The organism is Marinilactibacillus piezotolerans (assembly GCF_900169305.1).
Classification (GTDB): Bacteria; Bacillota; Bacilli; order Lactobacillales; family Carnobacteriaceae_A; genus Marinilactibacillus; species Marinilactibacillus piezotolerans_A.
Genome location: NZ_FWDP01000002.1, coordinates 57672 through 115342 on the forward strand (window position 1 = coordinate 57672; position 57671 = coordinate 115342).

The window sequence follows — 57671 nt, forward strand, 5'->3', positions numbered from 1 at the left end:
ATAAGCACAACAAAAAAGCCTATCATCGGGGATAGATTCTGCTTTCTTTATTGCCGGCTTATCTTAAACGCATTGAGGCTGTCATAGTTTCGGTTCCTCCTAAATTCTTATTTGTATCAGCGTATATTTTAACACAACAAGTCGTTATAAGCAACTTTAAAATTCCTAAAAAAAATAAAAATAAGGATCTTCAAGGCTAAAAGGTACCGCCAGATGTCAGGCAGAAAATCTTCCAATCTTGAAAACCCTTTATTTATCAATGTTTTGAATAGTCCTATTTCTCCACCCTAGACATCAAGGCAACACACTCTACATGGCTTGAGTGGTCAGTATGGATAAAGTTTAATATTTCTCAAAAGCCTCGTATGTGGGAATATATCTATGAACCTTTTAACGGTAGCTTAAAGTTGTCGTTAAAAGGTATTACCTCGACAAACTGAGAGTTGTCAGCTTACAAGCTTACTAGCTAACTTATATACTTGATTTATTTCTTTGCTTTCTAACTTCCAGTTATAAAGTTCCGCTTTCACTAAATTTGGATTTTTTTACTATGCTCATTATCATTCGCTTTGTTTTCATTGTTACCTGTTCATGAAAAATATACTATCCTATCTGCTCCTTAATATTAAAAAAGTTAATTGCTTCTAAATCTTTTCTTTTTTATTTGTATCAGAGCGTAAAAATTCTAGCACGTCCTGATAAATAGTTTCTTTATCTCTTTCATTAAGTATTTCATGTCTCATACCTTTATAAAGCTTGCTTTTAATGTTTTTATATCCAAGACTTTTTAAGAATCCTTCTAAACCCTTAAACTTTTCGTTTCCTTGAATAACAGGATCATCTTCTCCAGCTATTAAAAATATTGGTAAAGCAGTGTTTTTTGGTCTCCAGTCTTTGCCATTGTACGCTGATTTTAATAATTTAAAAAGATTGATAAATGCATTTGTAGTAAATATAAAACCACAAAGCGGATCTGCATCGTATTCCTTGACTGTGTCTGGATTAGCGCAAATCCAATCTAGCTGGCTTTCATATCCCTTGCTATATTGACCGACTGATAAAGAATTTAAAAATTTATTGGGCTTATATTTGCCATAAAAAACACTGCTTATTTTTGCTAAAAATACTGCAAATCCCGTTAATTTATTCTCAGTTGGTGGCCCACATAAAACTATTTTATCAAGCTCGTAATCGTATTTCTTTAAATAATTTCTAGAAACAAGAGTGCCCATGCTATGACTAAATATTGAAATACTTAACGAAGGATATCTTTCTTTTAAGTATTCTGTCACTTGATAAGCATCGTCAACAATAACAGAGCTGTCCTCTGTATAAAAATATCCTAAGTGAGATGAGTCTTTAACGCTAGCTCCGTGACCTCTATGGTCATGAATCGCACAGACATAACCGTTTTGAGCTAAGTAATTCATAAAATCGTAGTATCTTTCTTTATGTTCTGACATTCCATGAACTAACTGAACAATTCCAATAGGATTAGAGCTTGGCTCTATAATAGCAAGTTCGAGCTCCAGTCCATCTCGCTTAGATTTAATTTTTTTAGTAATCATAATTTCACCTACTATCTAATTACAATATAATTATTAATACACTTCGTTTACGCTCGTGACATCAATACTACACTCTCCACATGATGTGTCTGTGGAAACAAATCGACTGGCTGAGCTTTCAGCACTTCATAGCCGCCTTCATGCAGCAGTTTCAAGTCTCGTGCCAAAGTTGCCGGATTACAGCTGACATAGACCATTTTTTCTGGTTTCATCGTTAAGACGGCATCAATAAATTCTTTTGCCAGCCCTTTTCTAGGAGGGTCAACGACCAGCACATCTACTTTTTCATTACGGTCTGTCCATTCGACCATCAAGTCTTCTGCCGCTCCTACTTTGAATGAAACATTAGACACATCATTGACTTGAACGTTTCTGTTGGCATTTTTAATCGCCGTATTAACAATTTCCAGTCCATAAACATGTTTAGCTTTTTTGGCGAGACCTAATGTCAATGTCCCGATACCGCAATAAGCATCAATAACCGTTTCTTCTCCTGTCAGCTCAGCAAAATCAATTGCTGTCTGATAGAGTTTCTGTGTTTGGACTGGATTGACTTGGTAGAAAGACTGATGAGAAATAAAGTACGTATCTCCTAGTAATGTATCATGGTATCCATCTTCTCCAAAAAGAACTTTAAAATCAGATCCCAGGATGACATTTGTCTTGTCAGGATTGATATTCTGGATCAGACTGACTAACTCAGGAAGTTTTTCTTTGATACTTTCGATGATTTCATTTCTTCTTGAAAGGTCACTCGTTCTTGTTACCAGAACAACCATTAATTCACCTGTATAGTAGCCTCTTCTGACCACAATATGACGAATATCCCCTTTATGATTTTCTTCATCGTAAGGTTTGATATGATATCTCTTTAAAATATCTCGAACAGCCACAACGGCTTCATCGATTTTTGGATCTTGAATCACAAAATCCTCAAGCGGAATCAAGTCATGACTATTTTTTCTGAAGAATCCAGTCTGCATTCTGCCATCGATTTTACGAACGGGAATCTGAGCTTTGTTTCTATACCCATAAGGATTTTCCATTCCAATCACATCAGCAATGGGAACTTCGGGCATTTTAGCAATACGGTCAAATACACGAACCACTTGATCTTTCTTAAATTTCAGTTGTGCATCGTAGGATAGATGCTGCAAAGGCATGGTTCCAGTCTGAGCATACACTTTATCCATGACTTCTACACGGTCAGGACTTTGAGTGATGACTTCCGTCAATTTTCCGTATCCGAATTTTTTGCCGACCTTTACAACTTTGAAGGCAACTTCTTCTTCCGGCAAAGCTCCTTCAACAAAGATAGGAAAGTTCTCGATTTTAACGACGCCTAGTCCTTCATGTGTTAAGTCTTCAATGATTCCTGTATAGTCCTTGTTTTTTGATACGGGTGCTGTCCATTTGTTAGATTGTTTTCCCAATAGTATACTCCTTTTTTATCTCTTTCTCGTTGAAAGTTGAAAAGCGTACAGAATCTGCTACCTGTACGCTCTCTACCAAGTCTATTTACTCCTGTTGATTTTGCTCTTCTAGTTTCGAAACTAGCTGAATAAAATCAGTCTCTTTTTCTTCCATAGACGGATCTCTGGTGTCAATGTCCAGTTTCATACCGTCCAAGTCGGCAACCATTTCGATATGCTGACGATAGTTGATAAAGGTCGCAGGTGCATTTCCACCATACTCGCCATCAATATTGATCATCAGTTTTTTATCACCTAAAGTCTCTGCTACCACTTTGCTGGTTTTGGTGTAGACGATACTCGGACTGTTGACATGCTTGCCATCATTCATCAACAGTGTCACCAGTCGCATAATCTCAACCAAATTAGTTGCTTTGACAATAATGAGGGTGAATTTACCATCGCCTAGTGTTTTGTCAGGGGCTATATCTTCAAATCCGCCGACTGAATTGGTCAATGCTACAAAGACCATAGAAGCCTGTCCTTCATAGACGCCATCATCATACTCAATACGAACCGGTACTTTTCCAATTCTTGGAAGCAGCTCTGCGCCTTTAGCAAAATAAGCTAATGAACCAAATAAAGACTTCATATTAGCAGGAACTTCGTAAGATACTTCTGAAAGAAAACCCGCTGCACCAATATTCATAAAATACCGTTCTTCCGTCTCAGTGCTTACCTTTCCAATATCCATGAAGACAGACTGATCCTTACCGATTACTTTGGCTGCATCGACTAGATTGCCTCTTGGGATATGAAGTGCTCTAGCATAATCATTCGTCGTCCCTGCCGGAATGATGGCTACTTTGGGACGAATCTTAGATTCTGCAATTCCATTGATGACCTCATTGATGGTTCCGTCTCCGCCGGCTGCGACGACTAGATCAAATTGATCTGCTGAACATCTTTTAGCTTCTTTTCGAGCACTCAATGGGTCGGTTGTTGTACAATAAGCACTGGTGTCATACCCTGCATCTTCATAAACCTTTAAAATATCAGGTAAAGATTTTTTGATTTGCTCTCTCCCTGAAGTCGGGTTATAAATAACTCTTGCTCTCTTTCTCATATCTTAGAGTTCCCCCTATACACAGTCTCTGCGACTGTATTCTGTTTATCTCTTTTCGATTTCTTCTTTTAATAATTTGTTGACAACACCAGGGTTGGCCTGTCCACGGGTCTGTTTCATAATTTGGCCAACCAGGAAGCCGATTGCGCGGTCACGACCATTTTTGTAATCTTCGATCGACTGTTCATTCTGATCTAATGTTTCATTGATAATTGGACGCAATTTATTTGGATCACTTAATTGTACCCATCCTTTTTCTTCTACTAACGATTCTACGTCATCGCTTCCGTTAGTAATTAATTCACGGAATACTTTTTTGGCAATTTTAGAAGAAATCGTTCCATCTTCAATCAAATTGATCATTTCTGCTAGTGATTTTGGTGTCAATGCTGTATCTTCAAGCGACAGTTTCTCGCTGTTCAAGTAAGCAGAAACTTCTCCCATCAACCAGTTGGAGGCTTGTTTAGGATCAGCATCATGCTGGACTGTTCCATCAAAAAAGTCTGACATTTCTCTTGAAGCTGTTAAAACTTCAGCATCATATTCTGGAATGCCGAATGATTTAACGTAGCGAATACGACGCTCTTTCGGCATTTCCGGCAGTGACTCGCGAACATTTTCTATCCACTCGTCTTCAATAACTAATCGTGGGATATCCGGTTCAGGGAAGTAACGGTAATCACTTGATCCTTCTTTGACACGCATCAGGATTGTTTGTCCAGTGGTCTCATCATAGCGTCTGGTTTCTTGCAGAATCTCTCCGCCAGCTACTAACACTTTTTCTTGACGAACGACTTCATGTGCTAATCCTTTTCGCACATAATTGAAAGAATTCAAGTTTTTCAGTTCAGCTTTTGTTCCAAACGCTTCTTGTCCATATGGGCGTAATGAAACATTAGCATCACAGCGCATAGATCCTTCTTCCATTTTCACATCTGAAACGCCGGTGAATTGAATGATCTGTTTCAGCGCTTCTAAGTATGCGTAAGCTTCTTCAGGAGAACGCATATCTGCTTCTGATACAATCTCGATCAGCGGTGTACCTTGACGATTCAAATCCACATATGAGTATCCATCTGTACCGTGAGTATTTTTTCCAGCATCTTCTTCTAAGTGAACCCGTTCAATTCTGATTTTCTTTTTCTCACCGTTCACTTCGATCTCGATCCATCCATCATGGCCAATCGGCTGATCAAACTGTGAAATCTGATAAGCTTTTGGGTTATCTGGATAGAAATAGTTTTTTCGATCAAACTTAGTATCTTGGGTAATCGTACAGTTCAAAGCAAGCGCTGCTTTCATACCGAATTCAACCGCTCGCTCATTCACAACTGGCAAGACCCCAGGGTACCCCCAGTCGATAACATTCGTATTGCTGTTTGGTTCAGCACCAAAATGCGCAGGAGAGGGAGAAAACATTTTAGAATCTGTTTTCAGTTCTACGTGTACTTCTAAACCGATAATTGTTTCAAAATTCATTGTTATTTTCCTCCCTTGAATAATGGTTTTTGTTTATGAAAATCCGTTACTTGTTCAAATGCATATGCAGCCCGGTAAAGCGTTTGTTCGTCAAAATGTTTCCCAATCAACTGCATTCCAACAGGCATATCATTTGAGAATCCGCAAGGGATTGATACTGCTGGGACACCAGCTAAATTGACAGGAACTGTTAAGATATCTGCCAGATACATTTCCAACGGATCTTCAATTTTTCCGCCTAACTCAAAGGCAGTCGTTGTCGTTGTCGGCGCAACTAGGAAGTCGACTTTTTCGAATGCTTTTTCAAAATCTTGACGAATCAGCGTTCTTGCCTGGGCTGCTTTTTTAAAGTGAGCATCGTAGAAACCGGCACTCAATGAGAATGTACCCAGCATAATTCTTCGTTTGACTTCTAGTCCAAATCCTTCCGAACGTGATTTTACATATAATTCTTCCAGGCTGTTAACCTCTTTTGCGCGGTATCCATAGCGAATACCATCAAATCGCTGCAGGTTGCTGGACGCTTCAGAAGAAGCAATGATGTAATAGGCAGGAATTCCGTATTTAGAGTGCGGCAAGCTGACTTCTACGATTTCCGCTCCAAGCTCTTCATACTTTTTCAGCGCTGCTCTGACAGACTCAACGACGCCCTTTTCTTTTGCCTCTTCATGGAAATATTCTTTTGGTACGCCGATTCGCATTCCTTTGACGCCCTCTTCGATTCCTTGAGTGAAATCAGGGGTCGCTCCTTCGTAAGAGGTAGAATCCCGGCGGTCATGTCCGCTGATGGCATTTAAAACGAGTGCATTATCTTTAACAGTGCGAGTGAAGGGGCCAATTTGATCCAAACTTGACCCGAATGCAATCAATCCATAACGAGATACACGTCCGTAAGTCGGTTTCATTCCTACAATTCCTGTAAAAGCTGCAGGTTCTCTGATTGAACCGCCTGTATCTGAGCCCAGTGAAGCAGGAACTTGTCCAGCTGCAACAGCTGCTGCTGATCCTCCAGAAGATCCTCCGGGAACTTTAGAAAGGTCCCATGGATTACGGGTTATTTTAAAGGCAGAGTTTTCTGTAGATCCGCCCATTGCAAACTCATCCAAGTTAAGTTTCCCAACAGAAATCATTCCAGCTTCCGTTAACTTCTCAACGACTGTGGCATTATAAACGGGTACAAAGTCTTCCAGCATTTTTGATGCAGCTGTTGTCGTAACACCTTTTGTTACGATATTGTCTTTAATTCCGATTGGCAAGCCGCTTAAAATATTTTTGGGATCAATCCCAGCTTCATCCATTGCTCGAGCTTGGCTCAATGCCTCTTCTTTGCTTAATGCTAAAAAAGCACCTATGTTTGCTTCTGTTTCTTCTATTCTTTTATAGACGGCTTCAATCACTTGTAAAGAAGTCAGATCACCGTTCACTAGTTTTTCATGCAGTTCTTCTAATGTATGATCTAATATATTCACTATGCGCCACTCTCCCCGTTGTCCATGATTGCCGGTACCTTAATAAATCCATCTTGCTTTGTCTTTACATTGGCAAAAAGGTCATCTCTTTCAAACTCTTTTTTCGCTTCATCTTTTCTCAGAACACTATGATGAGTTATGCCGTGGTAGGTTCCTTCCACTCCAGTAGTATCCAAATCCTCCAGCTGTTCTACCATTTGAATAATCTGATCCAGTTCTTTTGTGAATCCATGGATAGTTTCTTCTTGAAACTCAAGTTTTGCCAGTTTAGCAACATGCTTGACCGTTTCTTCATTGATCGACATTGTCTCAACCCTTCCTTTATTATTATTCATTAATCAAAAATATGGGTAACAAATTCTGTTTCTTCTGATTCTCTTTCTAAGAAAGATTCAATCCCGTTGAGTGATTCAACTTTAATTTCAATCGGCAGATTCTCTGGGAGATACGTATTCGCAGCCTGGTTCAAATATTGAGTAAAGGCAATAATTTCCCCTTTCCCATAAAACTGCGTCATAATATCGATCTGAAGAGTCACCAGATTGTCTTCAATATAATGTGCGACGCCTGTAACGCCACTCAAGTTCGGGAAAAAATTTTCTACTTCAGATTTGAAATTGGCAAAAGCATTCCCTTCTGCACTTTCCATTCCTTCAATGGGAAAAACTTTTCTATCTTCATTGATGGCTGTCCAGTCTGATACGGTTGACGCACCATTCTCGCTTACTCCTTCAGATATATACGTTCCGCCGGCAAAGTCATCCCTCGTCGACTGCTCGTACAAACCGATCATAATAGGTACTGTCCCTAACCCTTCGATCTCACGCATTCTGGAAACCACTTCATTACCGATCTGCTGTCCTTCTTCAATCAGCTCTTCAGTAGAAATGTCCTGCTGTTGGCCTTCTCCGAAATAATCTACAGAGTTCAACGCCAATCCAACACTGACTCCTGCAAGTTCCATACCATTCTCAGTCTCTACATAGTAGTCTTGCTCTAGTATAGAGCTGAGATAAATGGGCTCTCTCGTCTCGGGATCCGTACTGCCGTTATCTCGTGGATTCAGTCCCAGATTTTCTGCGCCATCTTCAATTTCTTCTTCTGTCAATTCTCGGTCTCTTCTTAACCAGCTGCTGACAAGATTCGCCGGTAAAAACTGCCCTTCTTGGAAGTAGTGATCTTCAGTTGAAAAATAGCGATGAGATATCCGCATTAAATCTTCTTCAAACGTCTTAATGTTCACGTTTGAGTTGAGTACAAGGGTTATTCCCCGGTTCTTGCTCGGAGCATAACTTCCTTCTTCAGTAATCAGCGGTCTATAATAATTGGAGTCGATCTGATTCTCTATAGTAACTGTATCATTGGCCTGTCCTGACTGCGTACCGTTCTCTCCGTTTTGCTCTGCCGTTTCTTCTCCTGTATTTTCTGAGTTCGGCAAACTCTCGCAAGCCGTCAGAAACAGTACTGCACCGGCTAAGCTGGACAGTATCCATTTTTTACGCATGTTTATTGCCTCTCTTTCAAATTCAATCAGGAATCTCTTCTAGTAATTGTTCCTCATTCCAGATCGGTATATCTAGCTCCTGAGCTTTCGTTAGTTTACTTCCGGCATCTGCTCCTGCAATGAGAATATCAGTATTCTTAGAAATACTTCCCGTTACATTGGCGCCCAGTAAAGTTAAAGATTCTTTTAATTCATTTCGTTTAAAATGTTCTAACTTTCCAGTGATCACAACTGTCTTTCCATTGAAAACCGATTCAACAGTCGATCTTTCTTCCGGTTTCACTCCTGTATAGGTTGTGTTGACCCCAAATGATTTTAATTTAGAAATCAACTCATTCGCCGCTTCTAGTTCAAAGAATGCAGCTACGCTCTCTGCGATAATTTCTCCAATTCCTTCGATTGATTGGATATCTTCAAGCTCAGCTGTTTTCAGTGTATCAATGGTTTCATATTTTTCAGCTAACAATCTGGCTGCTTTTGAACCCACATGTTTAATCCCTAAACCGAAAAGCAGGCGTTCAAGGGAGTTGGTTTTTGATGCTTCGATTGATTGCAGAAGATTATCTGCTGATTTATCTGCAATTTTATCCAAGGTCATCAACTGTTCTTTTGTTAATCCGTAGAGATCAGAAACATCCTTGACAAGTTGTCGTTCAAACAACTGAATGACGATTTTTTCTCCCAGTCCATCGATATTCATCGCATTTCTGGATACGAAGTGAATCAGTCTTTCTTTCGCCTGTGCTGGGCACTTAGGATTGACACAGCGCAAGGCCACTTCATCTTCTAAATGCACCAATTCACTGCTGCAGGCCGGACAATGTGTGGGGATCTGACAAGGCTCACTGTTTTCCGGTCTTGCTTCGAAATCAACACGAATAACTTCTGGGATAATATCGCCGGCTTTTCGTACAAAGACGGTGTCATGCAGCCGAATATCTCTTTCCTTGATCAAATCCACATTATGCAGACTTGCTCGTTGAACAGTCGTACCAGCCAATTGTACGGGATTCATTATGGCAGTAGGCGTTACAACACCAGTTCTGCCGACAGACCACTCAATTTCATTAACGACCGTTCTGCTTTCTTCGGCTGGAAATTTGTAAGCAATCGCCCATCTAGGCGCTTTAACGGTATACCCTGCTTGTTCTTGACGATCAAAGTGGTTGACTTTGATGACGATCCCATCAATCTCATACGGAAGATTCGCTCGTTTTTCCTGATATTCTTCTACATAAGACCAAACGTCTTCGATTGACTGAAAGACTGCACGCTCAGGATTTGTCCTCAGACCAAGGTCATTCAATGTGGATAAAGCCTGGCTCTGAGTCTCTATCTCCAATGTTCCATATTGTACCATGGAATATAGAAAAATGTTTAAATTTCTGGAAGCTGTGACCCGAGGATCTAAGTTTCTTAATGTTCCTGCCGCTGCATTGCGGGGATTGGCAAATACGTCTTCTCCTTGTTCCTCTCGATCACTGTTCAGTTTAATAAAAGATGACTTCGGCATATAGATTTCACCGCGTGCTTCGATGGTAACGGGTTGTTTTAACGTCAACGGTACAGCTTTTATTGTGCGTACATTCCCTGTCACGTTCTCACCAACTCTGCCGTCTCCTCTGGTAACAGCCTGCATCAGTCTGCCTTCTTCGTATTTGAGGGAAACCGCCAGTCCATCCATTTTGAGTTCGCACTGATATTCCACTTCCCCGTCAACCAGCTGCCGGACGCGTTGATCAAAGGCTCTTAATCCTTCTAGATCAAACGCATTATCCAAGCTCAGCATTGGAAGATCATGCTCTACTTTTTCAAATCCGGGCAGCAGCGTTCCGCCTACTCGCTGTGTGGGTGAATTTTGCTGAACAAGCGTTGGATAGGCTTCTTCCAGTTTCAAAAGTTCCTGATAGAGTTTATCATACTCACTGTCAGCAATCGTCGGCTGATCTAGTACATAATACTCATAACTGTAACGATCTAATATCGTAATCAGTTCATCTACCCTCTGTTTTGCTTGATTGAATGCTTCGTCCATTGCCATTTCGCTTGCTCCTTCCCAATTTCAGTGATTAAACTTTTTCGATTGGTGCAAAAGTTGCCAGCAGCGGTTTAATACCAATTCCCGGAAAAGCGATATCCAGCTGCAGATCTTGTCCAGTTCCGCTGATTTTAACGACCGTTCCGACGCCCCAAGCTTTATGGTTCGCTTTGTCTCCTACATTCCAGTCCAGTGTTTCTGCGCCACTGTTTCCGGTTGGATGAGCTGTAACGGTTCTGACTTTCTTGTTGGTTTCTGTCCGATCGTTTGAACGATTCCCGAAACCTCTGTTGATTCCATTAGAAAAAGGTCTCAAGCTGTTAGATTCAATGCTTTCAAGCAGCGTTTCATCAATTTCACCGATAAATCTTGACGGCAGATTCGTCTGCGTTTTTCCATAAAGCGTCCGATTCAAAGAGTTGGTAATATACAGCTTGTGCTCAGCTCTTGTAATCCCTACATAAGCTAGTCGTCTTTCTTCTTCTAACTCATTTTCGTCCATCTGTGCTCTGGACAATGGGAATACCCCTTCTTCCATCCCAATTAAAAATACAACCGGAAATTCAAGTCCTTTAGCAGCATGCAGCGTCATAAGCGTCATCTCACTTGTCGGCTCTTCTTCTACTGAATCCAAATCAGACAACAATGCCAAATCTGTCAAGAACGAAATCAGACTTTTATCTTCTTGGGGGTCATCATCAAACTGCTGGGTTACAGATAAGAATTCATTAATATTTTCCACTCTAGCCTCTGACTCTAAAGTACGCTCCTTTTTCAAAGAGGGTAAGTAATCAGACTTCTCTAGAATTTGTTCAGTTAGTTCCGTAACTGTCAAGTACTCAGCCATTTTTCTGAAGTCTTGAATCATTGTCGCAAATGTTTCCAGTTTCCCTGCCGCACGTCCAGAAATATTTGTGATTTGTGCATTGAGAGCTGCTTCATATAAAGACCAGCCCATTTCTTCCGCTGCCAGCAGCAGTTTATCCACTGAACTAGTACCGATTCCTCGTTTAGGAACATTGACAATTCGAGTGAAACTTAAGTTGTCAGCCGGATTGGCAATGAGTGTAAGATAAGCCAGAATATCTTTGATTTCTTTACGGTCATAGAATTTATGTCCGCCGACCATACGATAAGGTATATTGGTTTTGATCAGCGTTTCTTCCATCACCCTTGACTGGGCATTGGTTCGATATAAGACGGCGAAGTCTCCATATTTCCGTTCCGGATGCTGTTCCATTTCTTCTTTGACCTGCTGTACGATATATCTGGATTCTTCGTGTTCATTTCCAGCACGGTAATACACGATTTTAGGTCCTTCATGATTGTCTGTCCACAGACTCTTTTCTTTCCGATTCAAGTTATTGGAAATTACATGATTCGCAGCTTGTAAAATATTCTGGGTGGAACGATAATTCTGCTCTAAGAAAATGACTTTTGCTTCAGGATAATCCTTTTCAAAATTCAAAATATTTTCCATGTCTGCGCCGCGCCAGCCATAAATACTCTGATCGGCGTCTCCAACCACACAAATATTGCGCAGACGGTCTGCCAGCAACTGTACCAGTCTGTATTGTGCATGGTTTGTATCTTGATACTCATCTACATGGATATACTGGAATTTGACTTGGTACGTTTTCAAGACGTCAGGGTGCTCTTCAAATAAACGCACCGTCAGCATGATCAGATCATCAAAGTCAACGGCTTGTGCATTTCTCAGTTCCCGCTGATAATCGTCATAACAGTCCGCTACGATTTTACTGAAGTAATCATTGGCTTGTGCTCGAAAGGCTGCTTCGTTCTGCAGTTTATTTTTTGCATTGCTGATTTCTGCAAGGATTGCTCGTGGATTGTATTTTTTAGGATCAATGTTCTGTCTCTTTAATATACGTTTCATCAGTGTTTGCTGTTCGCCTGGATCACTGATTGTAAACGAACGACTATATCCGATCTGATCGGCTTCTCTACGAAGTATTCTCACACACATCGAGTGAAAAGTAGAGACCCAGACATCACTTCCGCCTTGCTGAACAAGTTTTGAGACCCGTTCTTTCATTTCTGCAGCCGCTTTGTTCGTGAAGGTGATGGCTAGTATATTCCATGGATTTACATTTTGTTCTTCTATCAAGTAAGAAATTCGATGAGTCAATACTCTCGTTTTACCTGAACCTGCTCCTGCCATGATTAAAAGCGGACCTTCTGTGTGAGCCGCCGCTTCTTTTTGTTTGGGATTCATCCCGCTTAATATATCTTTACGCAGTACCAATATTGTCATCCTTTCAGGTAGTCATACATTGTCTTATTATACAGAAAAAGCTGCCTGCTTTCCATAGAACAAACCGCTCAGCTTTGCAATTCTGTTAAACTTCCTTTAACAAAATTCAACCTTGATTTACGCTGCTTTTTTAAGGAGCAAAAAAAAGCCTATTGAGCATCAGTAAAGCAACTCTACAGCAGGGATCACCATGATCTGTAGAATTAGACTACACTGTTCTTCAATAGGCTTTGAGAAACTGGGCTTTGAGATAAAAAGCTTTGATAAATTTGCTAAAATAAATTGAATGAGCTGTTGAACAGATGATTGATTTACAAGCAGCTATTCATTCATACTTTGTATAATATTCAAGAGCAGCTGGTTCAACATAATTCTGATTTCTCTTCGAGCATAAGGATAGTTGGGTACTTCAAGATACTCAAGCAGCTGGTTATAGTGTTTTAACTTAGTCAACCGGCTTTTAGATAGTACGTTTTGGATTTTCCCCTCTTCTGGCAGCATCTCTCTAACTGCACTGAGGATCATGGAACGACTATATCGGTTAGCTTCAAGCTCCAGTAATGCTTCCCAAAACCGCCACTCCTCCTGCTCAAAGTCCATTGCCTCTGCTCTGCTGAACTCATTCATATTTTGCAGCAGCTGCTTTAAAAGATGCAGCTCCAGTTGCTTTTCCGTCTTTTCGAGTTTGAAAAAATAATGGTTCGTCATTAATTCAATAAATTCTACTCTTTCTTGAAAAGCCTTGGAATCAATTTTCAAGGGCAGTATTTTTGCCCCTTTGTATGGTTCTATTTCAATTAGCTGGTCTTCTGCCAATTGAAGAAAAGCATTACGAATCGGCGTTCGGCTCATTTCTAATTGTTTTGCAACATCCTGCTCGCGAATGTGCTTTTGCGGAAGCCATTCTTTACTTACTATTTTTTGTTTGATAAAGCGGTAAGCTTCTTGTTCTCTTTTCTTTGTTTTCGACATTTTCATTCTTCAGTCCCTTACCTTACGACTACTTTATATAAATACTTTAGTCATAAGGTCATCTGCAGTGTTCTTTTGTTCTGTGTTACATTCCGATATCCGACAGCAGCATCAGCAGTTCATTGACATTATCTGTCGGGATTGTTACATGTCCTTTTTCTGTATCTGGATCGGATGGATCACTCTGATAAAATGCAAACTTCCAGTCCTGCTGGATTCGCGCCTGAGTAAAAGCCTGATCTAATTGATCATAGTTGAAAAATCTCATAACGGCTGGTCCTGGATGGGTCACCTTTTCTGGTAGCGGCCATCCACAGACAGCTCTTATGTGTGCATCAAATTGAGACAAGCTTCCCCAGTCAGTCGTGTAGTGATAAGCTTGATGAGGGTGTCCAACCAGTTCGTTTACATAGAGAGAACCTGTCGAAGTTGTAAACAGTTCAAGAGCAATAACACCTTGAAAATCAATGTGCTCAGCTGTATTTCTGGCGATTCTCTTTACTTCTTCGCTGATTTCAGGGTTGATCCGTGCAGGAGCAACCGTTTGAAAGAAACGGTCTTTACGATACATCATTTCCGTTACTGGATAAGTAATGATCTTCCCTGATGCATCTTTTGCAATGGCGATACAAAGTTCCCGTTCAAATGGAATCCATGCTTCCAGAACACTGGCTCCTGAGTCCACCAATTCTTTTGTTTTCACAATGTCTTCTTCTCCATACAAAACAACATGTTCCTTGTACCGTTCATCTGTCCGATTTGCTTTCAGCACACAGGGATAACCAATACTTTGTACGGCTTCTTTTACATCGTCTATCGAAACAATCGTGGCAAATGGTGCAATATTTATACTGATTGACTCTAGAAAAGCTTTTTGAAGCACTCTGTCCTGAGAAATGGAGAGCAGATCCTCTCCTTGCGGTACTGGCAGAGTTCTTTTCATCAGCCTTAAGAAATCTGAATGGAATCCTTCCGTTTCATAGATGACAATATCGCTTTTCATTGCGATATCCTGAAAGGCCTTCTCATTGTTCAGATCCGCTCTTAAATGCCAGTCTGCAATACTGCTGGCTGAACACATTGGATCCGGATCCAATATCCCTACCTTATAACCTGTTTTTTTTGCAGAAAGTGCCAGCAGCCTAGCGACACTTCCGCCTCCAATAATGCCGATGGTTTTTCCAGGTTGAATCCATTCACTCATGATCAAGACTCCCCTTTAATGATTCTAATATACAAACAATTCATTACGCTGATCAAGCTCATAGCTTATGTTCGATTGGCTAACTTGTTTTTCTTGATTCGCTTCGTCCAGAACCCGCCATTGATATAACGCGGCTCATAAGAAATGATAAAAGCTTTTGTTTCGATTTCATGAATCTTAACATATAAGTCTCTTTCATTTGAACGTGGAGTCAGAATCTCTAGTACGTATCGGTCGCCTTCTTTTCCATAAGCTTGAGTAATCGTGACACCGTATCCGTGATTTCTTAATTTCTCTGCAATTTCCCAGCCTCTATCCGGAACAATTGTCGTAACAAGAATATATCCAAGTGCCAGATAATTTTCGATCTTCATTCCGGCAAAAATCCCGACACCGAATCCTAATGCATATACAGCTACGTTGACAACATTATCAAGGTTGTCCAGTACAAGCCCCAGACCTACTACATAGATTGCAATTTCTACCATTGCAATAAAAGGAGCAATTTTTTGATATCCCTTCATGGTCAGCATCATCCGCAATGTATTCAGCGTTACATATACAACATTGATACAAAAAATAGTTACTAACATAGTCCAATCTAATTCCACTAACTTCTCTCTCCTTATTTTCTTTATCTAAAGTTTTACATATGATAAGAGCTGAGACAAGTCATACCTGTCTCAGCTTAAACGGTTATTGTTTATTCCCACTCTTCCAAAGGATCTTCCTTGAAAGTCTTCTCTACTCTCAGGGTCAAAATTCTTGACCCTTCCTGTGAATCAACTCGAATCAGCAAATCTTCCAGTTTCAAGAAAGCTTCATCATCTTTACTCGGTACACTGCCGAATTCTGTAATAAAGTATCCGGCAATTGTATCCACGTCTTCCGACTCAATCGTTGTCCCGAAGAAGTCATTAAATTTTTCGATGGGCGCTGCACCTTCGACAATAAACTCTTGATCGTTTATCTGTTCGATCAACTTGTAACTCTCATCATACTCATCATCGATTTCTCCAACGATCTCTTCTAACAGATCTTCCAATGTAACCAGTCCAACGACTCCGCCATATTCATCGTTCAATATAGCCATTTGATTTTGAGTCCGTTTTAATTGGAAAATCAAATCATCAATATTAATGGTTTCAGGAACGAAAAGTGCTTCATTGCTGATTTCTTTCAGATCAATTTCATATAGCGGCTTTTCTTTCGATGCTTTTAATAAGTTTTTAACATGTACGATCCCAATAATATTGTCTTTGTCCTCATAATAAAGCGGAACTCTAGAATGCGGTGTATTCAGCATTTCATCGATGTTATCCTTATTATCATCTTCATAGTCCAGCATAAAAGAATCTGTACGGGGAACCATTACTTCTCGAGCAATCTTGTTATCCAGCGATAAGACGCCTTTCAACATAGAAAATTCTTCTAAGTCAATGATTTCATGATGGTGGCTTTGTTCCAGGAACATACGAAAGTCATCTCGAGTCATTGTCTCTTCATGGCTGTTGAAATCAAATGGTAATATTCGTTTTAAACCATTTGTAATGGTCCTCAATACCCAAACGATCGGTATAAATATTTTATGGACAAAAAGGGCAAGCCCTACAAGCATCAGAGCAGTCTGATCTGGATTCTGAGCGGCTGCTGCTTTTGGAAGCTGTTCTCCGAACACAAGGACGAAACAAGCGACCAGCAACGTAATGAGAACCATACTTATGGCATCTGCATAGACGAAATCCCCCAGAATAGTTGCAAATTCATCGGTATAGTAGAAAGAAGCAACAGCACTGCTGAGCAAAGCTGTCAGCGTTAAGATGGTTCGAACTGCTATCAGATAATCATCCGATCTCTCCAGCAGTTTCAGCACTTTCTTCGCTCTCTTATTACCTTCTATCGACAATTCGATGATTCTTGTCTGATTCATAGATAAAAGTGCAACTTCAATCGCAGCAAATACCCCATAGACAAGTGTTAAACATACAATGAGTGAAACATGCCCAATTAAGGGCTGGATACTCCCAGGATCAGCATTCATTCTCTTCTTTTTCTCCTTTTTTTCGTAAACTTTTTTAGGTTGTTTTATCAAAATCAAAGCCACTATATCACATATCAGTCTGTGTAACAATAGACTGAGTGTTTTGTGCTTTTTTGTACATTTTTACTTGTTCCGCTTTTACTCTGCTCCTTTTAATTCAGGCAGTATCGGTAAGAAGCGGTCAACGACTTCACCACTTGCTTTCCCTTCCATAAATCCTAAGAAACTAAATGAATCATCTTGTGCATCAAACGCGTAAACAAAACCATTTGTGACAATCTCACCATCCTGATTGATCTCAGCCGTTCCTGTCTTCGCACCGATTGGGAATGGTACAGTAGAGAAAGGATGTGCAGTTCCATTTTCGTCTGCGACTGCATTTACTAAAGCTTCTCTGACGATCTGAGCTGATTCCGCTGTTACTGGAGTCAACTGATTTGGTTCTGTTTCTTCAAGTAAAAGCGTCGGGAAAGTCATGGAGCCTTGATTTACAACAGACGAGTAAAAAGATATCTGATGGATCGGACTCATTAATGTTTCTCCTTGTCCATAAGCTGTATCTGCTAATAAAGCTGTCTGACTGATACTGCCATCGTTAGAGATTTGGGCAGGCTGCATGCTGATTGGCAGATTCATGCTTGCGCCGAATGGAAATTGAGTCAACCCTTCTAAAAAGGTATCAGCGCCCATTTCCAATGCTTCCATTGCAAAGTAAATATTATCAGAATACGTGATTGCCGCTTGCAGATCGACTTCTATGACCGCATCGCTCACTCTTGTAATGTCGTGATTCCCTAAAGAGCCATCTTCTGGCTGCCAGTCCAGACCTTCAATTGTGTGAGTTTCTTCCGGTACAATCGTTCCTGCATCAAGTCCGATCATTGAAGTTAGTATTTTAAATGTAGATCCAGGAGCGTATCTTGAAGAATAACGTGTCAAGAAAGGACTGTCTGGATTATCAGCATAAGCAGCGTACTGTTCAGCAGATATTCCTTGCGTAAATAACTGCGGATCATAAGAAGGAGAGCTTGCTGCCACCAGCAGTTCACCTGATGCAGGATCCATCACAACAGCTGAACCAGGTTCACCATTGAACTGGTCGTAGGCTGCTTGCTGTAAATTCATATCGATCGTCAAACGGATATTCTCACCATTCTGAGCTTCAGACTCTATCAAAACTGTTTTAGTTTCGCCAGCCTCTGATTCGATGTAAATACGTCCTCCTTTGCTGCCGCGCAGTCTGTCATCCAGAGCTGCTTCAAGACCTGTTTTTCCAACTACGTCTCCAGTAATCAGAGTAGGATTAATCTCAATATCTTCAGCAGTAACTTCACCGACATAGCCAGTCAAATGTGCTGCTGCTTCTCCAAGAGGGTACATACGCGCTTCTGTTTGAGTATATCTAACACCTGTCAGTTCAGGTCTATCCCCTTCTTGGACAACTGTTATAGGGACCAGGCTTTCCTCTGTTACCCAAGACTGTTCCAGCAGTGTTTCCAATTCAGAGACTTCTGTTTCAAATGCTTCAGCAATGGCTGCTATGTTTTCTTGTCGTTCATTTCCTTCACCCAGCATGGCCGGGTATAACCCGGCTTGCCACGCACTGCCGTTTCCTGCCAGCATATTGCCGTTGCGATCGTTTATATTACCACGGTCTCCTTCTTCTGAAGCGATTCTGACGGTATCGCCCGCTGCCATATCAGGAAAAATCAGTGATGGTTGCCAATCGACAAACATCTCTTCTTCCGTTTCAGTGAAAGTAGTCTGATATTCCAGATCTTCTAACTTACCCAGTGACGTATCCATTGACAAGGTATACGAAAATTCATACTGATCTGTTTCTTCGTTTAAAGTTAATGTTGACTGAGTTTCCATTAAATTTCCTGCACCGATCGCAGAAAAAATCGTTTGATACCGTTCTCCGATTTCTTCTCGTGTATTCGCAGAATCACTGATTGAGGATTCTGATAATAATGGTACAAAACTCTCCATATCCACTTGTCTTAGTGCTGCTAAGTATTCTTCTGTTAAATCTTCAGCTTGTGCCTGACGTCTTTGGGCTGCTTGACTGGACTGCCAGCTTTGATATCCAAAGTATCCGCCTACAGCAACTGCGATGACCAACACAATGATTAATGGAATCAGCCATACTTTCTTACTTTTATTAGAAGAATGATTAGGTGTTCTTTTCATGTTACCCCCTGCTTTCCAGTAATTGTCTATCCATTATCGTATTATTCTGCTGATTAACTTGCTGACAGCCAAATCCAACCCGCTGCTTTACTGTTCAAAGTTGTCTTTTTCTTTTTCTCTATATTTATCCATTTTTTTACTGAATAACTTCCCATTTGAAGGAGGCGTGTATGTAATAGCATTAGCACCCGCTTCAATCGTTTCTTTTATACTCTCTTCTGTAGGACCGCCCGTTGCAATAATTGGGAGTTTCGGATATTTTTGTCGGATTTCTCTCACTAAATCTGCTGTGTTCCCTGCATTTGAGACATTTAAAATATCTACTCCAGCTGCTAATCGTTCATCGATATCAGTGTATTCCGAAACAATTGTCATAATGATCGGGATATCGACGACTTCATTGATGGCTTCGATCGTATCAACCGGAGTAGGCGCATTAACAACGACCGCAAGGCAGCCGTGCGATTCAGCAAACAGCGCCATATTAGCTGAACGTGGCCCCTGAGTCGTACCGCCTCCCACTCCCGCCATTACTGGAATTGTCGAGACAGAAGTGATAGCTTCAATAATAGCTGGGTGAGGTGTAAAGGGGTATACTGCCATGATCGCATCTGCATTATTGTTCATAATAATGGCAATATCCGTTGTAAACAGAAGCGCTTTGAATCGTTTGCCATTAATATTGATTCCGCTGGCTTCTCTGATCACATCCGGAACAGCAATATAGTCTTTACGCAGATTAGTCTGAACGAGCGGCATCTCTTTTTTCTTTGTCATGTATCTGTACCCTCTTTTATTCTATTTTCTCGATCATATTGATCTAAATCGTATTCTTCAATCAATGAGATGACCTTTTCGGGATACTCAGGATCTGTCGCATAGCCTGCCGTTTTCAATGCCTCTGCTGATGCTTCATATGTCGGCGCTTCGATCACTTCTTGATATAAATTTTCGTCCCATTCTGTCCCATCTCTTAGCAAATCAGCATAATCTTCCATAGATGCTTTCATTGAATCATAGGTTCTGAATTCTGTTTCAATCTCAATCCATTCATTGTTCTCAAATTCTTTAGTCACATATTTTTCTTCATTACCATACCCTTTGATTCCATAATAATTCTGTTCTTCTTGTGCTAACTCGCTTTTCCCCCAGTTTGATTCCAAAATAGCTTGGGCAATTGCTACACTGGGCCGTATGCCATGTGTCGATTCCAGTAAAATGGCATTTTCAGCAGCTTTCTCAATGAATTGCTGCTCATAGCTAATGAATACGCCTTCTGGTCTATCCAGCAATTGCTTTGCCATAAAGGCGATTGAAAACACAAAAAAGATGATTGCGATTAATCCGATTTTCAACATCAGCATAAGCGGATGCTGCTTGCGGTTACGCTTTTTTCTCTTTTTTTTCGGCACGCCGATCTTCTCCTTAGGTCAACCGTTAATAGGCTACTCTTGAGTACTTGTTTCTCTTTCTTTTAACAATTCAATATATTGTTCTAAAACCAAGCCTTGTTCAACTATATACTGAGCATTTTCTTTTCCGACATATCTGAAATGCCAGGATTCGTAATTAATGCCTGTCAGATCGCTTGTTCCTTCAGGATAACGCAATATAAATCCGTAGTCAGCCATTGTTTCCTCCAGCCAATGCTGGGAAGGTTGTGTGTCATACTCCGGAATCAGTCCTTTCCCAGAAGCGATCCACTCCTGATCTACAATATCGACGGCTAACCCTGTATGATGTTCACTGCTTCTGGGAACAGCTATATACTCTTCCGTTTTCTCAATTGCTTCAGCCTCTGAGTATCCTTCTTTCATATAATTATTTACACTGCGGTCATAGTTGTTCTGCTGTCTTTCTACAGAGCGGTATCCTGATGCAAAGTAGAGCTGATATCCTGCTTCTTTTGCAGCTGCGACCCAGTTCTGAAAGGGTTCAACAATTCGTTCATCTATTTCTTTTTGCGGCTCTACTTCTACTAGATTTGTTTCATATCCTTCAGGTAATGGATTCTCTCTATTGACAAGAATCAGATTCCAGTCTGTCGAGCTTGCATCTTCAGGCAATGCTTCTATCAGTGCTGCATGCTTTTGTTCTTCTGCTGATAAAGGTTCTTCTTGATTCGACGATTCAGTTGTTCCAGACTCTGACTGTCCTGATTCATTTGCATTCGTTGCTGTTTCTGTCTGTCCAGTAGATTGCTCATTGGATTGTTCTGGCTCAGTTGCTTTGTTTTGTTCTTGAGCACACCCCGTCAGAAGCAGTAAGCTTGCTGGTATTATGGTCCATTTATTTTTCATACTAAAAATCTCCTATTGTCTCTCTAACTGCACTTATTTTACCATAACGCAACGGCTTATAACAAAGTCCTCATGAATATCTAAACTTTTTTAAACGGTTTCGCCATTTTTTTGATATAATAAAAGTAATGCCTCTTTCTATCGGAAATTTGTCAATTGGTAGGGAAGGAACACTTTAAAAAAACAGTATAAATTAGAAAGAAGGAGTAAAGATGAAGAAAATCAAGTGGGGTATTATTGGATTAGGCGGCATCGCTCATGACTTCGCTGCTGCTTTTCAGTCAGAACAAGCAGAGCTGGTCGCAGTTGGGTCAAGAACACTTCAGAAAGCACAAGAGTTTGCAGATCAGTATCAAGTACCGAAAGCTTACGGTCATTATGAAGCGCTTTGTTTCGATCCGGATATTGATATCGTATACTTAGCTACACCGAATAGTCATCATGCGGAAAATATCAAAATGGTGCTGAATGCCGGCAAGCACGTTCTCTGCGAAAAAGCTATAACGATGAACGCTGATCAATTGAATGAAGTACTGGAACTGGCAAAAGAAAAGAATCTGATCGTTGCAGAAGCGATGACGATTTACCATATGCCGCTTTATCAACAACTGAAAGCCCGCATTGAGTCTGGAGAATTTGGAGCGCTGAAAATGGTCAATGCTATGTTCGGAAGTCTGAAAGATACAGATCCGTCTATGCGCTTTTTCAATAAAGAGCTGGGTGGCGGTGCGTTGCTGGACATTGGTGTCTACGCTTTAAGCTTTGTCCGCTATTTCTTAAGCAGCCAGCCGACAACGCTTCAGACATTGGCTCAGCTTTATGAAACGGGCGTTGATGAAATGAGTACCATACAAATGAAAAACGAGCAGAATGAATTATCAACTGTCTCTCTATCCTTTAGAGGAAAAATGCCGAAACAAGGCGTCATTGTCTGCGAGAATGCCTACATCACTGCACTAAACTATCCAAGAGCAGACAAAGCCGTCATCACTTATCCGGACGGCACAACCGAAGTCGTTGAAGCGGGTGACTCCGGATCAGCACTGGCATATGAAGTCGAAGCTTTATCAGAAACTCTTTTGAATCAAGAAAATCAATCCTATATCGAACTGACAAAAGACGTAACCGACTTAATGGACCAAGCTGCAAAGGCTTGGGGAATGGATCTGACAGATAAATAAACTCAAAAACCGTTCAATCGCTGTTAAACGATTGAACGGTTTTCCTTTATATCAAGTACCTTTTATTCCTGCGCTTTCAAGGCTTCGATCATATCAATATACTTCAGTTTGAAGTGCATGAGGATCATCACAACTCCCGAAAATAAGAACGTCAGCAGGCCTGAATAGAGGTAGCTGGTCAGGTTGATATGACGGCTGAATCTCATCATATCGATTTCGGCTGTCTGCAGGACGAACCGGTGCATGATAATGCCCAGCACTAGACCGAACAGAATCCCCATCAAAGTCAGTACAATGTTTTCTCTATAGACATACATCGTTACTTCTTTGTCATAGAATCCGAGCACTTTGATCGTAGACAGCTCGCGTTCTCTTTCGGAAACATTGATATTCGTTAGATTGTATAAAACAATGAACGCCAATGCAGCAGCCGATACAATGATCACGATCGTTACTACATCTAGACTGCCTAAAGATTCCTGCATTGCATTGTAAATTGTTGATACATAAATGACACCTAAAACAGCATCCTCTTCTATCAAACGCTGACCGATCGACTCATCTTCTACTGTATCGGTATCATATTTCAACAGTTGTATATTATATTCTGGTGCTTCGCCAGCAGCTATTTCATAGGCAGAAGGAGAAAGATACACATAGTGTTCGAAATAGTGCTCAACGATGCCTTTCACTTCCACATCATAATCGGCTTGTTCTTCTCCATTGATCTGGATAGAATCTCCCACTGATACATTAAAGAGATCCGCCAGCTTTTGAGTGATAACGGCTCCTTCTTCAGGAAGATCATACACCTTCTCTGACTGCTGATAATCTTTTAAGACTACAAAGTCTTCCATAACATCAGGAGACTGGGGTACAAATACATTTACATCCTGAGTGTTATCTCCAACTTGTGCTGTATGGACATTTTGTTCTACTGCCAGGCGTTGATCGATTTCATCAAGACTGTTCAAGGTTTCTTCGTAAGTGTCTTGATCGCTCTCTGCAGCATTAGGATCTTCTGAAACGATGGCTTGATACTGGTTGATTTCTCCATACTGGATATCCCCAATATTAGAGATGGAATCTGATAGTCCGAACCCTGTCAGCAATAAAGCCGTACATCCGGCTACGCCAATGATTGTCATCAGCATTCTTCCCTTATACCGGAACAAGTTTCGAGAAGATACTTTCTGTGTAAAACTGAATCGATTCCATAAAAATGGAATTCGTTCCAGTAAAATTCGTTTTCCTTTTTTCGGTGCTTTTGGACGCAGCAGATCTGAGGCGTTGCTCTGCAAAGAGAGCCTTACAGAAATCAGCGTTGCAGCTCCTGTCGCTAATAACGCTCCGATGATAGAAATGACGGCAAAACTCCAATAGAACTGCACACCAATTCCCGGCAGATTATACAGCGAACTATAAGCTTCGATAATGACTGAAGGGAAGATCCAGTAACCGATACCCAGTCCAATCACTGCACCAAAAATGGTTGCCAAGAAGGCATACACGAAATACTTCATCGAAATATCACGATTGGTATATCCTAATGCTTTTAAAGTCCCGATTTGATTCCGTCCTTCATCCACCATTCTGGTCATCGTTGTCAAAGAAATCAAAGCAGCCAGCAAGAAGAAAAAGACTGGGAAAATCTGTGCAATAGAACTGATTCGTTCAGCATTTTCACCATATTCTTCGTATCCTGCAAAGCTGGAACGGTCATTAACTAAATACTCCGGAGCTTCTAGGCTATCCAGATCTTCTTGAGCTTGTTCCAACTCTTCTCGCGCATCGGCTATTTCGGCTTCTGCTTCAGCCTCTTCTTGCTCAAATTCTGCTAACCCTTCTTCATATTCCTCTTCTCCATCTTCCAGTTCTGCTCGAGCAGCCGCTAATTCTTCTCGACCTTGTGCCAACTCACTTTCGAGTTCTGCTTCAGCTTCAGTTAACTGCTCTGCTCCAGCTTGGATCTCTGCTTCTTGCGCTTCAAGTTCAGCCAGCCCTGCGTCAACTTCTCTCTGGGACTGTTCCAGCTCTGCTTGAGCATTTGCAAGTTCTTGCTGGCCTTGAGAAATTTGTACTTCTGCCTGATTCAGTTCTTCTGCTTGTGCTTGCAGCTGTGCTCGCTGATTTGCGAGCGACTCTTGTGCCGCAGCTAATTGTGCTTCCGGCAATGATCCAGCATTTGCTTCTAACCGCTGTGCTTCTGCTTCAAGTGCTTGTCTCGCTTGTTCCAACTGCTGTCTTCCAGAAGAAATTTGTTGTTCAGCTTCAGCAAAACGCGCTTCTGCGGCTTCTCGTTCAGCCGCTAACTGTTCTCTTCCAGAATTGATCTGTGCTTGTGCTGCTTCCAACTCTTCTCTGGCTGTTTCCAGCTGTGCTCTTCCTTGCGCTAACGTTTGTCTTTGTGATTCAAGTTCAGTTCTGGCATTTGCTTCCTGCTGTTCAAGTTCAGCGACACCTTCTTCATACTCTGCCCATCCTTCATCCAGCTCCGCTCGGGCTGCTTCAAGATCTGCACGTGCTTGTTCAAGTTCTTGTTCGCCCGCTTCAATGTCGGCGTAGCCCTCATCGATTTCTTGTTGACCTTCCGCTTTCAACGTTTCCAGTCTTTCCTGCGGCCGATCTTCCAGAAGGGATTCTACCTCCTGTGTTTTCCTTTCAATCAGCTGATCGTACGCACTAGTGTATGCTTCAATCGGTACTGATTCATTAAATCTCAAGAACGTTTCCGTATGGTAATCCAGATCAAAATCTTCCTCTAAAATAACTGAAAATCCATCCAATGTCCCTGAACCGATGGGCGTATTCCCGCGGCTGTCGCTTTCGACATATAAGGGACTTATGACAAAACCGACCACTTCGTACTCTAACGTTTTAAAGTTTTCATCGTAAGAGATCTCAGAGCCAGATTCGATCTGAACCGTATCGCCGATCTGAAAGTTGTTCTGATAAACATTAGTCGTATCTAAAGCTATTTCACCTGAATTCTCAGGCAGTCTGCCTTCCGTTACGATATACTGGTTCAATGCTTGTTCCTTTTGAGGATCTAGTCCATAAATCTTGGATGTGACCCCTGACTCATGCAGTACTACATCCGTAGAATATAAAGATTCTACTGTTGCACCTTCAACAGTATTCAACACTGCCAGATCTTTATCGTTCAATCCTAATGTAGACTGAACTTGCAGATCCATCAACTGATGATTATGGTAGTAGTCGTCAGCTGTCTGCACCATAACCGGTCCGGTGGCACTGATCCCGGCAAAAAATGCTACTCCAAGCAAAATAATTGCAAATATTGAAAGGAAACGAGTTTTGGTTTGTATAATTTCTCTGACGGTATCTTTCCATAATGCCTTCTTTTTCAATAGGATTCCTCTTTTTTATGATTCTTTTATCTTTTCAGCAAGTATTGTTGATACGTTCTACCATTCAATCTCTTGAATCGGTGTGGGCTGTTCATTTATTTTTACACTTCTGACTTTAGCGTTATTGATATCGATCACCCGATCAGCCATTAAAGCAATAGATCGATTATGCGTGATCACAACAACGGTGGCCCCGTACTGCTCTTTAGACTGATTCAATATTTCCAGCACTCGTTTTCCAGTCTCGAAATCAAGCGCTCCTGTTGGTTCATCGCATAAAAGCAGCTTCGGCTGTTTTGCTAGTGCCCGGGCAATGGCCACTCGCTGCTGTTCACCCCCTGAAAGCTGAGCAGGAAAATTATCCATACGGTGTTCCAATCCTACGCTTTTCAATACTTCAGCAGCATCCAATGCATCCGGAGAAATTTCAGCCGCCAGTTCTACATTTTCTTTAGCAGTCAAATTAGGGATCAGATTATAATTCTGAAAAACAAACCCTACATCCTCGCGACGATATTTGGTCAGTTGTTTTCCGTTGAATCCAACGAGATTTGTACCATCAATGATGACTTCTCCTTCATCCGCGGAGTCCATACCGCCTAGGATATTCAGTACAGTCGTTTTACCTGCCCCGCTGGGACCAACAATTACAGCAAACTCTTGTTGTTCGATGTCAAAGGTTATACCATTATTGGCTACAACGATCGTTTCTCCCGAACGGTAGCGTTTATATTCGTCTTTTACGCTGATATATGCAGTCATACTCTTTATTCCTTTCTTCCTCTATCTAGTTTTATAGTAGCACAGGCTCTGACAACTATATACCCACTAAGTATTTCATCACACTTTTTTCATATTTGTTCCAGATCTTAAAGCGGCAAAAGAGCCCCGGAAGACACGTTCTACCTCCAGGACTCTTCTGCTCAGTCACTCTTTAATCCTTTAACTTCTCTAGTACCATTACTTTAAGATAGTTGCTTTCAACATAATTCTCGTTTATTTTGAAATCTTCCGGCAAGCCATACTCATCCATTAAATAAGCATCTACATTTTCTTCGTCAAACGCTTCATTCACCATTTGATAGAAATCATCTCGACTTAGTTTCCAAGTATTCGTCGATGCAATGAGTATACCGTCGTCAGCAAGGATCTCAAGTACTTCTCGCACCAACCCTACGTAATCCTTCTCAACACTGAACGTTCTCTTCTTCGTTCTTGCGAAGGTTGGTGGATCCAAAATAATCAAATCAAATTTCAAGTCATGTTTTTTTGCATAATCCAGATAATCAAAAACATCGATCACTCGAATCTCATGATCATCAGGATTTAATCCATTCACCTCGAACTGCTCGATCGTCTTGGCCTTGCTGCGGTTTGCAGCATCCACATTGACTGTCTTGACAGCTCCACCCATAGCAGCAGCAACAGAAAATGCTCCCGTATAGCTGAATGTATTCAAGATAGTTTTTCCTGCACCCCATTCTTCCATTAACTTGCGGCGGATATTTCGCTGGTCTAGAAAGATCCCTGTCATCCAGCCTTCATTAATATACGTCGCATATTGAATACCGTTTTCTTTGATCATCAATGGTTCTGGCGGTACTTCTCCGTCAATATGCTGAGATTCTATCTGAGCATTTTTAAATCTTACTTTCTCTACAATCCCTTTAAAGTCTGGAATAGCTACTTTGAATGCCTGGTATATCTGATCTCTGTATGAGTAGATGCCTTTATTATACCAAGAGAAAATATAAAATCCGTCATAGTAATCAACGGTTATCCCGCCGATACCATCTCCATCTGCGTTGAAAACTCTAAAAGCAGTCGTCGATGTATCTGCATAGAAAGCAGACCGAATATCACGTGCAATTCGGAAGTGACGATCGTAAAAGACAGAATCAATTTCTTCTTCTTTATCTAATGTCAGCATCCAGCCGACAGACCGATTTTCTTTGCCTAAATAACCTTTCCCAATAAAGTTATTCTGCTGGTCTACAATTCTGACTAGTTCACCTTCTGTGGTTTGGTCAAGTGTTTTAAAATCATATTCTTCTAGCGCAGGATATCCTTTTTTCAAACGACTTGCTGCTAATTTTTTTACTTGTAATGTTCTCACATTTGCACTCCTTTACTATCTGATCAGATCATTTCTCATCATCGGTCATTATACCACAAGATAGGTAAATACAGAAAAAAGGCAAATGCCAGCAGTTAAGTGACATTTGCCTTTTGACTGTTTTATTTACTTTACCGCGATGATTACTGCGGCTGATCAGTTGTTGTTTCAGTTGTTTCTGTTTCTTGGTCCTGAAGTTCAGGAGCATCCGTTTTGTATAAATCAACGGTTGATTCTCCGCCATTTTGTTCAATAACACTGGTGCTTCTAAGCGGATCATTCAGCAATACTTCTAATTGATCCTGATAAATATAATCATTTTTTTCAACATCAGAGAATGACTCAGGTGTATAGAAACGCAGCAGATCCATTGTCATTAATTCATCAGAATACGTCAATTCTTGACGTGCTTCTTCGCGAATCTCATTCAACTCGGCAGCTTTTTCTTCAGAAAGGGTATCTTGCAGTTCCTCTCCTGTTGCCGTATCAAATATCTGTGATCCGATAAATGAATATTCAGGGGTGATGACATTCCCATTACGGAATGGAACCGTATCATCATGTTCTTCTGATAAAATGTCTTGTCCCATAAACAGATAATCATCTGTTTCTTGACCTAACAAGTGCATCAAAGTAGGCAGCATATCGACCTGTCCACTATATTTTTCAAATACCTGACCGTTTTCTGCTCCCGGTACATGGATGACCAATGGTACTTTTTGCAGCTGTGAATTGTTGTATTCATTCCACTGTTCAGGATCTTCTCCTAATAAAGGCGCCAATTCAGGATTTCTCATATTAGAGATTCCGTAATGATCGCCATATAGTACGAAAATAGAGTTTTCATAGATTCCTGATTCTTTCAGGTAATTAAAGAACTCTTCCATTGCCTGATCTGCATAATTAGCAGTGGTAAAGTACTGATTGATTGTTTCATCATCTGTCTGAGCTTCCGGGAACCCGGCATTCTGCTCATCCAATGGATAAGGGAAATGGTTAGATACAGTAATAAACTTAGAATAAAAAGGTTGCGGTAATTGCTCTAGATATTGAGCGGATTCTTTGAAGAACAATTTATCTTTCAACCCATATTCTAATGTATTTCCTTCAGCCATATCATAAAACTCGGAATCAAAGAAATAATCATATCCGAACTGTTGATACGTATCAATACGATTCCAGAATGAACCGACGTTTCCGTGAAAAGCAGCTGAAGTATAGCCTGCTTCTTGATGAAGTACATTCGGTGTTGCATGGAACGTATTTGTAGATCCTAACGTCTGGAATGCACTACCTTGCGGCAATCCGTAAAGAGAGTTTTCTGCAAGAATTTCGGCATCTGAAGATTTGCCTTGTCCTACTTGATGATAAAAGTTCTCAAAACTATAAGAAGATTCATCATGGAACAGGCTATTCAAAAACGGCATAACTTCATGCTTCTCGCCATTTTCATCTTCTAATTCATAGTCAACTAGGAATTGCTGGATACTTTCCATTGCAATGACAATTACATTGCGGCCTTCTGCTTCACCAAAATACTCTGGATTCGGTTCGGCATGGTTTTCTTCAGTAAATTCAACAATATCAGCCAAGTTTGATTCATCCGCACTGGCGCGAACATGATTGTTCTGAGCAGTTTGAAATGCATCATAACCGGTAAAGAAATTCAACCCTAGATATTTCACAATATAGTTGCGGTCAAAGGTTCTGACCAGCAATTGCGGTCTATTGCTTTCGGCTAATGCCAGGTTGCCAGCAAATAAAGCACAACCTAAGATGGTTGTTGCAACTGCATAGCGTTTTTTGAATGGTCTCTGGTCCATTTTGACAAAAGGTTTTCTCTTATAAAGTAAAGCTGTTAATAAGAAAATAAAGTCGACCCAGTAAATAAAGTCCCAAGGTCTCATCATTGCCACTGTTGAAGAGACAACAGCGCCGGAAACATTATTTGATCCCAGTAAGATATTCATGGTTAAAAAGTCACTAAATTCTCGGTAGAACATAATATTAAAGTAGAGAATCATTGAAGTGATCGCCATGATTACAAACAAAGCTATATAAGCACGACTGGATTTCTTAAAGTACAGTGCGATGGAGAACAGGATTACTGTAATGGCTACTGGATTGATCAATAAGATAAATTGTTGAATCGGGCCAGATACACCCAGGCTGAATTCAAGTAAATAAGCAGCATAGGTTTTAATCCAGAACAGCAAGCTGGCCATTCCGAAAAATCCGATTCTTGAATTCATTAATGTTTTTACTTTAGACATGCAAATGCCTCCTATTATTTCTGAACATAACAATTTTAGTGTTTTTTTGTTTTTTTAATACAAAATGATTCACTAGGACATTTTACATTAAATTTACATAGAAGGCAAATGTTGAGCCTATGTAAAACCAGTTATGGTAACCTCTAAGAAAGGCTGATATTGAAGCGAAAACTCCCCTTGAGCTTTACAATTTTTCTGCAAGCAAAAGGAGAGTTAATAAATATTTAAGATTGATTTAAACTTTTGAATCTGGAAATTCAATTGCAAAGGTTGTCCCTTTATTTAATTGGCTTTCCACTGTTAAATGGGCCTGATGGAGTTCTGCCAGCTGCTGGACAATCGATAATCCTAACCCAGATTCTCCATATCTAGTATTTGTCCGCGAAACATCTGCTTTATAATATCGATCCCAAATGTTCTTCATTTGTTCTTCTGTCATACCGATTCCAGTATCTTGTATACTGATTCTGGTTCCTTTGTCTGTTTTTTGTCCGCTGACTTTAATTGTTCCATTTTCAGTAAACTGAATAGCATTCTTGATTAAGTTGACAAGTATCTGCTTGAAGCGATCATAGTCTGCATAAACGGTCAGACCTTCTAAAGAATCGATCTGCAGCGTATTATTGGAGCTTTCTGCGATCGTCGTCATCTGCTCTTTGATTTCATCTAGAATTTCAGATACTGGCAAGGTATGTTTGTTTAACATGATTCGATTTGATCGAATATTTTCATAGTCAAGATTCTCATTGACCAGTCTGATCAGTCGTTTTGTTTCTTTTCGCATTAACTGAATACTTCTTAGCCGCTGCGATTCAGGAATTACATCATATTCCAATCCTTCCAGCAATCCATTGATTGTGGTCAAGGGAGTTCGCATCTCATGCGCTGCATCCTGCATAAAGGTTTTGCGGCGCTCTTCTTGACGATTGACTTCTTGCCTGGATAAATCTAGTGCGTGAATCATTTTATTGAAGTCTTGAGATAAGATATCAATCTCATCCCGATCTCTATGCTCCAACCTGACATCGTAGTCTCCCTCCGCAACCAGATGGGCAGCTTGTCTCAATTCATTGACACGTTTAACCTGATAGCGGGCAAAAATGAAACTGACAAGGATCGCAACAACAGTTGAAATCAGGAACGCATTAAACAAGTTTCTTTTTAGTGCGCTCATTTGGCGGTCGATTTGACTGACCGGAGCACTGACTGCTACAAAACCGGCATAATCACCAGCACTATTGCTGAAATAGGGCAAATACACATAGGCGGTTTCTCTAGGATTTCCGTACAGATCAGCTTGCTGTGTCGTCAGTGATACTCTTTCTCCATTTCTGAGACGTTCTTCCTCCTCAGGAATTACTCTTGTTTCAATGTGATCGGGAAGATTCGGAAAAACCAGTTCTCCATTCTGATTGAATACGAAAAAAGTCACACCCTGATTACTTAACAAGGACTGAAAATTAGCTAACTGTTCCGCTTCCAAGTTGACATCGACAATTGACTCAGCATATGAAAATAGTTGATTTTCCGTCCCTCTGATCGCTGTATTTCGTGCAAATAAAACGATCGAGACGACTGAGATCGTCAGAAGCATAATAATGACCGACAAGAACCCCAGCATTTGCTGATAGAAATAAGGAAACTTCATTTTTACTCTATAGCTCCTGTATCATCAAATTTATATCCAACGCCCCAGACCGTATGAATCACTTGCGGACCGTTTTGGACGAGTTTCTGTCTCAGTTTCTTGATATGTGCATCCACTGTTCGTTCATCACCAAAGTATTCATAATCCCATACCATTTGCAGCAGCTGCTCTCTGGAGAATACTCTTCTGGGGCTGTTAGCCAGTGTATATAGTAAATCAAACTCTTTAGGCGTCAAACCTTCTAGCGGTTTATCATACAGCAGCACTTCTCTTGTGTTGCGGTCCAGTTTTAAGTGCTGTGTATCCACTTCATACTGTCCTTGCGTATTGCTATCTGCATCATTGACGACTTCAGCTCTTCTTTTAAGTGATTTGATTCGAGCCACAAGTGTAAGCGGGCTGAACGGTTTTGTGACATAGTCATCGGCACCTATTTCCAGACCGATCACCTCATCGCTCTCTGTATCTTTAGCCGTCAGCATAATAATCGGAACATGTTTAGACTCTTTTCTGATTTCTTTGCAAATGGTCATTCCGTCCATTTCCGGAAGCATGATATCCAGAACAATCAGATCAAATTCATCAGGATGATTTAAATACGTCTCTAATCCTTTTTTACCATTATGAACGAAAGTCGCCTCCCATTCTTCTTTAAGAAAAAACATCTCAATCATTTCACAAACCGATTCATTATCTTCAATCATTAATATTTTCATGCCTATCCTACTTTCTCTGTGGTTTCTCTTCCACTTTATTCTACAGTATACACGGGATATTTGAAAATTTTGTGTGATTTTATAGAAATATAGGACGAAATATGAACAGAAAGAGATGAGGAAGCGACTTCATCATCAAATTAGTACAAAACAAAAGACCTGAGTATATATGTCCTCAGGTCTCTATATTCTTATTTATACAATGGCTTGTTTTTTCGGTTGCAGCAGCTGAACATCATTGACTAGCATCTCGACTACATAAACGGTTTCTTGATCTGTATTCTGATAAGATCTGGACTGCATCTTTCCGCTTAATCCGATCAAATCTCCTTTATCGCAATATTCCTCAATCAGTTCTGCTCGTTTCCCCCATACAACAAATGGGATAAAGTCGGCCTCATTTCCATTCTCTGTACGGTAATGACGTTGAATCGCGATCACATTATTCAATACGATCTTTTCATCTCCGACATCTCTTAACTCAATTTCTCTTACAATTCTACCGACAAGTGCTACTTGATTCATTTCCTTCCTCCAATATGAATAATATTCAGACGATCTTAAAAGTCGTCCTACTATACATATTGATCAACTCATCAAAAAAGTCATCAAAAAAAGAGCAGAAATTTTCTGCTCTTCTACACTTGTTTGAGGGGAATTATAAAAAGAAATCAAATATATGCTGCCACAGTTCAGGATCAAAAACGTCCAGCGGACTGCCGCCGTCTCCAATTACACCATATCCAAGCATGGCTCCGCCAATAAAGGCAACTGAAATAAACAGCAGCACCAAGAAAATTTTCAACAAATACATACCGATATTTTTTAATACGGACTTCCAGTTCATGAAGTCTTCACCCCTAAACAATAATAATAGATTCTTTTTCACTTGTTAACAAATTGCCTGCTGCTCTTGTATCTATCCTACTTACGTTTCTTTAAATTTTCAAGTAGAATACCAGTACCCAGTGCCACGGAACTTAGTGGATCTTCGGCTTTAAAGACAGGAACTTTCAACTCTTCAGCAAATAAAAGATCAATTCCATCTAAAAGTGCGCCTCCGCCAGTCAAAATAACGCCGCGATCAATAATGTCAGCTGACAATTCCGGCGGTGTCTGTTCCAAAACTTCTTTCGCCTTGTCAACCACAACGACCATTGATTCTCGCGTAGCTTCCATCACTTCTAAAGAAGAGATCGTTACAGTACGCGGCAGCCCTGACACAACATCTCTGCCTCGAACATCCATTGTATCGTTGCGTCCGTGATCAAAAATCACACCGATTTCTTTTTTCACAGCTTCTGCTGTTCGTTCACCAATCAGCAGATTGTGTTTTTTCTTTAAGTAAACAATAATATCGTTATCGATTGTATCACCGGCAATTTTAACTGAACGGCTGGTTACAATGCCGCCCATTGAAAGAACTGCGATATCGCTTGTTCCGCCTCCGATATCAATAACCATATTTCCGCTCGGTTGGAAAATATCCATTCCAGCCCCGATTGCTGCTACTTTTGGTTCTTCTTCTAAATAGACATTTTTCCCGCCGCTTTTTTCAGCGACTTCTATAATTGCCTTTTGCTCAATAGCTGTAATATTTGTCGGGCAGCAGATCAGGATATTGGGTTTAGATAAAAAGCCTTTAACATTTAATTTATCGATAAAGTATGTAAGCATCGCTTCTGTGATATCAAAATCAGCAATGACGCCTCCTTGAAGCGGACGAATCGCTTTGATGTTTCCAGGAGTTCTACCCACCATCAGATAAGCTTCTTCCCCAACTGCTAATACTTCATTCGTTTTTGTATCTAAAGCTACAACAGAAGGTTCATTCAGTACAATCCCTTTGCCTTTTACATGCACGAGTACGTTTGCAGTTCCTAAATCAATTCCGATATCCCTTGCCATAACTCTTCTCCTCTCAAGCCTTTTACCGTAACATGCAGCAAGCGTTAAAAGACTACCTCATGATTATTTAAGTCGTTCAAGTTTAATGTGTTATGAATAATATTCTCACTCTTTCTATCATACTCAACATTGCCAAAAAGAGCAAGGTCAAAAAAACAGATCTTATTGTAAAAACCTTATCCTATAAATAAAAAAGATGTATCAAGCGAGTCAATGTTTCTCTCTCGCTTGATACACCTTTTTGATTAAATTAAGCCGATTATTCAGCAATTAATGCTCTTTTCTCGGTAGAAGTCAATACTTCTTCATTTGTTCTCTCGATATCTGCGCCTAATCCTTTTAACTTCTCGTGGAATTTATAATATCCGCGGTCTAAGTGGTTTAGATTCGTTACACGCGTGTACCCTTTAGAAACAAGACCTGCTAAGATCAGTGCCGCAGAGGCTCTCAGGTCGCTTGATGCTACTTCTGCGCCCTGAAGCTGAACCCCGCCCTTAATCATCAAGCTTTGTCCATCTATTTTAAATTCTGCATTCATTTTACGAAGTTCTTCCATATGCATAAAACGATTTTCAAATACGGTTTCACGCATAACACTTGTACCCGTTGCATGCAATTGAGCAATTGTCATCTGCGCTTGCATATCTGTCGGGAATCCTGGATGCGGCATCGTTTTAACGTCTGTCGCTTTCAATTGTTCAGGTCCCATCACGCGCAGTCCATTTCTTTCTTCGATAAAAGTGACGCCCATTTCTCTCAGCTTGGAAACCAGCGGTTTATTATGTTCAGCGACTGCGTTTTTAATAAGGACATTCCCTTTTGTTAATGCGGCAGCTACCATAAATGTTCCGCTCTCAATACGATCCGGAATAATCATATGATTGATTCCGGTAAGAGATTCTACGCCTTCGATGCGAATGGTTTCTGTTCCGGCACCAATGACTTTTGCTCCCATGCGGTTCAGGAAGTTTGCAAGGTCAACGATTTCTGGTTCTCTAGCTACGTTTTCAATGACTGTCGTGCCTTCAGCTAAAGTTGCAGCCATCATAATATTTTGAGTAGCACCCACACTTGGGAAGTCAAGGTAGATATGAGCTCCGCGCAGTTGTTCTGCAGAGGCTTCAATATACCCTTTCTCGATATGTACCTCTACTCCCATTGCTTCAAATCCTTTTAAATGAAGATCGATCGGACGCGTACCGATTGCACATCCACCCGGCAATGCTACTTTAGCATATCCGTTTCGTGCCAACAGCGGGCCCATTACAACAATGGATGCACGCATTTTGCTCATGAAATCAAAAGGTGTTTCCTCTTTTAATTTGCTTGAAGCATCTAACGTCATTTCTTTGTTTTCTTCATCAAAAGAAATATCTACATTAAGATAAGACAATACAGATTTCATTGTGTAAATATCTGATAACAATGGTACATTTGATAAATCGCTTTTTCCTTTACTGGCTAGAATAGTAGCTGCTAAAATAGGTAAAGCTGCATTTTTTGCACCCTCAACTTCAACTTCCCCGTTCAACACATTTCCGCCGCTTACAATAATCTTTTCCATACTTTGACCTCCAAGGTAACCCTTCATCCTGATTGATAATGTTCTGTTTATTTGACTGGTATAACTAAATTAATAAGTTCAATTTATGAATGAACAGCTGTTTAAAGATGGCTGTTCATTAAATTTATAAAGTAAATATTGATTAAACTTGATTTTCTTAACAAAAAAACGTGATTATCCGTTAAAGACACAATAACCTGTTATATTATAACAGAAAGGACTCTTTTTAGAAAACATTTAATTTATAAAATGACAAAATACTATGGCTTTTTTGTGAACATAACTCCAACTGTCAATTTGTTTATCATCAGTCTCAGTTAAATAACTGAACCAGTGTGCGTGAATAGCCAATGAATTCCATAAAGAAACTGCTCACGTTGTATCCAATCGCAATGGATAATAAAAGGTACAGAACACGTGCTTGCTGTATATGGTATTTTTTAAACCAGTTTTCTGTTCTTAAGCTCTGCAGAGCCCAAAATGTTAAAAACACAAAGGTCATATGTGACACAATCGTGATCAGTGATTGTACGCCAATATAAGTCATTTCTTCAACCCTTTCAAAGTAAGTGTAGCATATCCGGTGTTATACTTCATTTTTAATGCCTATATGCAGTTTTCAGGCACATTTCATCCGGATTTTTCATAAAAAATCCTCAATTCAAATGATTGAATTGAGGATTATGAGCAATTGTCACAGCAACAGATCGATTATAATGTCCCGAATAGTCTGTCGCCTGCATCTCCAAGCCCTGGGAGAATATACCCATTTTCATTTAATTGATCATCAAGAGAAGCTGTAAAGATATCAACATCTGGATGTGCATCTTGAAGGACTTTAACGCCTTCAGGGGCTGCAACTAGACAAACGAATTTAATATTCGTTGCGCCGCGCTTTTTCAAAGCATCGATTGCCGCGACGGCAGATCCGCCGGTCGCCAGCATCGGATCTACGACAAGCAGTTGTCTATCTGGAAGATCAGAAGGCATTTTGATAAAGTATTCTACCGGCTCCATCGTTTCATGATCGCGGTACATACCGACATGTCCTACTTTAGCAGCCGGGATCAAATCCAGCATTCCATCCACCATGCCCAGTCCGGCACGCAATATTGGTACGATAACGACTTTTTTACCAGCTAACTGCTTTTGAGTCGACTTGATCAGCGGTGTTTCGATTTCCACATCTTCCAGCGGCATTTCGCGAGAGACTTCATAAGCCAGTAACCTTGCGATTTCATTGACGACTTCTCTGAAGTACTTAGTTCCTGTATTTTTGTCTCTAATGATTGTCAGTTTATGTTGGATCAGCGGGTGATCGATCACCTGAAAGTTTCCCATGTTATTAGTAGCTCCTTTGTGAATTTGATTTGATAATTTTTTTATTTGTAGTCTAATGGATATCTATACCCAGACACCTGTCTTAGACTAAATGTCGTTTGATAAAGACCGTTAACGCAGAAATACTCGTTTTGTTTGTCAGATTTTAAAAAATCCTATGTCTAATACCTCTCATTATTGTACAGAAAGACCTGTTCATTTTCCATTGAAATTCTTAATTTTACTATTTTTAAATATATTTATCTGCTGCTGCTTTTTCCAGTCGATTCATATAGGCTTCACCAATGCCTTCTCGGTCATAGGCTTCTGCTAGAATAACCGTTGCTTCTGTCTCCTCAAAAAATCTAAGACCTTTGAACAATCGCTTAGAGGCTGTTACACTATCCCCGGATTTTCCCAGTGAAAAGGTAACAGTTGTTTCACTTTTGAATGCATGAATGATTTCTTCAGAGGCAAGCAAGCCAACTCGTTCTCCTGCTGCTTCACACTGGTGGATTGCTCTTTCCCAGCCCGTGCCGTCTTTCGCCACAATCAGCACTGGTTCAACTGGAGAATAGTGCGTATATTTCATTCCGGGAGCCATCGGCGCTTCCGTCTCTTCTGTTAATCCCGGTTTGAACAGGACCGGGCCAATGACAGCCTCAAGTTCCGCTTGCGAAATGCCTCCTGGTCTTAGAATCGCTGGCTGATCTGGATTGGATAAATCCAACACAGTCGACTCCAAGCCAACGCCTGTTTCTCCTCCATCTATGATTCCTGAGATTTTACCATTCAAGTCACGATAAACATGTTCAGCCGCAGTAGGGCTCGGCTTGCCAGAAGAATTAGCACTGGGGGCAGCCAGTGGTTTACCGCAGGCTCTGATCAGTTCTAATGCAATTGGATGAGATGGCATGCGTATCCCTACAGTACTCAGTCCAGCAGTAACTGTTGGAGCAAGCGGTCCTTTTTTCTTCAATACAATTGTGCAGGGACCGGGCCAAAAATGCTGCATAACTGTTTCAGCTTTCTCTGAGACTTCAACAGCGTATTCAGCAATTTGGTCCAGATCGGCTACATGTATGATCAGGGGGTTGTCTGCCGGACGACCTTTCGCTTCATAGATTTTTTTTACTGCTTGATCGTTGGTCGCATCCGCGCCTAATCCATAAACCGTCTCGGTTGGAAAAGAAACCACTTCTCCCTGCCGCAGCAGTTCAGCTGCGGCTTTTATATCTGTCTCTTTAAGCCACTTTGTCTCCATCTTCTCACCCTTCTGAATAAAAAATAGTTGTTAGGTCGCTACGTATACCACGCGGTCATGTCCAGCCATGTCTTTCCAGACTTCCACATCCGCCTCTTGAAAAGCACTGGAAAATAGATCCTTAACTGAATGACCTTGACGAAACCCGATTTCCATTAAGATGCGTGCCTTCGGTTTGACTCTGGCAGGCAGCTCTTCAGCAAGTCTTCGGTAAATAGCTAATCCGTCTTCTTCAGCGAATAAAGCCAGCTTTGGCTCATGCTCTAAAACAGACTCATCCATATCCGCTTGTTCTTCATAAGAAATATAGGGCGGATTGGAGATGATCAGATCATATTGATCCGTTTGTACCGCTTGAGTCAGATCACTCTGTAAAAAAGCGACCTCTGCTTGAAGTCGGGCTGCGTTCTCTTGTGCAACGGCTATTGCTTCCGGACTGATATCAACAGCTGTCACCTCATCTTGAGGACGCTGAAGCTTGTGGGAAATAGCCAGTACACCCGTTCCGGTACCGACATCCAGTACTTTCAACGGTCGGTTGCTTAATCGTTTCAAATAGCGGTCGAACCATTCTTCCGTTTCAGGTCTTGGGATCAATGTGTCGGATGTCACTTTGAATTTCCGGTCATAAAACCACTCATGTCCAATAATGTACTGAACAGGAAGTCCGTTTGCAAAAGCTTTTAGATCTGACAAATACTTCTCTTTCACTGCTGGTTCCATTGTTGCAGGATAGCGTCTGATCAGGTCTGTTTTGGTCAATTCAAAACGTTCTCTCAGAAGCCATTCCGCTGCAAAGGCTTCTTTTTCGATCGAGCTTAAAAAAGAAGAAGCCCCCGTTAGGACTTCTCTATAGGTTTGCTTTTCAGACACATCATTCAACGTCATTTTAATATTCATTTTGAAGCTGCTCCATTTTTCTGGTTTGCTCCCAGAATACTAACGCTTCGATGATTTCATCCATTTTACCAGATAGAATCTGATCCAGTTTCTGAATCGTCAAGTTGATACGATGATCCGTCACTCTACTTTGCGGGAAGTTATAGGTCCGGATTCTTTCAGAACGGTCTCCTGTTCCGACAGCTGATTTGCGTTCTGCATCCAGCTCATCTTGTGCTTCCTGGTTCATTTTGTCGTAAATTCTTGAACGAAGGATTTTCATCGCTTTTTCACGATTTTTGATCTGTGACCGTTCATCTTGCATAGCAACAACAATCCCTGTCGGTTCATGCGTTAGACGTACAGCTGATGCTGTTTTGTTGACATGCTGTCCACCAGCACCACTTGCATGATAAATATCGACTCGAATGTCATTTTCGGCTATATCGATTTCCACATCTTCGGCTTCCGGCATAACCACCACTGTAGCTGTCGAAGTATGGATCCGGCCTTGCGATTCTGTCTGAGGAACGCGCTGAACACGATGTGCTCCATTTTCGAATTTCAGTTTAGAGTACACATTTTGTCCAGTAATCATTAACGTTACTTCTTTATAGCCGCCGAGACCATTAGAATTGGCATCCATGATTTCTGTTTTCCAACCTTGACTGTCAGCGTAACGCTGATACATTTCTAATAAGTCTGCTGCAAATAATTGAGCTTCATCTCCACCAGCTGCACCTCGGATTTCCATAATGATATTACGTTTATCATTCTCATCTTTTGGTAAAAGCAGAATCTTCAGTTCATCTTCCAGTTGTGCTTTTTCAGTTGCCAGCTCTTCACGCTCTTCTCTGGCCATTTCTTCCATATCGGCTTCCAGAGACTCCTGCAGCATCTCGTCTGTTTCTTCAATACCTTCCAATACTTCTTTGTATCTTCTGTAAGTACTGACAGTTTCTCTTAATTCGCCTTCTTCTCTGCTCAATTTCATAAAACGATCTGTATCGCTGATTACCGCCGGATCGCTCAGCAGTTCATTCAGTTCGTCATATCGATTATCAACTTGTTCTAATCGGTCGAACATACTCATAGATTCTCGCCTCTTTCTTCCTTGCTTTCTTTCATTGACATATAGTAATGTTTACGGCAGACAGGATAATACGCTTCATTCCCGCCGACCATAATCTGGTCTCCAGTACTGACAGGTTTTCCATCCTGCATTCTCATATTCATGATGGCTTTTTTATGGCAAAACCAGCAGATTGTCTTCATCTCTTCGATTTTGTCCGCCAACAGCAGCAGATACTTAGATCCTTCAAATAATTCATTTCTAAAATCATTTTTCAACCCAAAGGCCATGACAGGAATATTCAGGTCATCTACGATTCTTGTCAGCTGCAGTACATGATTCTTTTTCAAGAATTGAGATTCATCCACTAATACGCAAGCTAGATGATCTTTTAAAGCATATACCTTCTCATACAAGTCTGTCTCTTCCTCAATAGGAATGGCCTCTCGTTTTAGTCCGATACGGCTGGAAATCACACCGACTGAATCTCGGTCGTCAACAGCACTGGTAAATAAGAGGACTTTTTTATTTTGTTCTTCATAATTATGCGCGACTTTCAGAATTTCGATAGATTTCCCGCTGTTCATTGCGCCATATCTAAAATACAGTTGAGCCAATAGTCGCCCTACTTTCATTGATTAATCTAATGCAGTTGTTTTTTCATCATTTAATGTTGCTTGTGTTGGTGCTTATCCTTATAGATTATATGACAAGACAAAAAAAAGTACAAGGGAATCCATATGATCCTGAAGAAAGTCTGCCTTAATCAGTTGGCTGACGGCAGCTGTAAAAACGAATTCATTTTGTCAAATCTATGGTACACTATAGATAAATCTTACATTAAAACTTACATAAGGAGTGCAGTTATGAATCAGCCATTGTTTTTAAAAGGCGTTATGCAGGAAAAAATTTGGGGCGGCAGCAAGTTAAAAAAAGTGTTTGGATATGATATTCCAAGTAACCATACTGGTGAATTATGGGCAATCAGTGCTCATAAAAATGGTCCAGCCGTAGTTGAAAACGGTCCTTACAAAGGAAAAACCTTAGCTGAGCTTTGGGATGAACACCGCGAGCTGTTTGGAAACCAAGACGGAGATGTGTTCCCGCTCCTGACAAAAATATTGGATGCCGAAGATAATCTGTCTGTTCAAGTTCACCCAGATGACGCTTATGGATTAGAACATGAAGGAGAGCTTGGAAAAACAGAATGCTGGTATATCATTGATGCGGAGGAAGGGGCGGAAATTATTCTCGGTCATCACGCTCAGACAAAAGAAGCATTTGAAAGAATGGTTGAGCAAGGAAATTGGGATGAGCTGCTGCGATCTGTTCCAGTTAAACCTGGTGATTTCTTTTATGTTCCAAGCGGGACGATTCATGCAATCGGAAAAGGCATCACGATTCTGGAAACACAACAGTCCAGCGATACAACTTACCGAGTATACGACTATGACCGCACAGATGCAAAAGGCAATACTCGTCCGCTTCATATCAGACAATCCATTGATGTAGCCATGATTCCGCATCAGGATGCAAAGCTGTCTCAATCGACTCAGACAATAGAAGGCGCAGCAATCAAGACGCTTGTTCAAAATGAGTTTTTCACAGTCCAAGAATGGGCGGTTTCTGGGAAAGCCGGTTTAACTGCCCAGGGACTTTATACACTTGTCAGTGTATTAGATGGCGAAGGAACGTTAACTGTCGAGGATCAATCTTACACGATCAAAAAAGGCACTCACTTTATTCTTCCGAATGAAATCAAATTCTGGACAATCAGCGGCAATCTTCAGATCATTGCCTCTATTCCTGGAGAAAATGTTTAGAGACGAATTGAAATAATAAAATCGCCCGGCATTCAGCGTATATACTGAATGCCGGACGATTTTTTCTATCTGCTTTCGTTTGGAATTTGTTTTGTTGCTGCAAAATCTGCATAACTATTTGCCAATCCATGCTCGCTGACATCCATGCCCGCTTCTTCCTCTTCTGGTGTTACACGTAAGCCGATTGTCAGATGAATCAATTTGAATACAGTAAACATTGTAGCTGATACCCATAGAATAACTGCAAGTACGCCAAGTAACTGTACACCCAATAAGCCAAATCCGCCGCCATACAATAGACCGCCATCTTGAGCGAATATTCCTAAGAGAATAGTGCCAAGTCCCCCGGCAACCCCATGTACTGCAAAAGCTCCAACAGGATCATCGATTTTCAATGTTGATTCTACAAATTCAACTGCGTAGACCATTGCTGCCGAAGAAAGAATACCAATCGCTGCTGCACCGATTGGTTCGACAACTGCACATCCTGCTGTAATTCCGACTAAACCAGCCAGCGCACCATTCATGGTTGTTCCGACATCTGGTTTACCAGACTTGAGCCATGTCAGTACCATCGCAGTCAAAGTAGCTGCAGCTGCTGCCAGATTGGTGTTCAGTAAAATCAATCCAATCAAGCTCAAAGACTCCTCGCTGGAAGCTTCCAGCGAAGAAGCACCATTGAACCCAAACCAGGCAAACCATAAAATGAATACACCCAAAGCAGCTAATACAACATTATGTCCTGGGATATCTTTTGGATTGCCGTTTCGATCAAAACGACCCTTTCTCGGACCTACTATTTTTGCACCAATAATCGCTGTAACGCCGCCGACCATGTGGACGGCAGTGGATCCCGCAAAGTCCTGGAACCCCAAGTTTGAGAGCCAGCCGCCGCCCCAGATCCAGTGACCTGAAATCGGATAAACGATACCAGAGATTACAAGAGTATATAACAAGTATGAACTGAACTTTGTCCGTTCAGCCATTGCACCAGAAACGATTGTTGCAGCTGTTGCACAAAAAACAGTCTGGAACATTAAAAAGACATATCCTGGAATGTTTGAATCATAGTTTCCTGTCACAAACATATCTGGTGTTCCGATAACCCCCATGATAGACGGTCCAAACATAATGCCAAACCCTATAATCCAGTATAATAATGACCCCATCACAAAATCCATCAGATTTTTCATAATAATATTTCCGGCGTTTTTTGCTCTAGTCATTCCTGATTCTAAAATGGCAAATCCTGCTTGCATGAAAAAGACTAAAACAATTCCTAACAATACCCATAGTGTATCTGTAGCTGACATGTTGTTGTTTCCCCCTAAAAATAAGATGGCTCTACTATACCGAAACATTGGTATACATATCAATCCTATACAGACACTTCTGATATATCTGAGAAATAACAGCATTATTGTTGTTTTTAAAAAGAATTCTCTCTGATTCACTTAATATAATTTACTTTTACGTTAAATTGGTATATACATTTCCGTTGAATCTAAAAAGTTCTGAAATCTGCTAAGTGCAGATCTCAGAACTTTTACTACCTTTATCAAGCAAATGAAGGATTTTCTTCATAAGAAGCAAACTGACTATTATATAGATCAGCATAAAATCCATTTTGTTCCATCAACTCATCGTGGTTACCTGTTTCGATCACGTCGCCTTGATTCATGACAATAATTTTATCAGCATCACGGATCGTTGATAATCTGTGTGCTACAACGAAACTTGTTCGATTTTCAAGTAAGTTGTTCATCGCTTTTTGAATCAGGATTTCCGTTCTTGTATCCACTGAAGAGGTCGCTTCATCTAAAATGAGTACTTCAGGGTCCGCCAGGAATGCACGCGCAATCGTAATCAATTGACGCTGGCCTTGAGAAATATTTGTCCCTTCTTCGTTCAGGAGTGTGTTATACCCTTCAGGCAGTCGTTTAACAAAGTCATCAACGTGTGCTGCTTTAGCAGCCGCTAGAATATGATCACGATTATCGGCATATTCTTCACTGCCGTAAGCAATATTTTCCCAGATCGTTCCATTAAATAACCAAGTATCTTGAAGCACCATAGAGAATTTTTTCCGTAATTCAGGTCGTGCAATATCTCGAGTATCGACACCGTCAAATCGAATGCTCCCGCCCTTGACATCGTAGAAGCGCTCCAGCAAGTTGATCAGCGTTGACTTCCCTGCACCTGTCGGGCCGACGACCGCTATCATATTTCCTGGTTTAACCGTAAGATTAAAGTCTGTCATTAACAATGGATCATCTGCTCCATCACCGTATCCAAATTGGACATTTTCGAACTCAACTTTGTAAGGGGAGTCTGGTTTTGGTTCCAATCCTGAAGCTGTCTCCTGCATTTCCTCTTCATCCAGCACTTCAAATACACGTTCACAAGCTGCTATCGTTACTTGGATTGTATTAGCCAAATTGGCGATTTGCCGAACTGGTTGTGAGAATTGATTGACATATTGTAGAAACGCTTGAATATTCCCTAAAGAAATGGTTCCATTCGCTACACCAAGTCCGCCGACTAGCGCTACACCAAAATAACCAAGATCACGAGAGAAACTGACCAGCGGCATCATAATTCCAGCAAGAAATTGAGCTTTCATAGAAGCATCGTTTAATTTTTCACTTCTTTGATCGAATTTTTCAATCTCATCTTCTTCACGATTATATGTTTTTACAACGGTGTGACCTGAAAATGTCTCTTCAACATGGTCATTGACATTTCCCAGTTCTTTTTGCTGACGTCCAAATTGTTTCTGTGATTTAGGTGCAACATACGCAATAAGGAAGAAACTGATCGGGACCGTTACGATCGTCACTAGTGTTAATCTAATATCAATAGAAAGCATGACCACCAATACCGTCACAAATTGAACCACACTAATGATAAATTGAGTCAATGACTGCTGCAGTGTATTGGCGATCTGGTCCATGTCATTGACTGCACGAGAAAGAATATCTCCAGTCGAATGTGTGTCATAATACTTGATCGGCAAGGTCGACATTTTTTCTTTCAGTTCTTTTCTCATGTCATAAACTGTTTTTTGAGCGATTCTCGCAGTAATAAACTGTTGGAAGAACTGAAAAACAGCTTGTATAACATAGACAATGGCAACTGTAATGAGAATATTCTGAATGACACCAAAGTCGATTGGGAATCGTTCAATAGTCTCTCCTGCTTCTCGCAGAGCATTTCCTTCTTGGATTCCTCTATAGATTTCAGTGGTTGCTTGCCCTAGAATTCGAGGAGCTTGCGCTGCCATAATGACAGCTACAATAGCTAATAGCAAAGTAGCTACCAGAGCCCAGAATCTTGTAGACATGTATTTGACTAGTCTAAAGACCGTGCCCCAAAAGTTATTGGCTTTTTTCGCGCGTATATGTGCTGCGTTTGATCCGCCTTTTGCCATTAAATATCCTCTCCTTTCAATTGAGAGTCCATGATTTCTTGATAGATTGGATTATTTGCTTTTAATTCTTCATGTGTTCCTTTTCCAACGACTTTTCCTTGGTCGAGAACGATAATTTGGTCTGCATCGATCACTGTACTGATTCGCTGAGCAATAATGACGACAGCTGAATCTTGCGTATCAGGTTTCAATGCTTCTCTTAATCTTGCATCTGTTTTGAAATCCAGTGCTGAGAATGAATCATCAAAAACCAGAATGTCAGCTTTAGTCGCTAAAGCTCTGGCAATACTCAACCGCTGTCTCTGTCCACCGGAGAAGTTGCCGCCGCCTTGTTCTACTCTTGAATCCAAGCCTTTTGGTAATCCAGAAACAAAATCTTTTCCCTGAGCTACGTCAAGGGCATGCCACAATTCTTCATCTGTCGCTTCTGGTCTTCCGTATTTCAAGTTTTCACGGATCGTACCGCTGAATAGTAAAGCTTTCTGCGGCGCAAATCCGATCAGACGTCTCAACTCTCCCTGCTCTACATCGCGAATATCTATGCCATTAACTTTGATTTGACCGCTTTCTACTTCATAAAGTCGCGGAATCATATTTGCCAAAGTCGTCTTACCGGCTCCAGTACCGCCGATGATAGCGAGACGTTCTCCTTTATTAATGGTAAAATCAATATTCTCTAATGCTGTCTTTTCAGCTCCGTGGTATCGATAAGAAACATCATCGAATTGAAGTGAAACATTGGAAGTATCTTTTAAATGACGAGGTTTTTTGGGATCAGTAATGGTGTTCGATGTATCTAAAACTTCCATTACTCGTTCTGCCGCTACTTGGCCACGCGGCAAGAAGAATAGAACCATTGAGACCATCATGACACCCATCAATATCTGCATAGCATATGTCATAAAGGCAACCAGATTCCCAACTTGCATATCTCCGGCGGCAATAAATTGGGCACCGAACCAGATAATCATAATATTGGTAATACTAACAGCGAATACCATCGATGGCATCATAAAGGCCATTACAGTATTGGCTTTAATAGAAGTCTGTGCAAAATCCCAGTTGGCTTCATCGAATCGTTTGCGTTCGAAAGCATCTTTATTAAATGCGCGGATTACTCGGATACCTGTCAGGCCTTCACGGAATACTCGGTTCAGCCTATCTGTCTTACGCTGCATAGATTTGAATAAAGGGCTCGAAAAGCGCAGAATGAACCAAATCAATCCACCTAAAATCGGCATTGTAATCAAAAAGACAAAAGCCAGCTGCGGTTCTCTGGTAAATGCCAGTCCTCCTGCACCGATCATCAAAAATGGTGCTAAAATCATAGTTCTTAGTACCAGCATCATGACAAACTGTATTTGCATAATGTCATTTGTATTTCTGGTAATTAGAGTCGATGTTCCAAAACGATCCAATTCATCATTCGTAAAGTAAATAACTGTTCGGTAAAGTTTCTTTCTCAAGGTATTTCCTAATCCTTGAGATTCTTTCGCTGCATAGTATACATTTAATAATGCAGAAATAATGGTTAGGATGGTGAATCCAATCATCATCAGTCCCCTGCTGACAATGTAATCAATATCTCCGGTCGCTACTCCATAATCAATGATATTGGCTGTAATGGTCGGCATCGCCAGCATCCCTGCTACTTGAACGGCCATGAAAAAAACAGTAATAAACACACGCCATGGGTTCATTAATCTAGCTAGCTTTCTCATACTTTATCCTCTTCTCTTTCATTTCTTTTTTCTTTTAAAACACCCTGTGTCATCCACTTGAGCCTTTTTGCAAATAATTGCTGTGTTTCTTCTATAGAGAGTTCTTTCCAGAAACCTTCCATGATCGTATCATTCAGTATATTTAAAATATACCGGATAATAGAAATTAATTCTTGATCTGTACAAGCTTTAACCTGTTCTCGTTTGATAGCTTCCAGCACACGTTCATTAACAGGATGCTCTTTTTTTAAGTTAGAAGGAGCTGTAATAATATTTGCGCCAGATTCTTGATTGATCTGGTAATTCATATGCAGATACATGTTCTCAAAAAATCCGAACTTTTCTGAATCCATAATATACTTGATATATTTTTCTCCAAATGTGCAGTACCCTTTATAGAAATCACCATCAGCTTCTTTGAAGCTTTTGATCATCAGCTTATGGTAATTGTATTTGAATTTTCCAATCAGAAAATAATACAGGTCTTTTTTGTTTTCAAAATATTGATAAAAACTTCCTCTTGATATACCAGCATTTTTAACAATATTAGATATAGATGCTTCATTTAACGATTTTGCCGTGAACTCTTTCATGGCTCCATCAATCAATCGTTGGCGCTTAGATTCAGGTAAATTGAAAAAAGTATGCGTTGGCACAAATCTCCCTCCTTTTCGATCCTATATTTTCAATCTAACAAATGTGACACTGTGTCACGAAACATACTTTTAGTATTATATGTGACACTGTGTCATAAATCAAGTCGCAAGTTTTTGATTTTCAATTTATTTTCATAAACCCTTTAAAAAATAGCAAAACCCCATTATTTGGGATTTTGCTATTTGCTACTTGCTATTCTTCAGTTTCCTCTGTTTCTAATACTTCCGGTTCTACTATAGGGTTATCTTCGTATAGATCAGAATGGCTTTGATACCATTCAAACAGTTTTGAAATAATAATCTTTAATACAGCATACCCTGGGATCGCCAGGATGACGCCCATTACTCCAAACAGTCGACCAGAGACTAGAAGCAAAAAGATAATATTGATAGGATGGATTTTAAGCGTATTTCCGATAATCTGTGGAGAAATCACTCGTCCTTCCAGCAGTTGTTCAATAACAAAAACGATCAGGACTTTTACCAGCATGAACGGAGAGTGTACAATTGCTACAATGACGGCAGAAATGGTTGCTAAAAAAGAACCAAGGTATGGAATCAAGTTCATAATTCCAGCAAATATTCCTAATGTCAGCGCAAAATCCAATCCAACGATAGAAAATCCAATCCAGAACATCAGTCCCACACTCATCGCGACCAGCAACTGTCCTCGAACATAATTGCTGACTTGTCGATTGATGTCAGCCAGGATTTCTCTGACTGAAGTACGTGCCTTCGTTGGAATAAACCGCAATATATTGTCTGGAATTTTTTTGCCTTCTTTTAACAAATAATACACGATAAAAGGAATAGTAAATAATGTAATACCTACTTGAGTAAGTAATCCGATAAAGTTGCCAATCCCGCCTACTGTTACATCTAAAAATCCAGAAGCCTGACTACTCAAACTTCCGATCAGTGAAGTATCACTGATTCGTTGCATAAAATCAGTGAAGGCTTCTGTTCCCAGCAACTGATCAAGTTGTATCATAAGACTATTCCAGTAGTCAGGCCAGTTATTCACTATGGATTCCAGTTGTCTTTGAATGATAGGAATAATATAGTTGATTCCTACAATAAACATTAGAATAATCAGCGCAAACACAAGTGCAATGGCAGAATTGCGGGAAAACCTTTTTTTCTCAAGCCAATCAACTATAGGATTTAACATATAATAAAAAATAGCAGAAAATACGATTGGCGGTCCTATGATACTCAATACGATTTCAATTAGCCGGAAAACAGCTGAAATTTGACTAAGCATATAAATATTAAAGAAAATCAGTAAGCTGATCAGCAAAATAGTGACCACTTTATTGTCAATAATTTTTTTCCAGAACCATGATTGTCTTATATTACTGGATTGTGATTGGTGCGGTTCTCGTTTCATGTTTAGCCCTCCTGCTACATTGCTTGCATCTCTCATTCTATCATAGATAAACAACAAAAAGACTTAAATAAAAGATAAATCTTCCTATTTAAAAACAGTCTAGTAAACCTTTACATTTTGAATAGTGAATTCCGTTTCATAATTATTCAATGTTTTGGTATACTGTGGATAACAATCTTAAAATAAAAGGAGGAGTCGATTTTCATGACTCAGAAAGTTTTACTAGGAACTTACACTAAGCGCGACAGCAAAGGTGTTTATAGCATTGAATTAGATCTTAATGAAAAAAAATTGTCTAATCTGCAAGTTGAAGCAGAGGTGGGAAGTCCGACTTATCTAGCTGCCACTGAAAATGGTGAGCGTTTATACACCGTTTTAAAAAATGGTGATAAAGGCGGTTTGAATGCACTGAAGAAAACCGATGATGGTTCTTATGCGACAACGGATGTCTTTACGCAGGAAGGCTCTTCTCCTTGTTATGTAGCGTATGATTCAAAAAGAAATTTTGTCTATACAGCAAATTATCATACAGGCGAAGTAGCTGTTTTTAAAACAGATGAGAACGGATCACTGACACTAGCTGATTCTGTTCAGCATTCTGGAAAATCTGTTCATGAAAATCAGAAATCTGCTCATGCACACTACTTTGATTTGACACCAGATGAAAAGTACTTGATCGCCTGCGACTTGGGAACTGACGAAGTGGTTACTTATGAAGTAGATGAAGAAGGCAAATTATCTGAAGTGGATGTAATTTCTGTAGCTCCAGGAACTGGACCGCGTCATATCGTATTCCATCCAAATGGCCAATTTGCTTATTTATTTGGAGAATTAAGCAGTGATGTTCTTGCGCTTTCATACAACAGCGAGAATGGTACACTTTCTCATTTGCAAACTATTTCTTCTATTCCAGAAGAGCACACTGAATTTAACGGTGGTGCTGCAATCCGTATCTCAAACGACGGTAAATATGTGTATGCATCCAATCGCGGACATGATTCAATTGTTGTGTACAGTGTCAAAGAAGACGGTACTTTAGAATTAGTAGAATATGTACCCACTGAGGGGGAAATTCCTCGAGACTTCAATATCGACCCATCTGGACAGTTCGTTGTTGTCGGTCACCAGGACACTGATAATTTGACTTTGTTTGAAAGAGACACTGAAACAGGTAAATTAAGCTTGCTTCAAAAAGATGTTTACGCGCCAGAAGTGGTTTGTGTAGTCTTCTTATAAGTTAAATGATTGAAAAGAGGTGCTTTTTAAACAGCACCTCTTTTCTTTTGTAAGTAAATGGTGTACACTAAATACAACGAATTCGAGATAAATTGGACAGGATTTTCTTGAGCATATCATTCGTCTTTTTTACTGTCATTGACCAGCAGAAAGAGTGATGATCTAATGCCTCACATTAAAGGGTTTCACCATATTTCAGCTTTTACAAAATCTAAGGAGCAAAACGTACACTTTTATACCCAAGTACTGGGGATGCGCCTCGTTAAACAGACCTTCCATCAGGAAAACTGGGAGACACCTCATTTATTTTATGGGGACTATTCTGGTGCACCGGGCACACTATTGACCTTTTTTGTTTATCCAAAGATTGGACACAGCTATCTGAACAATCATTATTTTTCGAGCATAACGCTATCCGTCCCTTTTGGCAGTCTGTCTTTCTGGCAGAATCGGCTCACGGATTTTGCGATCGATTATTCCACAAACCATCAGCATCAACTGACTTTTTCAGATCCAGACGGTCTGGAACTAAGGTTAGCTGAAACGAGTGACACACTGAGTGGAGAATCTAGTACGAACCATTCTTCTGTTCCAGGGAAACACCAGATCTCTGGAATCCATACAGTAGAGATCCTTGTAGAAAACACAGAGCTTGAAGAAACGTTTTATACAGAATGGTTGGGCCTGACCGATTTCCCTTTTTTAACTCTTGACTCTTCTGAACGACTAGAGATTCTTCCGTCAAATACAGATGAACGAACACGCTTCGGCAAAGGAACAATCGATCATATTGCATTGAGCGTAGACTCTCCTGATGACTTGACCGCTTTCAAAGAACGCGCCGTCAAACTAGGATACACTGTCGAAAAGTTGACTGATCGGCACTATTTTAAAAGCTTATACGTTAAAAGCCCTGCCGGTTTGAGAATCGAGTTAGCCACCAAGTCGCCTGGTTTTACGATTGATGAACCACTGGAAACACTCGGAACCACCATAACAACGTTTAAACATAAACAGAACTATTTTAGGAGGAATACAAAATGACAACTCAAGAAATTAAAGGAATCCATCATATCACAGCCATCACAAGCAGCGCAGAAAAAAATTATGATTGGTTTACAAATATACTAGGTCTTCGTTTAGTGAAAAAAACGGTTAATCAAGATGATATTCAAACGTATCACTTGTTCTTTGCCGATGATGAAGGAAATCCCGGAACAGATATGACGTTCTTCGATTTTCCAAATGTACCAAAAGGATCTAAAGGAACAAATGATATTGCCCGTTCTTCTTTCAGAGTGCCAAGCGATAGAGCATTGGATTACTGGCTGAAACGCTTTGAACATTTCGATGTCAAACACTCAGAAATCAAAGAACAATTCGGAGTCAAAGTGATTCAGTTTGAAGATTTTGACGAACAGCAATATCAACTTGTTTCTGATGAAAATCTTGAAGGTGTAGCACCAGGAAAACCTTGGAAAAACGGACCAGTTCCAGAAGAATTCGGTATTTATGGTCTAGGCCCTGTGGTGATCAGAGTTTCTGACTTGAACCGTATGTCTACTATATTAGAAGATACCTTGCATTTCAGAAAGATTGCGCAAGATGGTTCTCTGGTTTTATTTGAAATGGGCGAAGGCGGAAACGGCGGTCGTCTGATTCTTGAAGTCAGTACTATTTTACCTCCAGCTCGTCAGGGTTACGGCAGTGTTCACCATGTAGCATTCCGTGTCGAGGATCGCTCTGTGCTTGACTTATGGACTGAACGGTTAAGCAACTTAGGGTTTGCTACTTCTGGATATGTGGATCGTTTCTATTTTGAGTCCCTTTATTCCCGTATGTATCCTGGTGTCTTATTTGAGTTTGCAACAGATGGTCCAGGATTTATTGATTATCAAGAGAGCTATGAAAATCTTGGTGAAAAACTAGCCCTGCCGCCCGCTTATGAAGCTCACCGTGAGCAAATCGAAGGAATGGTCCGTCCGATTGATACTGTTAGAAGTACGAAGACTTTTGAAAAAGAGTACTTCGGATTCGATGAGGCCTAAAGATGTATCATTTTAAATCAGAAAAATTAAGTAAAAAGCAGCAATACAAAATGATCTCCGGGAGCGTAATTCCCCGCCCTATCGCTTGGGTAACGTCATTAAATGAACTTGATGAAATAGTCAACGCTGCACCTTTCAGTTTTTTCAGCGCTGCTTCTAACGAAATTCCTTTGCTTACAGTCGCTGTTTTGCGCTCAAATGGACAGCTGAAAGATACGGCTAGAAATATTCTAGACCAAAAAGAAGCTGTTGTGCACATCGTTGATGTTGATCTTACAAAAGAAATGAATGAAACCGCAGCTCCGCTGGCTCCAGAACAAAGTGAACTAACAAGAACGAGTCTCTCACTGATCGATAGTCAGACCGTAAAAGTGCCTGGAATCAAAGAAGCGCGTATTCGATTTGAGACTACCTTGCATCAGCATGTAGAAGTCAAAGATGATGCCGGTCAAGCCGTGTCAGATCTCTTTCTGCTAAAAGTCACCGACTTTTATTTTGCAGAATCAGTTTTCGACCTGGAAAAAGAATACATTCTGCCGGAAGCGTTAAACCCGACAGCACGCTTATCTGGAATCCAATACGCTGAGATGGGCCGCTTATTCACTTATAAACGGCCGACAGAATAACTGTTTAAATAGAAAAATCCTCTTTAACCATTCGATTCAGTGGTTAAAGAGGATTTTTATGATTATAATCTACTACTTAGATGAAATTTTTCCGATTTCAGTACCTTTAGAAGTTTCTCCAGTTGTAGATAACTCAAAGTTTTCTACTTGATCCATATTACTGAAGACTATAATAACCGTGTTTTCTTTACCGGCTTCTGCTAGTGCTGTCAGATCTACTGTTGAGATTTTTGTATCCGGTGTAACTTTGTCGCCTTCTTTGACTAACGTATCGAATGGCGCTCCGCCTAACTCTACTGTATCAATTCCGATATGAACCAATACTTCTACGCCGTTATCTAATTCTAAACCGACCGCGTGCTGTGTTGGAAAGACACTGACTACTTTTCCAGAACCTGGAGCATAAATATCTCCGTCGCTTGGTTCAACACCGAAGCCGTCTCCCATCATTTTTTGTGAAAACACTGGATCTTCTACATCTTCGATCGCAATGACTTTCCCATTAACTGGACTGACCAGAGTTTGTTCTGAACTGCTGTTACCGCTTTTACCTTTTAGAAAATCAAACATTCCCATGTTTAACCCAACTTTCATGATTTTTTTAATCAAATTCAGACGACATGCAGATCCTGCCGACCGATTTTCTTATATCTTATTTTACCATAGTTTTGGATGAGAGTTGAACCGATACGACTATTTGAAAGATTTTTGAATAGATTTTAATAAACTTTTAAATTTGATAATTAAAGTTGGAAAGTTTGAAGAAATTCGGTATGATGAACAAGTTAAAATACAAATTTGTTAAAAAGGAATAGGAGTTTATATAATGGTTATCGAAATTATTAAGGCGATCATTTTAGGTATCGTTCAAGGAATTACAGAATGGCTGCCCATCAGCAGTACAGGACATATGATTTTGTTTGATGAGTTTCTAGTACTTAATGCAAGCGAAGAATTTAAAGAAATGTTTTTTGTAGTGATTCAGCTTGCTTCTATTTTTGCAGTTATCTTGCTTTATTTCACAAAATTAAATCCTTTCGCCCCTTCCAAAAATGAAGCACAGAAAAGAGAAACTTGGAATATCTGGTTCAAAGTTTTAGTCGGGATTATACCGGCAGGTGTTATTGGGCTTCTTTTCGAAGACTTGATCAATCAGTATTTTTATAATTGGGTTACGGTTTCAATTACTTTAATTGTATACGGACTTGCTTTTATCGTCATTGAAAAGAGAAATAAAGGAAATCAACCAAAGGTGACAACGTGGGAAGACTTGACCTATAAAATTGCCTTCATTATTGGTGCGTTTCAAGTCCTGGCCCTTATTCCCGGAACTTCACGTTCAGGCGCAACGATTGTAGGAGCTATCTTGATTGGTACTGCTCGTCCTATAGCAGCAGAGTATTCTTTCTTCCTTTCGATACCGGTTATGCTTGGTGCCAGCTTATTGAAATTGATTGGGTTTGGTTTCAGCTTTACCTCTGAAGAATTGATGATTTTACTCGCTGGTTGTATTGTATCCTTTATTGTCTCTGTTTTTGCAATCAAGTTCTTGATGAACTATATACGTCGTCATGATTTCAGTTCTTTCGGATGGTACAGGATTGTCGCCGGAGCAGTTGTTATTGCCTATTTCCTGATCATTGGATAAACCAATATTCGATCTTTTGGACAGCCACTTTGCTATTGAGCAGAGTGGCTTTTTTCAACCGTATCATTTAATGCGACTACATAACTATTGCCTAAACACTTTTTCTCATTCCTACCACTTCTGATGCGCTGCCTGGATTGTTCAACTCTCAACCTGCTCTTCCTTTTTGTTGTAACACGATGAAATGAGTTTTAAGAAAACCTCGGAGAAACGTAACATGATTGATACATCCTTAAAACAATTTATCGTTATACTATGCTTATACGTTAACCGCATTGAATAAAAAGGGGTCTATTTATAGAATGAATCGTTTATCAGTCATCCAAAAACTTATTTCACTGTTTCGTCCTAAAACACATGCTGAGTCCTCTATTAAAAATCCTATAAAAGAAACAGAACTAATCGGCCGCTGGACAGTGTTTATGCCTAAAGCTTTAAAAGAAGGCTCACTGGAGATTTCTTCTGAAGGGAAAGGATATTATAACACTTATCCTTTAAAAGACATCCTGCCTCAGAATTCGCCGGATCAGTTGATCTTGAAAGATCGATTCGGATATCAGCTGATTATGGAAAAAATTGAGAATGAACAATATGTACTGTTCGATGAACTAGAAGGCATTACCTATCCGATCGTAAAAGAACACTGATCATATAAATACCCCCGTGAAGCAAAGTTGATTTGCTTCACGGGGGTATTTTCATTTTTTATAACAGTAAAAATGTCGAAATCAATGTGAGTAAGAATAAACCGCTAATGATCCACAGAATGCGGTTCGTCGACTCTTTTTTGCCTAAAACAACTTGTACAAGCGGATAAGCGATAAACCCATATGCCATTCCTTCTACGATACTGCCGGTTAAGGGAATCAGCAGCATAATCAATCCTAAAGGCAGCCATTCCAATGCATGATTCGTTTTCAGCTTCGTGATATTCGCTAGAGCCATTGTCGCTCCTGTTATAATAATGACTGGTCCGACAGCTTCTGAAGGGATATAAGAAAGAAACGGCGTCAATACAATAGACAGTAAAAACAATCCGCTGACTGTCACTGCTGTGAGTCCAGTTCTTCCGCCCTCTGCAATACCCGCACCACTTTCAGCTACTGGAATGGCAGGGCTTGTACCGAGCAGTCCTGAGAGCAATCCAGTCACTGCCCCGACTTTATAGCCCTGATCAGCCCGCTCTTGTTCTGGTATGAACGCTTCAAGCATGCCGATTGTTTCAAAAATCAGCAGCATCAGGAGTGAAAATACACCCAGCCAGAATTCAAAGCGCAACACACGGCTGTAATCCGGCGCCTGCAGTAACTCGCTATACCCCATCAAGTTTCCTAAATTAAATTCTACGACTTCAAAGGATTGAAGATTGAACAGCCAGTAGAGAACCGTCGTCAACAAGATTGCAACTAAGAACCCGCCTTTGATATTCAGTCTTTTCACTAAAAGAACCAGTAAAATGCCAGCAAGTCCGATTCCATTCCATTGCAGGGATCTATCAATAAACAGTCCTGCATTCTCAAGTCCAATCAAGATCAAAAATAAACCAATCCCTACCGTAATCGCCTGTTTTAACACTTTAGGAATCGATTCGCTGAACAGCTTCATCACTCCCGAAAAAGCGACAAACACAAACAGTGCACCCGTAACGACCACCGCGGCCAGACTTTCTTGCCAAGTCATTCCAAGCCCCGCTACTAGGGTGAAAGCGAAAAAGGCATTCTCACCCATCCCCGGTGCCATAACCAGCGGGGCATTTGCCATGATTCCCATTAAAAAGGTTCCGATCACCGCAACAAAAATAGTGGAAAACACACTATATTCTGCCGGTACTCCTGCTTCTGCCAGAATACTGGGATTCACAAATAAAATGTAGGAGACAGAGAAAAACGCTACGATCCCTGCCAGCACTTCTTGTCTAATTGAAGTATGATATTGTTTTAAGTTAAATCTTTTCAGCACATCATCTCGTCCTTTTGCTTTATCTTTATAACAGCACGATATAGTTTAACAATTAATGGCTGAAATGAAAAGCAAAACATTGTAAAACCAATTGAGCCCACTTTAATCTTTCTAATTCACTTTCTGATTCACTGGTGATTAGATGGGTTCATTTAATGGCTGCACGCCTTCTTTATCTGTACATTGCGGTTTAGCTTTCCAGATTTCTTCAGTATATCGTTTAATTGTGTAATCTGCAGAA

49 protein-coding genes and 1 pseudogene (1 of these 50 only partly in view) are annotated in these 57671 nt (G+C 40.4%); 8 read left to right on the top strand and 42 right to left on the bottom strand.

The window, feature by feature from the left end; translation table 11 throughout:
• Positions 1 to 446: 446 nt before the first annotated feature.
• The 18 genes and pseudogenes from B6F02_RS11200 to B6F02_RS00385 form a co-directional block, all read right to left on the bottom strand.
• Positions 447 to 545: pseudogene (locus B6F02_RS11200) on the bottom strand (phosphomethylpyrimidine kinase); the annotation flags it as partial.
• Positions 546 to 644: 99 nt separating this feature from the next.
• Positions 645 to 1568 (bottom strand): alpha/beta fold hydrolase, encoded by a 924-nt coding sequence (locus B6F02_RS00305; RefSeq protein ID WP_080145414.1) that lies wholly within the window; start codon positions 1566 to 1568, stop codon positions 645 to 647.
• 47 nt (positions 1569 to 1615) lie between these two features.
• Entirely contained in the window at positions 1616 to 3001 is a 1386-nt protein-coding gene (gene rlmD / locus B6F02_RS00310) for a 23S rRNA (uracil(1939)-C(5))-methyltransferase RlmD (RefSeq protein ID WP_080145415.1), read from the bottom strand.
• 85 nt (positions 3002 to 3086) lie between these two features.
• Positions 3087 to 4106, bottom strand: coding sequence for a diacylglycerol kinase (locus B6F02_RS00315; protein ID WP_080145416.1), 1020 nt, complete (start codon positions 4104 to 4106; stop codon positions 3087 to 3089).
• Between the two features lie 45 nt (positions 4107 to 4151).
• Positions 4152 to 5585, bottom strand: a complete 1434-nt coding sequence (gene gatB / locus B6F02_RS00320) for an Asp-tRNA(Asn)/Glu-tRNA(Gln) amidotransferase subunit GatB (RefSeq protein ID WP_080145417.1) — start codon at positions 5583 to 5585, stop codon at positions 4152 to 4154.
• A 2-nt stretch (positions 5586 to 5587) separates the two neighbouring features.
• Entirely contained in the window at positions 5588 to 7054 is a 1467-nt protein-coding gene (gene gatA / locus B6F02_RS00325) for an Asp-tRNA(Asn)/Glu-tRNA(Gln) amidotransferase subunit GatA (protein ID WP_080145418.1), read from the bottom strand.
• The gene (gene gatC / locus B6F02_RS00330; protein ID WP_080145419.1) at positions 7054 to 7359 is read right to left on the bottom strand and encodes an Asp-tRNA(Asn)/Glu-tRNA(Gln) amidotransferase subunit GatC; all 306 of its coding nucleotides are present in this window, start codon (positions 7357 to 7359) and stop codon (positions 7054 to 7056) included. The genes gatA and gatC overlap by 1 nt, the downstream gene beginning before the upstream one ends.
• Before the next feature lie 29 nt (positions 7360 to 7388).
• Complete coding sequence (locus B6F02_RS00335) at positions 7389 to 8558, bottom strand: CamS family sex pheromone protein (protein ID WP_080145420.1); 1170 nt, start codon at positions 8556 to 8558, stop codon at positions 7389 to 7391.
• A 22-nt stretch (positions 8559 to 8580) separates the two neighbouring features.
• On the bottom strand, positions 8581 to 10593 hold the full coding sequence (ligA, locus tag B6F02_RS00340) for an NAD-dependent DNA ligase LigA (protein WP_372924825.1): 2013 nt from the start codon (positions 10591 to 10593) through the stop codon (positions 8581 to 8583).
• 34 nt (positions 10594 to 10627) lie between these two features.
• Entirely contained in the window at positions 10628 to 12862 is a 2235-nt protein-coding gene (gene pcrA, locus B6F02_RS00345; protein WP_143745151.1) for a DNA helicase PcrA, read from the bottom strand.
• A gap of 330 nt (positions 12863 to 13192) precedes the next feature.
• Positions 13193 to 13849, bottom strand: coding sequence for a GntR family transcriptional regulator (locus B6F02_RS00350; protein ID WP_080145423.1), 657 nt, complete (start codon positions 13847 to 13849; stop codon positions 13193 to 13195).
• A 79-nt stretch (positions 13850 to 13928) separates the two neighbouring features.
• Positions 13929 to 15047 (bottom strand): 5-(carboxyamino)imidazole ribonucleotide synthase, encoded by a 1119-nt coding sequence (locus tag B6F02_RS00355; protein ID WP_080145424.1) that lies wholly within the window; start codon positions 15045 to 15047, stop codon positions 13929 to 13931.
• Between the two features lie 65 nt (positions 15048 to 15112).
• Complete coding sequence (locus B6F02_RS00360; RefSeq protein WP_080145691.1) at positions 15113 to 15640, bottom strand: DUF2179 domain-containing protein; 528 nt, start codon at positions 15638 to 15640, stop codon at positions 15113 to 15115.
• A gap of 110 nt (positions 15641 to 15750) precedes the next feature.
• A complete protein-coding gene (locus B6F02_RS00365) occupies positions 15751 to 17088 on the bottom strand; it encodes a hemolysin family protein (protein WP_080145425.1) in 1338 nt (445 codons plus the stop codon).
• A gap of 138 nt (positions 17089 to 17226) precedes the next feature.
• A complete protein-coding gene (pbp4, locus tag B6F02_RS00370) occupies positions 17227 to 19281 on the bottom strand; it encodes a penicillin-binding protein PBP4(5) (protein WP_080145426.1) in 2055 nt (684 codons plus the stop codon).
• Positions 19282 to 19368: 87 nt separating this feature from the next.
• Entirely contained in the window at positions 19369 to 20058 is a 690-nt protein-coding gene (locus tag B6F02_RS00375) for a hydrolase (RefSeq protein WP_080145427.1), read from the bottom strand.
• Complete coding sequence (locus tag B6F02_RS00380; protein ID WP_080145428.1) at positions 20055 to 20693, bottom strand: glycoside hydrolase family 73 protein; 639 nt, start codon at positions 20691 to 20693, stop codon at positions 20055 to 20057. Before B6F02_RS00380 ends, B6F02_RS00375 begins: the two co-directional genes overlap by 4 nt.
• Positions 20694 to 20726: 33 nt before the next feature.
• Positions 20727 to 21581: a M15 family metallopeptidase gene (locus tag B6F02_RS00385; protein WP_080145429.1), complete on the bottom strand. Its 855-nt coding sequence runs from the start codon at positions 21579 to 21581 to the stop codon at positions 20727 to 20729.
• Between the two features lie 212 nt (positions 21582 to 21793).
• On the opposite strand from B6F02_RS00385, the gene B6F02_RS00390 reads away from it, so the two are divergent.
• Positions 21794 to 22762, top strand: a complete 969-nt coding sequence (locus tag B6F02_RS00390; protein ID WP_080145430.1) for a Gfo/Idh/MocA family protein — start codon at positions 21794 to 21796, stop codon at positions 22760 to 22762.
• Between the two features lie 62 nt (positions 22763 to 22824).
• Here the strand turns inward: B6F02_RS00390 and B6F02_RS00395 are convergent, their stop codons facing one another.
• The 16 genes from B6F02_RS00395 to B6F02_RS00470 all read right to left on the bottom strand — a co-directional run bounded on the left by B6F02_RS00395 (position 22825) and on the right by B6F02_RS00470 (position 41510).
• A complete protein-coding gene (locus tag B6F02_RS00395) occupies positions 22825 to 26133 on the bottom strand; it encodes an FtsX-like permease family protein (protein ID WP_080145431.1) in 3309 nt (1102 codons plus the stop codon).
• Positions 26134 to 26190: 57 nt separating this feature from the next.
• Positions 26191 to 26895 (bottom strand): ABC transporter ATP-binding protein, encoded by a 705-nt coding sequence (locus B6F02_RS00400; RefSeq protein ID WP_080145432.1) that lies wholly within the window; start codon positions 26893 to 26895, stop codon positions 26191 to 26193.
• 172 nt (positions 26896 to 27067) lie between these two features.
• A complete protein-coding gene (locus B6F02_RS00405; protein WP_080145433.1) occupies positions 27068 to 28249 on the bottom strand; it encodes a class I SAM-dependent rRNA methyltransferase in 1182 nt (393 codons plus the stop codon).
• Positions 28250 to 28392: 143 nt separating this feature from the next.
• Entirely contained in the window at positions 28393 to 30522 is a 2130-nt protein-coding gene (locus B6F02_RS00410; protein WP_080145434.1) for an LTA synthase family protein, read from the bottom strand.
• A gap of 235 nt (positions 30523 to 30757) precedes the next feature.
• Positions 30758 to 32170, bottom strand: a complete 1413-nt coding sequence (locus B6F02_RS00415) for a sensor histidine kinase (protein WP_080145435.1) — start codon at positions 32168 to 32170, stop codon at positions 30758 to 30760.
• A gap of 2 nt (positions 32171 to 32172) precedes the next feature.
• Complete coding sequence (locus tag B6F02_RS00420; RefSeq protein ID WP_080145436.1) at positions 32173 to 32886, bottom strand: response regulator transcription factor; 714 nt, start codon at positions 32884 to 32886, stop codon at positions 32173 to 32175.
• Between the two features lie 195 nt (positions 32887 to 33081).
• Complete coding sequence (locus B6F02_RS00425) at positions 33082 to 33411, bottom strand: single-stranded DNA-binding protein (protein WP_080145437.1); 330 nt, start codon at positions 33409 to 33411, stop codon at positions 33082 to 33084.
• 133 nt (positions 33412 to 33544) lie between these two features.
• Positions 33545 to 33733, bottom strand: coding sequence for a DNA-directed RNA polymerase subunit beta (locus B6F02_RS00430; protein WP_080145438.1), 189 nt, complete (start codon positions 33731 to 33733; stop codon positions 33545 to 33547).
• Between the two features lie 77 nt (positions 33734 to 33810).
• Complete coding sequence (gene mreB / locus B6F02_RS00435) at positions 33811 to 34794, bottom strand: rod shape-determining protein MreB (protein ID WP_080145439.1); 984 nt, start codon at positions 34792 to 34794, stop codon at positions 33811 to 33813.
• A gap of 259 nt (positions 34795 to 35053) precedes the next feature.
• Positions 35054 to 36358 (bottom strand): UDP-N-acetylglucosamine 1-carboxyvinyltransferase, encoded by a 1305-nt coding sequence (gene murA / locus B6F02_RS00440; protein WP_080145440.1) that lies wholly within the window; start codon positions 36356 to 36358, stop codon positions 35054 to 35056.
• Between the two features lie 313 nt (positions 36359 to 36671).
• On the bottom strand, positions 36672 to 36905 hold the full coding sequence (locus B6F02_RS00445; protein ID WP_080145441.1) for a DUF1146 family protein: 234 nt from the start codon (positions 36903 to 36905) through the stop codon (positions 36672 to 36674).
• A gap of 164 nt (positions 36906 to 37069) precedes the next feature.
• Positions 37070 to 37699 (bottom strand): uracil phosphoribosyltransferase, encoded by a 630-nt coding sequence (gene upp, locus B6F02_RS00450; RefSeq protein ID WP_080145442.1) that lies wholly within the window; start codon positions 37697 to 37699, stop codon positions 37070 to 37072.
• 229 nt (positions 37700 to 37928) lie between these two features.
• Positions 37929 to 38942, bottom strand: coding sequence for an L-threonylcarbamoyladenylate synthase (locus B6F02_RS00455; protein WP_080145443.1), 1014 nt, complete (start codon positions 38940 to 38942; stop codon positions 37929 to 37931).
• Between the two features lie 30 nt (positions 38943 to 38972).
• Entirely contained in the window at positions 38973 to 39842 is an 870-nt protein-coding gene (prmC, locus tag B6F02_RS00460) for a peptide chain release factor N(5)-glutamine methyltransferase (protein WP_256864613.1), read from the bottom strand.
• A complete protein-coding gene (prfA, locus tag B6F02_RS00465; protein ID WP_080145693.1) occupies positions 39832 to 40908 on the bottom strand; it encodes a peptide chain release factor 1 in 1077 nt (358 codons plus the stop codon). The genes prmC and prfA overlap by 11 nt, the downstream gene beginning before the upstream one ends.
• A 2-nt stretch (positions 40909 to 40910) precedes the next feature.
• Positions 40911 to 41510, bottom strand: coding sequence for a thymidine kinase (locus tag B6F02_RS00470; protein ID WP_080145444.1), 600 nt, complete (start codon positions 41508 to 41510; stop codon positions 40911 to 40913).
• A 249-nt stretch (positions 41511 to 41759) separates the two neighbouring features.
• Between B6F02_RS00470 and manA the strand changes: the two genes are divergently transcribed.
• Positions 41760 to 42716, top strand: coding sequence for a mannose-6-phosphate isomerase, class I (gene manA, locus B6F02_RS00475; RefSeq protein ID WP_080145445.1), 957 nt, complete (start codon positions 41760 to 41762; stop codon positions 42714 to 42716).
• A gap of 65 nt (positions 42717 to 42781) precedes the next feature.
• On the opposite strand, the gene B6F02_RS00480 is transcribed toward manA, so the two are convergent.
• From B6F02_RS00480 to B6F02_RS00500, 5 genes are all read right to left on the bottom strand, one after another.
• Positions 42782 to 44029 carry an ammonium transporter gene (locus tag B6F02_RS00480; protein ID WP_143745154.1) on the bottom strand — a complete coding sequence of 416 codons (1248 nt, stop codon included), beginning with the start codon at positions 44027 to 44029 and terminating at the stop codon, positions 42782 to 42784.
• Positions 44030 to 44274: 245 nt separating this feature from the next.
• The gene (locus B6F02_RS00485) at positions 44275 to 46146 is read right to left on the bottom strand and encodes an ABC transporter ATP-binding protein (protein WP_080145447.1); all 1872 of its coding nucleotides are present in this window, start codon (positions 46144 to 46146) and stop codon (positions 44275 to 44277) included.
• On the bottom strand, positions 46146 to 47867 hold the full coding sequence (locus tag B6F02_RS00490) for an ABC transporter ATP-binding protein (protein ID WP_080145448.1): 1722 nt from the start codon (positions 47865 to 47867) through the stop codon (positions 46146 to 46148). The genes B6F02_RS00485 and B6F02_RS00490 overlap by 1 nt, the downstream gene beginning before the upstream one ends.
• The gene (locus B6F02_RS00495; protein WP_080145449.1) at positions 47864 to 48523 is read right to left on the bottom strand and encodes a TetR/AcrR family transcriptional regulator; all 660 of its coding nucleotides are present in this window, start codon (positions 48521 to 48523) and stop codon (positions 47864 to 47866) included. Before B6F02_RS00495 ends, B6F02_RS00490 begins: the two co-directional genes overlap by 4 nt.
• Positions 48524 to 48716: 193 nt before the next feature.
• Positions 48717 to 49913 carry an AI-2E family transporter gene (locus tag B6F02_RS00500; RefSeq protein ID WP_143745155.1) on the bottom strand — a complete coding sequence of 399 codons (1197 nt, stop codon included), beginning with the start codon at positions 49911 to 49913 and terminating at the stop codon, positions 48717 to 48719.
• Positions 49914 to 50117: 204 nt separating this feature from the next.
• Between B6F02_RS00500 and B6F02_RS00505 the strand changes: the two genes are divergently transcribed.
• From B6F02_RS00505 to B6F02_RS00520, 4 genes are all read left to right on the top strand, one after another.
• A complete protein-coding gene (locus B6F02_RS00505; RefSeq protein WP_080145451.1) occupies positions 50118 to 51149 on the top strand; it encodes a lactonase family protein in 1032 nt (343 codons plus the stop codon).
• A 165-nt stretch (positions 51150 to 51314) separates the two neighbouring features.
• Positions 51315 to 52193, top strand: coding sequence for a VOC family protein (locus tag B6F02_RS00510; protein ID WP_080145452.1), 879 nt, complete (start codon positions 51315 to 51317; stop codon positions 52191 to 52193).
• Positions 52190 to 53197 (top strand): ring-cleaving dioxygenase, encoded by a 1008-nt coding sequence (locus tag B6F02_RS00515; protein ID WP_080145453.1) that lies wholly within the window; start codon positions 52190 to 52192, stop codon positions 53195 to 53197. The genes B6F02_RS00510 and B6F02_RS00515 overlap by 4 nt, the downstream gene beginning before the upstream one ends.
• A 2-nt stretch (positions 53198 to 53199) precedes the next feature.
• Positions 53200 to 53823, top strand: coding sequence for a flavin reductase family protein (locus B6F02_RS00520; RefSeq protein WP_080145454.1), 624 nt, complete (start codon positions 53200 to 53202; stop codon positions 53821 to 53823).
• Positions 53824 to 53895: 72 nt separating this feature from the next.
• On the opposite strand, the gene B6F02_RS00525 is transcribed toward B6F02_RS00520, so the two are convergent.
• Positions 53896 to 54399 (bottom strand): PTS sugar transporter subunit IIA, encoded by a 504-nt coding sequence (locus B6F02_RS00525; RefSeq protein WP_080145694.1) that lies wholly within the window; start codon positions 54397 to 54399, stop codon positions 53896 to 53898.
• A 250-nt stretch (positions 54400 to 54649) separates the two neighbouring features.
• Here B6F02_RS00525 and B6F02_RS00530 point away from each other — a divergent pair, with 250 nt between their 5' ends.
• A complete protein-coding gene (locus B6F02_RS00530) occupies positions 54650 to 55471 on the top strand; it encodes an undecaprenyl-diphosphate phosphatase (RefSeq protein ID WP_080145455.1) in 822 nt (273 codons plus the stop codon).
• Positions 55472 to 55773: 302 nt separating this feature from the next.
• Complete coding sequence (locus tag B6F02_RS00535; RefSeq protein WP_080145456.1) at positions 55774 to 56118, top strand: DUF4828 domain-containing protein; 345 nt, start codon at positions 55774 to 55776, stop codon at positions 56116 to 56118.
• A 58-nt stretch (positions 56119 to 56176) separates the two neighbouring features.
• Here B6F02_RS00535 and B6F02_RS00540 read toward each other — a convergent pair whose 3' ends face one another.
• Both B6F02_RS00540 and B6F02_RS00545 read right to left on the bottom strand, forming a co-directional pair.
• Positions 56177 to 57430: an NCS2 family permease gene (locus tag B6F02_RS00540; RefSeq protein WP_179128491.1), complete on the bottom strand. Its 1254-nt coding sequence runs from the start codon at positions 57428 to 57430 to the stop codon at positions 56177 to 56179.
• A gap of 138 nt (positions 57431 to 57568) precedes the next feature.
• A protein-coding gene (locus B6F02_RS00545) for a glycogen/starch/alpha-glucan phosphorylase (protein WP_080145458.1) crosses the window boundary here: on the bottom strand, positions 57569 to 57671 show its 3' end. It continues 2333 nt past the right edge of the window; 103 of the gene's 2436 nt are visible here — the last part of the coding sequence; the start codon falls outside the window, past its right edge; its stop codon occupies positions 57569 to 57571.

Excerpts from the sequence above, each read along its gene's own strand:
- B6F02_RS00520 (WP_080145454.1), top strand. The coding sequence starts at position 53,200 with ATGTATCATTTTAAATCAGAAAAATTAAGTAAAAAGCAGCAATACAAA.
- B6F02_RS00410 (WP_080145434.1), bottom strand. The coding sequence starts at position 30,522 with ATGTCTAAAGTAAAAACATTAATGAATTCAAGAATCGGATTTTTCGGA.
- B6F02_RS00430 (WP_080145438.1), bottom strand. The coding sequence starts at position 33,733 with ATGAACTGGAAGTCCGTATTAAAAAATATCGGTATGTATTTGTTGAAA.
- B6F02_RS00505 (WP_080145451.1), top strand. The coding sequence starts at position 50,118 with ATGACTCAGAAAGTTTTACTAGGAACTTACACTAAGCGCGACAGCAAA.
- B6F02_RS00360 (WP_080145691.1), bottom strand. The coding sequence starts at position 15,640 with ATGTTAGTAACTATTTTTTGTATCAATGTTGTATATGTAACGCTGAAT.
- B6F02_RS00375 (WP_080145427.1), bottom strand. The coding sequence starts at position 20,058 with ATGACAAAGAAAAAAGAGATGCCGCTCGTTCAGACTAATCTGCGTAAA.
- B6F02_RS00415 (WP_080145435.1), bottom strand. The coding sequence starts at position 32,170 with ATGAAGTTTCCTTATTTCTATCAGCAAATGCTGGGGTTCTTGTCGGTC.
- B6F02_RS00485 (WP_080145447.1), bottom strand. The coding sequence starts at position 46,146 with ATGGCAAAAGGCGGATCAAACGCAGCACATATACGCGCGAAAAAAGCC.
- prfA (WP_080145693.1), bottom strand. The coding sequence starts at position 40,908 with ATGTTCGACCGATTAGAACAAGTTGATAATCGATATGACGAACTGAAT.
- B6F02_RS00365 (WP_080145425.1), bottom strand. The coding sequence starts at position 17,088 with ATGAATGCTGATCCTGGGAGTATCCAGCCCTTAATTGGGCATGTTTCA.
- B6F02_RS00480 (WP_143745154.1), bottom strand. The coding sequence starts at position 44,029 with ATGTCAGCTACAGATACACTATGGGTATTGTTAGGAATTGTTTTAGTC.
- B6F02_RS00350 (WP_080145423.1), bottom strand. The coding sequence starts at position 13,849 with ATGAAAATGTCGAAAACAAAGAAAAGAGAACAAGAAGCTTACCGCTTT.
- B6F02_RS00425 (WP_080145437.1), bottom strand. The coding sequence starts at position 33,411 with ATGAATCAAGTAGCACTTGTCGGTAGAATTGTAAGAGAAATTGAGTTA.
- B6F02_RS00490 (WP_080145448.1), bottom strand. The coding sequence starts at position 47,867 with ATGAGAAAGCTAGCTAGATTAATGAACCCATGGCGTGTGTTTATTACT.
- murA (WP_080145440.1), bottom strand. The coding sequence starts at position 36,358 with ATGGAAAAGATTATTGTAAGCGGCGGAAATGTGTTGAACGGGGAAGTT.
- B6F02_RS00455 (WP_080145443.1), bottom strand. The coding sequence starts at position 38,942 with ATGGAGACAAAGTGGCTTAAAGAGACAGATATAAAAGCCGCAGCTGAA.
- B6F02_RS00385 (WP_080145429.1), bottom strand. The coding sequence starts at position 21,581 with ATGAAAAATAAATGGACCATAATACCAGCAAGCTTACTGCTTCTGACG.
- B6F02_RS00400 (WP_080145432.1), bottom strand. The coding sequence starts at position 26,895 with ATGACTGCATATATCAGCGTAAAAGACGAATATAAACGCTACCGTTCG.
- B6F02_RS00315 (WP_080145416.1), bottom strand. The coding sequence starts at position 4,106 with ATGAGAAAGAGAGCAAGAGTTATTTATAACCCGACTTCAGGGAGAGAG.
- pbp4 (WP_080145426.1), bottom strand. The coding sequence starts at position 19,281 with ATGAAAAGAACACCTAATCATTCTTCTAATAAAAGTAAGAAAGTATGG.
- B6F02_RS00500 (WP_143745155.1), bottom strand. The coding sequence starts at position 49,913 with ATGAAACGAGAACCGCACCAATCACAATCCAGTAATATAAGACAATCA.
- B6F02_RS00445 (WP_080145441.1), bottom strand. The coding sequence starts at position 36,905 with ATGACTTATATTGGCGTACAATCACTGATCACGATTGTGTCACATATG.
- B6F02_RS00510 (WP_080145452.1), top strand. The coding sequence starts at position 51,315 with ATGCCTCACATTAAAGGGTTTCACCATATTTCAGCTTTTACAAAATCT.
- B6F02_RS00305 (WP_080145414.1), bottom strand. The coding sequence starts at position 1,568 with ATGATTACTAAAAAAATTAAATCTAAGCGAGATGGACTGGAGCTCGAA.
- upp (WP_080145442.1), bottom strand. The coding sequence starts at position 37,699 with ATGGGAAACTTTCAGGTGATCGATCACCCGCTGATCCAACATAAACTG.
- B6F02_RS00355 (WP_080145424.1), bottom strand. The coding sequence starts at position 15,047 with ATGAGTGAATGGATTCAACCTGGAAAAACCATCGGCATTATTGGAGGC.
- mreB (WP_080145439.1), bottom strand. The coding sequence starts at position 34,794 with ATGGCAAGGGATATCGGAATTGATTTAGGAACTGCAAACGTACTCGTG.
- B6F02_RS00515 (WP_080145453.1), top strand. The coding sequence starts at position 52,190 with ATGACAACTCAAGAAATTAAAGGAATCCATCATATCACAGCCATCACA.
- B6F02_RS00390 (WP_080145430.1), top strand. The coding sequence starts at position 21,794 with ATGAAGAAAATCAAGTGGGGTATTATTGGATTAGGCGGCATCGCTCAT.
- B6F02_RS00420 (WP_080145436.1), bottom strand. The coding sequence starts at position 32,886 with ATGAAAATATTAATGATTGAAGATAATGAATCGGTTTGTGAAATGATT.
- ligA (WP_372924825.1), bottom strand. The coding sequence starts at position 10,593 with ATGGACGAAGCATTCAATCAAGCAAAACAGAGGGTAGATGAACTGATT.
- B6F02_RS00525 (WP_080145694.1), bottom strand. The coding sequence starts at position 54,399 with ATGGGAATGTTTGATTTTCTAAAAGGTAAAAGCGGTAACAGCAGTTCA.
- B6F02_RS00530 (WP_080145455.1), top strand. The coding sequence starts at position 54,650 with ATGGTTATCGAAATTATTAAGGCGATCATTTTAGGTATCGTTCAAGGA.
- gatC (WP_080145419.1), bottom strand. The coding sequence starts at position 7,359 with ATGTCGATCAATGAAGAAACGGTCAAGCATGTTGCTAAACTGGCAAAA.
- gatB (WP_080145417.1), bottom strand. The coding sequence starts at position 5,585 with ATGAATTTTGAAACAATTATCGGTTTAGAAGTACACGTAGAACTGAAA.
- prmC (WP_256864613.1), bottom strand. The coding sequence starts at position 39,842 with ATGAATATTAAAATGACGTTGAATGATGTGTCTGAAAAGCAAACCTAT.
- B6F02_RS00535 (WP_080145456.1), top strand. The coding sequence starts at position 55,774 with ATGAATCGTTTATCAGTCATCCAAAAACTTATTTCACTGTTTCGTCCT.
- manA (WP_080145445.1), top strand. The coding sequence starts at position 41,760 with ATGAATCAGCCATTGTTTTTAAAAGGCGTTATGCAGGAAAAAATTTGG.
- B6F02_RS00335 (WP_080145420.1), bottom strand. The coding sequence starts at position 8,558 with ATGCGTAAAAAATGGATACTGTCCAGCTTAGCCGGTGCAGTACTGTTT.